The following is a 53,405-nucleotide window of genomic DNA, read 5'->3' as shown; positions in this document are numbered from 1 at the left end:
GTACATGCGCAGCGGGCGAACTCCGGGCCGGTATGACACGTACACGGCCAGCCGGGACAGTACATGCGCAGCGGGCAAACTCCGGGCCGGTATGACACGCACACGACCAGCCGGGACAGTACATGCGCAGCGGGCGAACTCCGGGCCGGTATGACACGTACACGGCCAGCCGGGACAGTACATGCGCAGCGGGCAAACTCCGGGCCGGTATGACACGCACACGACCAGCTGGGGACAGTACATCGATAACATTAAAAAAGCCCCTGGAAAGGGGCTAAATTTATTTCTTCTTAATCTCTTTCACGAGTCTGGCGACAGCCGTTATAAGGGTGGCAAGAGCGAGGATGATCTGAGGGAGGTTCTGGATAAGTTCGGTGCTCATCGATAAGACCTTTCTAAAGAAGGGATGCCGTTTCCGACAAAACAATTATCTCCAAATCAAGGTTTCTGCTCCAATTGATTTTTTATATCCCTTTACCTGTCCAAATAGCCTCTCTAAATTGACACCTCTATTTCTTGCTGGCGTAAAACCGCTTTTGATTTCATTTCTTTCGCGTGGTTGCAGCTCGGACAGCGGCTACTTTATCTGCAAATGCTTTACCTTCAAGAAAATCAAAATTTCTCGTTCTGGCGTTATATTTTTGGGGAAGGGGGGAAGGGATTTTTATACCCAAGATTTCCCCAGTTGTCTTTAGCGCATGAACCAGTTCAGCCTCACTTACTCCGGCCATTTGCGCAAGTAACTCCGTTCGAATGCCTACGCTTTTTTCGCATTGTGATATATTCCTTCTTTTTTAAATTTAGCCCATACAGATTTTACAAGGCTGACGCTACATCCACAAAGTTTCGCTGTTTCCGCAATACTTGTCTTCCTTGAACGATACTCAATGATGCGTTTATGAAGCCGTAGATCTGCAGTTCGCCCCTGATACCGGCCTTGCCGTTTAGCCAGTTCAATACCCTCTTTCTGGCGTTTGCGACGGTTTTCATAATCATCCCTTGCCAGCTGCAGGGCAACTTTGAGTAACATATCCTGAACAGATTCCAGAACTACCTTCGCAACACCGGATTGAGCGTTAGCCAGTTCGGTAAGATCCACAATTCCGGGAATGGCAAGTTTCGCGCCCCGCTCTTTTATAGAGTTTATTAACGCCAGCGCACTATCGAGCGGTAAACGACTGATACGATCTATATGTTCTGCAATAACTACTTCGTCTGGCTGCAGATCATTTATCATTCGCTGCAGTTCCGGGCGATCAGCTCTTGCACCGGACGCCTTTTCTTTATAAATACCGGCAACATAGAATCCATTATTCCTGGCATTTTCTATAATTTCATTTTGCCGGGTCAAATCCTGTTCGTCTGTACTAACTCGCAAATACACTCGTGCTATTTTCATGTGATAAACCACCCCAGCAATCGATCAAACAATCATTTATCAAAATACTTTTTTCTTACCTCTTCCTTTTCAAGGTTAAGACAATAATTCTCTACGCAGCACACAGCTTTTTTTAGAACATGAGATGGAATATTTTTGAAATCCCGTGGTATTTCCTCGCCTAGCATCGAAGGAAGCATTGCTACTCTAAGAAACACAAAAAACTGATTCCTAGCCGCTGTGGGACTGATCCCTAACTCTTTTGCTAAAGCGGTATAGGTATAACCATTTGCTACCCCTTCCGCAATAACCGCACCTTTACGCATTCGCTGAATGAATCTGATTTTATTTCGTTCCTTTTGGGCCTCTTCAGCTTGTAACCTTACAGAACTACGAGGTGTACCGCGTTGAGCAAAATGAGCAATGCCAAGCTCTTTCATTCGCTTTTGAATCTGGCTTGTTGGACGATTGAGCCGAACGGATACTTTTGCCAGCGAGTCGGTTCCCAAGATTGCATCCTCTTCCGGTGTCCAATTAATTTTTTGCACAGCGATGGCCTTCCATATTGAAGTAATTTTCATTGGGTATATCGCCAGCGATCCAATAGCTGGGATTGATAACCCACGAACGCCGGTCAAATGCTACAGCCTGGCGACAGTTGAACAACCAGGACCACCAGGCTGCAAAGCGCAAATTGCCCTCGTACAGAACCCGACCATGAGGGATACCAACAATGTATCTGGCTTTAGGTTTCCTGTTTTCCACTAATCTTCTCCCCTTGCTGCGCAGCTAGTTAACTAAGGTATACCCTAAAAGCCCACTCGTTAAGTGTATGGCTTTTTTACTGCATATACAGTTTAAACTGGCTAGGGCAATCAAGGCAACTTAAAAAAGCCATCAATGTGATAAAAATGAAATGACATCAATTATGAATGTGGTAGCATCGTTGAATGTTAAATCATTCAATAGGAGTGAAATGATGGATCTAACACAGATTTCATTGCGAACGTCGAGAGATCAAGTCGAGCGTATCAAAACCTATGCTAAAGCAAGTAACCTGTCAGTTAACGCTTTCCTGGTTAACCTGATAGAGAACTCACTAAACAACATTGCTAATGATGGAACACAGAGCGAACTTACACGGCTTGTAGCTGAACCGGTCAAAACACTTTCAAGGCTTCATCACAAAATTTGCGATCCCTGGAATACAAATGAACCTGCTGATCTGACTCCCGCTGAAATAGCTTTTTTGACAGATGCGGCCAGGAAGCAACTGGATAGCAAACATTTGGCTGGCCCTGATTACTTTGCAATACGTGACCGCATCGATAATACCCTAATAGAAAGCAGTCTTGACTATTATCAGGATCTGTTCGGCTTTGCACATCGCTTCTATATTCGTGATGAAGAATCCAGAAGGACGTTTGCAACCGAACACGCGCCGGTAGGCATCCAATCCGTCGATTATTCGTTTACGGTTGGGAACAAGACCTTTACGATTATTGTCCGGGGAAATGACAGTAATTCCTTCGATACACCGGAGGATAACCGCCCTCCTGTTCTGGCGTTTACCTGTGAAACCGCGCAATTTGATACCCGCCATGATTGGGATACTTTCATTGCACTGGTGAGGCTCATGAACGCAGTACATAATGGTGAAGAATCTAAATGCCACGCCGGTACGCATACCCGCCTTGGCCGCCGTATGGATAGCGAAAAACCATGGTCACTTTTCTTAGGGAGACTGCAGCTGCTGCTGAAAGATAGCGAGCTAAAGGATATGGCTGTAGAATTTCATAAACTTGTTAATGGTGATGCGGCTAACGTTATCAAACAAATACGTTTACTTTACGGTGAGGGTTAAACATGAAAATATTTGCTCTTATTTTTTATATTTTCCCTTTGGCTTCTTTTGCTTCAAACGAAAATGTAGATCACGTTTTTATAAAGGCATTTCAGGCTGCAGTGGCTTCATCATTATGTACAGATGTAGCTAATGTAAGTAAAGATACCCACCTGAAAAAGAAAATTTCGTAAAATCAGCGGCTACGATTTTAGCCGCTAAAGAGTTTTCTCAGGTTCCTGCTGGCGTCATCATCATCACTGCAATCATTCCTACTGCCACCGCGAGCATGAGAGCTACTCCGATATTAATTACAGCTACAGCCGCTTTCCTGGGCGTCTTTTTATATTCAGGAATAAGCCAGAGCAAAACAATCCCGATAAGTACAGCCACTGCCCCCATACCCAGAGGCTTCCAGAAAATTTCCATTAATTCTCTTCCTTCTATTTATCTTTAAATTCATCCTGCAGCTTATCAATGCCTTTAGTCAAATCTTTACTTTTGCCATCTTCATAATCAGGCCATGGAATAAACATCTTTCCTGATTCCTGCATCATTGCAATTGATGTAGGACAGCGCCATTCATATCGAATTAGCGGAACCATTCTCACCGGTATTGAACATTGCACTGTCAAAAAATATAAATGCGAGAATTAATGAAAGCACGGAACAACCAGTATTCCAGAAATTTTTTCCACGTTCAGAATAAAATGAAAATACTATAACCATTACTAAAGATGAAATAAACCCCAGCCATTGTGACGCAACTGAAAGTTGTGAAAGTGTTTTAACTGTATAAATACCTTCACCAGAAATGAAAGACAAAATAAACGGTGAGATAATAAAGCAAATTGCTGGAAAGCAGGTAAATACAAGTTTGGCATTATTTTTGATTAACTGGCGTTCTCCAGAAGCCGCCGCGATCATCGACTGCCACATGATTTTTACCAGTGCCAGCATCAGAACACTGCAGATCAACATATATAGCACGGCGTACTCCCAATCCTTAGACGGTTTGAAAATTACTTGCAAATAGGACAAAATGTCCTATTATAGATACAGGACATAATGTCCTACTCAAGGGGTGATAGGGAGGCTGCCACCTCCCTATCCGACACCAAAAATCCGTGCAAGGAATTTCAAATGTCCCGTATATCGTATAGGAAAATCGACTCAGAGAACAGCAAGCGCCTTGCTTTGTTATCCCTTCGTGAATTTCTGAACGAACTACCAAAAGTCACCATTGACGAGATAGAAGGTCTGGCGGCTACCAATACCCATCTGGTAGAACAGATCCCACGCTACCTGAGTGAGATGGTAAGCTACGAATGCCGTTTAATTGGTTTCTGAATGTCATGAACTATAAGGATGAATCAAATGAAAAATGAAAAGCCCTATGCAGGTTTGCTTAAACCAGAACATCTTTACTCGATGTTAAGAGCCTACATCATCGAACACGCACCCTTTGCGCTGTCAACTGTTGTTGTATCCGACGTGATTAACGCATATATGGGTAGAAAATCTGGCTATCCATTTCTAATGTCCGATGATTTACCGCCAAAATTCAGCGGTAAAGGTTTTGAAATTTTCGGTGCTTACAAAAACACCGAAAATGAGAGCACGCTGATCGAAAACTCAGCGGCATGGACTTGTTGTAAATTAACCTATTTAGAAACAGAAGATGACGTCAATACTTTTAATGAAGCCCTTAATGCAATGATGCGCTGGATGTACGCCACGGAGTATCTAATTAAGGACGAATGCGGCTACCTTCCTACTCAGAAATTATTTAGCGAATTAACGCTGAATTTACAATCCAAGTGCAACAAAAAAAGAAGTACTCATCAACTAGAATATAATTTTGTTTCCACACAAAAACCATTTCCAAATGATGAGTACTTCCTACCGACATCTTACAATAAACGAGCGAGAAAAGATAATGATTTTACTCGCACAGGGCAAAAAACAAGCAGAAATTGCCAAAGCACTGGGACGTAGCTCCAGCACCATTTCTCGCGAGCTGAAACGACACGCTCTAGAAAGCTACAGTGCAACGAACGCACAAAACAGCTATTTGAAGCATCGTCAAAATAGCAAAGCACAGCGCAAATTAGAGCAGCCTGAATATTTCAATTTGGTGCAAGAAAAGTTTCTGACAGAAAACTGGTCGCCCGAACAAATCAGCGCACGATTAAAATTGGAAAAATCTGAATTATCCATTAGTTATTCAACCATTTATCGTGGTATTTATTCAGGGTTGTTTGATATAGGCGAACGCAAAGCCAGTCGCAAACTGCGCCACAAAGGCAAAACACGGCATACAAAAAATCATCATGAAAAACGTGGCAAAATTCAGATATCCAACCATTTGAACGACCGTCCCATTTCGGCGCAAAATCGCAGTCGCTTTGGACATTGGGAAGCCGATACCGTACTGGGTAAAGCGGGTGGAGCTTGTTTGCTGACGCTGACGGAACGCAAAAGTCGTTTTGAGTTGGTGAAGAAAATTCCTGCCAAAAAAGCCGAAGCAGTCCAAAAAGCCATGATTGAATTGCTGGATTCACATATATTGCGGTCAATTACGCCAGACCGTGGTAAAGAATTTGCCCAACATCGTTTGGTAACAGAAGCACTGGGTGTAGAATTTTACTTCCCCGAGCCGCATCAACCGTGGACACGGGGAACGAATGAAAATACAAATGGGTTACTTCGTGAATACTTTCCGAAGCACCAAGACATCAATCAGTGGAGCGAAGTTGATATTCAACAGGTGATCAATAAACTGAATTTACGACCACGTAAATGTTTAGGTTGGAAAACACCTTATGAAGTTTACTTCAAAAAATCGTTGCACTTGGTTTGACAATTCAAGATACAAATTATAAATACTCTCAAGTGTATATTCAGTATGGGATTGCGCAATGATTGCCTAATAAAATTTCTGAAATATTTCTGTATCGCATAATTTTTTATATCAGATAAATTGTACTGGATTTCTTAAAAAATTGCAGTATAATTGCCGCAATTATCCCACCGTTTATTTTTTTAATAGTTTCTCATGATGCAGCATACTTCTGTGTGGTACCGACGCTCGGTCAGTCCGTTTGTTCTTGTGGCGAGTGTTGCCGTTTTCTTGACCGCGACCGCCAATCTTACCTTTTTTGATAAAATCAGCCAAACCTATCCCATCGCGGACAATCTCGGCTTTGTGCTGACGATCGCTGTCGTGCTCTTTGGCGCGATGCTACTGATCACCACGCTGTTATCATCGTATCGCTATGTGCTAAAGCCTGTGTTGATTTTGCTATTAATCATGGGCGCGGTGACCAGTTATTTTACTGACACTTATGGCACGGTCTATGATACGACCATGCTCCAAAATGCCCTACAGACCGACCAAGCCGAGACCAAGGATCTATTAAACGCAGCGTTTATCATGCGTATCATTGGTTTGGGTGTGCTACCAAGTTTGCTTGTGGCTTTTGTTAAGGTGGATTATCCGACTTGGGGCAAGGGTTTGATGCGCCGATTGGGCTTGATCGTGGCAAGTCTTGCGCTGATTTTACTGCCTGTGGTGGCGTTCAGCAGTCATTATGCCAGTTTCTTTCGCGTGCATAAGCCGCTGCGTAGCTATGTCAATCCGATCATGCCAATCTACTCGGTGGGTAAGCTTGCCAGTATTGAGTATAAAAAAGCCAGTGCGCCAAAAGATACCATTTATCACGCCAAAGACGCGGTACAAGCAACCAAGCCTGATATGCGTAAGCCACGCCTAGTGGTGTTCGTCGTCGGTGAGACGGCACGCGCCGATCATGTCAGCTTCAATGGCTATGAGCGCGATACTTTCCCACAGCTTGCCAAGATCGATGGCGTGACCAATTTTAGCAATGTCACATCGTGCGGCACATCGACGGCGTATTCTGTGCCGTGTATGTTCAGCTATCTGGGCGCGGATGAGTATGATGTCGATACCGCCAAATACCAAGAAAATGTGCTGGATACGCTGGATCGCTTGGGCGTAAGTATCTTGTGGCGTGATAATAATTCGGACTCAAAAGGCGTGATGGATAAGCTGCCAAAAGCGCAATTTGCCGATTATAAATCCGCGACCAACAACGCCATCTGCAACACCAATCCTTATAACGAATGCCGCGATGTCGGTATGCTCGTTGGCTTAGATGACTTTGTCGCTGCCAATAACGGCAAAGATATGCTGATCATGCTGCACCAAATGGGCAATCACGGGCCTGCGTATTTTAAGCGATATGATGAAAAGTTTGCCAAATTCACGCCAGTGTGTGAAGGTAATGAGCTTGCCAAGTGCGAACATCAGTCCTTGATCAATGCTTATGACAATGCCTTGCTTGCCACCGATGATTTCATCGCTCAAAGTATCCAGTGGCTGCAGACGCACAGCAATGCCTATGATGTCTCAATGCTGTATGTCAGCGATCATGGCGAAAGTCTGGGTGAGAACGGTGTCTATCTACATGGTATGCCAAATGCCTTTGCACCAAAAGAACAGCGCAGTGTGCCTGCATTTTTCTGGACGGATAAGCAAACTGGCATCACGCCAATGGCAACCGATACCGTCCTGACCCATGACGCGATCACGCCGACATTATTAAAGCTGTTTGATGTCACCGCGGACAAAGTCAAAGACCGCACCGCATTCATCCGCTGATTTCTCCCTGTATTTTTTCCAAACCCACCGCACACTCCATTCGTATTATGGGCGGTGGGGTGGGGTTTGTTATGCCGTATTTATCAAATAAACGCCTACTTGCTGAGATGAGTATCGCTCTTGTCATGGCGATCGTTGCCACGCTGACCCTTGAGCACAGTCAGATTGATCTGATGGTCGCTGATTGGTTTTATCTGGGTATGGGGCATTGGATGGTTGCCAAGCAAGCTTTTTTGCCAGATTTGCTACTGTATTCTGGACTAAAAAAGCTGCTGATGGCGATGCTGATCTACTTGCTGGTTGCGACCATTTGCCGTGCTTATCATGAGAAAAAGGGCAATGCTATCACTGCCAAGTGGCTTGTCCCAGTGACAAAATTTCGCGTGCGTGAGCTTGCGTATCTGGTGCTGACTTTGATCCTAGTGCCGACAGTTGTCGCGTCATTGAAGGCATATACTCATGTGGTCTGCCCTGTGCATTTGACGATTTTTGATGGTACGCTGCCGTATTTGCCGATGCTTGATAGTATGCGTAACACCATTCCTGATAAGTGCTTTCCTGCGGCGCATGCCAGTAGCGGATTTGCGCTGTTTGCCTTTGCGTTTGCGCCAAGTTTGCGCCGCCGTCGTGGTGCGATCATCATCGTGGTGATGGCATTGGGCTGGGCGATGGGCTGCTATAAGATGATTATTGGCGATCATTTTTTGAGCCATACGGTGGTGTCGATGATGCTTGCGTGGGCGATGTCGGCAGGGCTTGCGTGGGTGTTTTTTAAGAAGGGTGAACAAGTTTAGGGTAAAAATTAATAAAAACGCTGCGGTATATATTTATTTCATTTCCTGTCCTTAAAAGGCATCTTTCGATGCCTTTTATTTTAATGTTAAAGCGAGCGCGATTTAGACTGACTGTTATTTAACTTCTGCGCTTTATCCTGGGTCAGTTCGCTCTTTACCTTCCCTACTCCACGAGAGTAAGCCACCTCGTAATTTTGCCCTACTACCGGCTCCTTCTCCCAGGCATTTCTATTATGCTGTACTAAGCCTTTCTGAGACAGCTGGTAGACGTGGCGATCGTCAACGTGTAGCACTTGTCCTACATGGGAATGCGGATAAACGTTCTTGGACGCCTGCTGCGCCTCGGAAAGCTGATAAATGCCTTTTGGCAAACCGGCCTCCGGCAATACCTTCTGTGTTTGCCATTCACCACCGACCACTTTATCTACCTGGCAGCTACCGTTGAGCACACATATTTTCATGGAGCCTTCTGGCTTCATGATAACCCCGATGTCGCTACTGTTACGACCTGCAGGCATCGCTGCATCTTGCGTATAACTGCGTTTTTGCATTGGTCTTACTCCTTATAATTTTACTGGCCCGCAGGCAGGCCAGTGTCAGAACGTCTTACATAGCGTGGCGAATGGTCCGCTTTTTCTCTTTTTCCTGAACGAGTTTTTTCTCTTCGGTCTGGACCTGTGACTGCTGCTGTTTTTTATTCAGCTGGTCAGCAATGACGGCTTTCAACTGCATCGCCACACCTTCCCGGCCAAGAGAACTATTTACGGCCAGATCGTTAAAGTCAGTGTAACGATCAGCGCGGCGAATAATATCAAGCTGCTTTTCCGATAGTTGCGCTGCCTGCAGTACCTTCACTTCGGCATCCGGGAGTGGCTTATCACCGCTCGTATGAGCCTCCAGTTTGCGCGAGGCGGTCTGGTGAGCAAGATACGCCGCCGGTTTAATCTGGCTGAGTTCGTCTTTCCCAGGTACTTCACCTTTAGCAAATACCGGGAACACCGCCACACCGCCGACAGCTTTCGCTGTCTCCAGCGCCTTTTCCCTGCCAACGTTTACACTGGCCTTATCCTTCACCTTCATTTTGCATGACTGAGAAATATCATCATCACCGGCAATGATGATTGGCTTATCGGGGTAGGCTTCTTTAAGTGCTTTAGCGACAGGTTCCAGATTACCTGAATCGAAGGCGGCGACCGTTGGCATATTAGTAGCCTCTGTGATGCTCCCTGCCGTTGCGTAACCTTCGGCCACGATCAGCACCGGGGATTCTTTAAGCGCGTCCAGCCCGCCAACGACATGGAAACATCCCTCTTTACGGGCGTTCTTGGCAAAACGTTTTGTGCCGTCCTCGTTGATGTACTGCATGGTCCATTGCTTACCCTGGACATCATAAGCAGGGATAAAGGTTTTCTGCCCTTCCTTGTCAGTGAACACGCCTTTATGCACCTGCAGCCCTTTTTTCTCCAGGTAAGCAGTTTGCTGCTGAGGTTCATTGAGTTTGGCGAGCTGCTTTTCAACACGCTTTGCAGAGGACTCATGTTCTTTTTGTTGCTGTGCCGCTTTTTCGGCCTGTTTCTGAGCTGCCTGCGCCCGCAGGAGCGCTTTTTCTTCGTCGGACTGCACATATCCCTTGGAAGACCAGCGTAACTCTTCTTTAGTGCGGTTGTTCTGCATAAAGCCTGCAGGATGGCCGTCAGTGTGGATGATATAAAAACCTGACTTCTCCCCTTTCTTGTCACCCTCTACCGTGATCCGATGCTTCTCACCATCCATAATTGGATGCTTCTGGCCCCGGTCAGTATCGGCATCGAGGATGCACCCAATATCTTTTAACGCGGTTTCCACTTCCTCCTGCAGCGTCATTGCCGGTGACTGCTCGATCACTACGTTTTCAGGTTTCCACTTCGCCAGTTTTTGCATATCAGCCCCGGCTTCGGCGTACCAGGTTTTTTTCTCTTTGTCCCATTTAGCGCCAGCTGCTTTAGCTTCTGCACGGTCTTTGTAAGGGACGGCCAGATCCTGACGCTCACCCACTTCCGGCGTTACGTCTTTCACAGATGCAACCGGCGTATTTTTTTCTGCAGCTGCAGCTGGCTCACCGCTCCATTTTGCAAATTTATCAAGAGATACGCCTTTTGGTACAAACCAGGTCTGTTCGGTTCGATCCCATTTAGCCCCAAGCGCTTTGGCTTCATTGCGTTCTTTGTAGGGTACATTGATTGGGGTATTTTCCTGCGCAACATTCAGGCTGAATTCCGGGAGAACTCGCCCGCCGTCTTCACCAAGGAAAACAGCCTCATTATCGCCCGGTTCCGGCCCCAGCGCATCCAGAGCGCGTTTCATTTCATCCGGGCTGTCAGCACCCTCCATCAGGCTTTCAACACGGTCCTGATACCATTCCTGCGCTTCTCCTGGCGGGAGTACGCTAATCTCATCATCAGGCTTGATAACACCTTGCGTTAAGGCTGCTTTTTCTGCGTCAAGCGTTTGGTAAAAATTGTTCTGCAGGTCATTCAGATCGACCTGACCGTTATCGATAAGACGTGAGTCATAAATTGAACGGTTATCCCCTTCGTTAACGGCGGCCAGCGCCTTAACCGCGCTGTTGGTCTGCATGATGATATTCACATGCTCATTCTGGCCGGGATTTTCCACAATGGTATATTTCGGCTCAGGCAGGAGGGTTAATGCTAAATCAAGCTCACGATATGCGCTCTTAATTTTGTCCTGAGCCTCATTCCAGTTCTGACTGAATGAAGAATGAAATTCGCTGTTACGCTTCCAGAAATCACTATCCTGATTGCTGTTCTGCGCATCAAAGAGGACGTTACGCGATAGTGTAAGCTGGCGACGGTTCATATTCTGGACGTGCTTAGAAAGGCCACTATCGAGATTAGAAAGAATGAATTTCTCAGCACGATACTGCCGCTGCTGTTCGGGTGTAACAGACGTTTCAGGTTTAGTGCTCATATTGATGCGCCCCGTTTCGATGGCGTCAGCATGCCGCTTAATGTTTTCCTTCAGCTGTTCTTGTAGTTCCTTGGGAAGCGCTGGCTTGTTAAATAATTCTGCCCTCTTCCTTTCACGATAAACCTCAAGGAATTCCTCTTCTGACGCAGGCGCTGCGGAAGATTCTCCATTAGGTTTTGACGCCAGAAAACTGGAATTAGGCCACCAGTTTTTAGGAAACTTAGCGTCCTGCGGTAATTCTCGCGGGTCGCCACTGATATTTTCAATCTGACTCTGAACCTTTTTAGCCGCTAAAGTCAGGTTATTATCTATGCTGGCAAAAGCGGTTTTAAGGGCATTACTTTGCCATTCATTATCAGAAGAGAATCCCGTTCCGGGTACACGTTCATCACCGATATACGTCAACGCTTTTCCGCGCCCAACCACATCAGTATGAACAGGAATAGTATTGCCGTTACTGTCTTCATAGTTAACACGAATGGTTTCTTCGCCCAGCTCACCAGTGCCACGACTGTAATAGGTAACGTAACCAGCTTCCTCCGCTGTCTGCTCCAGAGTCATGAAAGTGAAATGGTAAAGTTGCACTGTTTCAGCATCGAAAATCTGCGGGTTAGTCAGCCGCTGTACCTCGGCCAAGACCTCATTATGCTCTTTTACGCGCAGCTCTGTTTCCAGCGTTACCGGTTGTTCCTGTGTCCTCTGCTGTTCAAGGCCCAGCACGAAGCCCTGGATTTTTTCAGCGTCAGCTGCAGCACGGAAAATTTCCAGCGGATCATCCTGCAAGGCTTTAATCCAGGATTTAACATAAGCGACATGCTGAGAAGGGTCATGACCTATTCCCAGCTCATCGCCCATGATCATGCTGGCAATTTCTGCGCGAAGTTCCTCTTTGGCGTAACCTTCACTACCAAAAGGATGGGCCAGATCACGATCAAGGCGTGAGGCGTGACCGGTCCAGTGGCCCAGCTCATGAAGTGCAGTGGCATAGTAACGGTCGGCACTTGGAAAAGCGGCCTGCTGCGGTAAGTGAATACTGTCTGTAGACATGCGGTAAAAAGCGCGGTCTACCTGGTCATGTGAGATTTTCGCGCCAGAGGCTTCAAGAATGGATTCGGCACGTTCAATGCTGTTCCAGCTCTTATCCTGGCGAACGGCCATTGGTGGAAGACCGTCAATCTGCTCCGCATTAAACACTGAGGCGATAAATACTTTCGGACGCTCCAGCTGGACGGTTTCCTTTACCGGCTTATCATCTTTATCGAGCACAATGCTACCATCATCGTTGCGCTTGATACGTTCCTCAGTGAATTTCCAGTATTGGACATGCGTACTTTTTTCGCCTTTCCTCACCTGCGCACCTGCAGCTGTCGCCTGCTTATAGGTCATCCAGCGCTGATCGCTGTAACCCTGCGCCATAAGGTGAATCGCGTTAATGCCCTTATAGCGTTTACCGGTGGTAGGGTTCATGGGAAGAGCGGCACCTGGTGCGCCCGGATTCCATGGCTTCTGCCATGGCGCCGTACCCTCTTTGAGCTGGGCTATCAGGTTTTCAGCCACAATCTCATGAAATGGTTTTTTCGCTTTAGCTTCTGCCATGGTCGTTACTCCGCATCAAAAGCACTTTCATATGCGTCACGCGCATTCAGTGCATCATCTTCGAACGCTCCCGCAAGATCAGCTTCATCCGGGGAAAACTCGGCTACATATCCCGGTGTCATCAGATCGCGATATTTATCCTGTATTGCGTCGTTAACATCAGGGCGAATTACTGCGTTAGTGTCAGTCATATACTGCCTCCACGATTAAGCGCGTTTTACGGGGTTATAGTTCGGACTACCTTTAATATCCGGGTAAGACTCCTTACAGGTGGGATAACCGCTGCAGGACCAGAAGTGACCGGCTTTTTTGGACGGACGGCGAATAAGCCCTTTACCGCATACCTTGCATTTGTACTTCTCAGAAATTTGCACACCACCGGCAACTTTGATAGCCCCAGCGTTAATAACCTTAATCTGATCTCGTACAAATTTTTCCTGCATCTTCACAAAGGAATCAACGTCACGTTTGCCCTGCTCAATTTCCAGCAACATACGTTCGTTGATTGCTGTCATGACCGGGCTTTTAACCAGTTCTGGCAGAATGGCTATCAGCCCCCTTCCCAGCCTGGTACTGATAATGTCTTTGCCTTTGTTTTCGATAAAGCCACGTTTCTTTAACTCGGCAACGATTGTGGCGCGGGTGGCTGATGTACCAATACCATCACCTTCACGCAGTAATTTTTTCTGCGCCGGGTCTTCAACGTATTTATGAATATTTTCCATTGCGGTGTTGAGCGTACCGTCATTAAAGCGACGTGGCGCTTTAGTTTTGGCATCCTGACGCTGTGCCTGAGCACAAATAATTTCGTCACCATTTTTCATTGATGGAAGAGACTGCTCAGACTCATTTTCTTCGTCTTCATCCTCTCCATCTGAATAAACATCTTTCCACCCGTTTTTAGTCGTTACGCGGCCACCGGCCCCAAACGTTTCACCATTAACATCAATAATAATTGTCGTCGCTTTATATTCATGCACTGGGTAAAACTGAGCCAGGTATGTTCTTACAATGAGATCGTAAATATTACGTTCTTCTGGCGTAAGCCTCTCAATGTTACCTTTGTGCATCGTTGGAATAATGCCGTGATGCGCTGTCACCTTAGAGTCATCAAAAGTTTTTGATTTGACTTTTGGATCAGCCTTATCGATTAGGGCAGATATTCCCGGATAAGTAACCCGAAGAGAATCCAGAATTTGAGGCGCATCTGCGTGTTGAGATTCAGGCAAATAAGAGCTATCGGAACGTGGATAACTGGTAAGTTTATGCGTTTCATAAAGAGACTGACATATAGCCAGCACTTGATCGCCAGAATAACCAAACTTACTTGAAGCAACAGCTGTTATACCACCAAGAGAATAGGCTTTAGGGTGATATTTTTTCTTAGGCTCTTGCTTATATTCTACAACCTTACCGGTTTTCCCGGTTAAAGCCGCTACTAATTTATCGGCTTCTTTAGTGTCAATAAGCCTTCCCTCAGAATCAAGACCAGGCTGATCTTCTCTGGCCTGCCATGCCGCAACAAACGCCCCTTTTTCATGTTTAAAGACAGCTTTGATATTGTGATACGGAATTGGTTTGAAGTTTTCAATTTCAAGATCGCGGGCAACAACCAGCGCCAGCGTTGGTGTCTGAACTCGCCCGACCGTCAACAGAACACGCGAGCCACCACGCGCTGCCGACAGTGTGAATCCTCTTGAAAGGTTCATGCCAACCAACCAGTCAGCCCGGCCACGCGCAAGAGCTGCACGACCAAAATTCACATATTTATCGTTGCTCTCCAGACCTTTCAGCGCCCTGGTAACACTTACCGTATCGTTCGCATTACACCAGTAACGCAGGACCGGTTTAGTGCATCCCATGTCATCAAGAATTTCATCAACCAGTAACTGCCCCTCGCGATCCGGGTCGCCAGCATTAACAATAGTGTCAGCCCGTTCTACCAAATGCCGGATGGTTTTCAGCTGTTTCTCAGCATCTTCACGAGGGTTAATAATCCACTTTTCCGGGATAATTGGCAGATCATCTTCTCGCCAGATTTTTTTGCCGCTCTCATTGCGCGGTACATTATCTGGTGTATACACATCCGGTTCGGCCTGCTCATACATATGACCAAAACACCAGGTCACATAGTCACTACCGCACTCAATGTAACCGTCTTTTTTATTTGTTGCGCCTAATATTTCAGCGATAGCTTTCGCAACACTTGGTTTTTCTGCAATGAATACTCTCATTTGACACTCCCTATTTCTGCCATAAGCGCTTTAACTTCTTCACTATCAGGGACACATGAATCAACGTTATTTAATTCACAACTGAAAACATCAAGAATGAATAGAGCAGACTCCAGATCCTGTATCAATTGATGTTTATCAAGGCAATCTTCAATTGCGTACTGTGATATATGTTCAATCACATCAGCGGAGCGATGACAGACCGTGATAATTTCACTTCGCCTTTTTTTATCTTCACACTCTGATAAATTCCCCAAAAGCGCCTCAGCAATGAGGCTGCGATAACGAATAGTTTTCAAAGCATACATAATGAGATTATTCATACGGTATTATCCTCATCCGAAGAATTCGTAAGGCAATCTGGTTTTTTCGGAAAAGGACGTGGATAAGGTTTATCAGGAGTAAGGTTATAGGTACGATTTTCCACGCCAGAAACCTCTGCCAACTTACTTAAAAATTCATCCTGAGATTCAATCCAGCATCGAATCCAGAAACATTTATCCATAAGCTCTGGTGCTTTTTCATATAACAATTCGAGTAGTTCGCGATTTTCATCAATTCGTTTAAAAATGCCCCGATTGGTTTTTGAAATAACTTTTTCCAGTGCCTCTAATTTTTCCTTCTCCGCACTCTTATGAAATAACCCCATATCAATTCCCATATTCTTTTTTACCAGGTCATTACAGGTAATACCGTAGAAATAATCTGTGACTTTGTGACCGCACCGAAGTATCTCCCGTCAAATGATGATGCGCTGCGGTCAGTCATCAGCAACAGTTCAGATTTACCCAACGTGTACACTTCACGAATGGCGGGCAGTTTACGCCCGCCCGGATCAGCGCTTAACGGCTTGCTGTAAGGCAATAACTGTCCATTGACGTAAACACCATCATCACGAAAAGCGACTTCATCGCCTTTAGCCGCTAAAATCCGCTTCATCATCTCGCCATACCCCCCAGGACAAAAGCCGCTGCCGATGTAACCGCGCTTCTGTGCCAGGGAGAAAATAGCCTTTTCAGGCGGGCAGAAAATTACATAGTCGCCCTTCTCTGGCGCTTTCTGGCTGATTTTGTACAACCCAACAGGGATACTTTTCGTGGTATTGATGCGTAACCCGGCGGCATATCCAAGGCCACACACAACTGCACCAATCAATGAAGCTGAAATAACGCCAATGGCAGCGTACCGGGTCACTTTTTTCATATTGCGATAGCCTCATTACTGGCGTCATCATTCGCAGCAACTGCGGCGCGAATACGGTCGGTAGTTTTTGGCTCAGGTACTGAGGCACGAAGCGAGAAAATTTCATCCTGGAAGAACAACGGCTGTTTTCCATAAATGGCCGGGAACCCTGCCACGTAAACCACCATGTCGCCGCGCTCGGTGATCAGACCTTCTGCATTCTTTTTAGGTCCAGGCATACGCAGGCATTCGTCCACAGTCAGCAGCGGGCGCTGTACTTCCTGCATGGTTTTGGACACGCCACCCAGTATCGCGCTGGCACGTTTCCCGCTGGTTGTGATCTGCTCTTTGATAACCGTTGTCTGCCCGGTCAGCTTAGAAAGGTGCTCGGCTGTCTCGGTACGGTTAGGTGGGTATGCGTTCTGCACATGGCAGTTCGAGGTGATTGTTTCATCCGGCCCGTAACCTGTCTCACGGCTACGCAGCTGGTTAATATCCTGACAGATGAGGTAGAACTTGATGCCGTAACCCGCAAGGAAGGCCAGCGATTCCTGAATGATTTCGAGTTTACCCAGGCTTGGGAACTCATCGATCATAGCCAGAAGACGATGTTTGTAGGTTTTCTTCGTCTGTACCCTTTTGGTTCCCTGGACAGAAAAACCAAACGCCTGTTTAAAGCGCTGCCACAGCGTAAGGTTGTTATTGACGCGCTCAAACTCCATCTTATCGGCCAGCAAGCGAACAATCATGTTCAGCATGATTCGTACCAGCGGGCGTAGACGAGCTTTATCGTTTGGCTGAGTGACGATGTACAGGGAAACCGGATCGTCATGGTTCATAAGGTCTTTAATTTTAAAATGTGACTCGCTGACGTTGCGGGCCACAACCGGATCACGGAAAAGGGCGAGGTAAGATTTTGCAGTAGACAGCACGGAACCGGCTTCCTCTTCAGGGCGGTCCATCATGTCTCGGCCAGCTGCACCTACAACCGGATGATTCTCGCCGTTTACGTGGCCGTATTGCGTCATTTCCATCCACAGTTCCCCAGCCCCTCTTTCCGGGTCGGCCATGATGGAATCAACATACGGAAGCGTTGCTGGCGTACCATCATTTTTGTGCTTGTAAAGTACATGGAGGATCACACCAACTAAAAGCGCCTGTGATGTTTTCTGCCAGTGGTCGTTCAGCCCTTTACCGTCCGGGTCAACTATCAGCGTGGCAAGGTTCTGAACGTCGCCAACTTCGTTTTCAGTACCCACACGGATTTCATCGAGAGGATTCCAGGCGACGGAACCATTGGCAGCTGCAGGTTCGAATTTCAGACACAGATTCTTGGCGTATTCTTTACGCCAGCCCGCCGTCATCGCCCACAGTTCACCTTTAAGGTCAGCCACTACCGTTGAATGTTTCCAGGAAAGCAAGGTGGGAACAACCAGGCCAACACCTTTACCCGAACGGGTAGGTGCATATGTCAGAACGTGCTCCGGGCCGTTGTGACGCAGATACTGCAACTGGCCGTTTTTGTCTTCCCATGCGCCAACGTAAACCCCTTCATCATTCCCCAGCAGGCCAGCAGCTTTTATATCCTGTTCGTCAGCCCATCTTGCAGAACCATGAAGATATTCATTCGCCTTGGATGAGTTTGCTTTCATCATACTTGTCAGTGCAGTCAGGACCAGACCACCGGCAGCGACCGTAGCCCCGACACTGCCAGCTGCAAAAAACGCATCAGGTAAACGGTCATGCCATGCTGAATACCATTTGAAATAGGACCACGGCGCGTAGATGTGATTGAAGTTTGGCCCCAGCAGTTCCTGATAATTAAAGCTGTAAGCAAAATACTGTGTGGCAGCCTGGATGCCAGCCGCCAGTGAAGTGATGGCCATCGCCGGGATCAGTTTCCCTCTCGCAGTTTTCTTTTTATTACGAACCTGCGGCCCTACAGCGTTATTAGGCTTTCTCATTGGCTTCCTCTTTTATCTTCCAGTCATCATGGGTGACATCCATTACTACGACTGAATCCGGCCAAGATGTTACAAGTGGGATCACTATCCCCACTCCTTTAGGGGATTCACACAACACCGGTGTTGATTCTTTTTCTTTCATCGACTTCTTCCTTTCGTTGTCCTTACTGAACCGGAAGGGGTCAGTGTGACCGACTCCCCGACTTTAAGATTGCTCAGTCTCCGGGCGGTGTAATCGCTGACAGGCATAACAACAATTTCATCATCCCGTTTTAGCAGGGCTAACGTTTCCAGCCCGCTTTTACGTTGGCCTGCATACTCAAACAGACCTTTATCAGTAGAATTATACCCTCTATGTTTCGGTATATCGAACCCTTTAAGGCGTTTTTGCTCACGTTCATTGATATATTTTTCAGCACTACTCAGCGGTTTCTTAACCTCAGCAGGCGTTGTTATTCCTCCTGCCCCAGCCATATCCCGTCGCAGTTGATCAGCACGTTCGGCTGTTTTGTGCTCCAGCTGGTCAGAAACATTACCCTGCAGTAACACTTCACTTCCTCCGGCGATGCGAACCATACCGAGTTCGGACATTGCTCGCAGACGGTTTTTTGCTGTGGGCGGCGGCTGGCGTCCAGGTCGCGCAACGTTGGGCTTACTATGTCCTCGTTCGCCATTTGGTTCGGCTGCTCGACTTCTCCCTGTACGGGTGTCATCACTCCTTCCTGGCTGGCTTCCTGCTGTAGTAACAGCATCGCCTGTGCCAGTTCGTCTTCTGCTGCTGCTGGTTCCATATCCGTTTCCGGCATCAGCGGAGGTGCTTCGTCCTGTGACTCCTGGCTCATTTGCTCCAGTAGCATTGCCATTGCCGCTTCGTTCTCGTCCTGCATCGGTTCGTTCTGTTCCGGCATATCTTTGTCGTCTTTGCTCATTGTCTTTTTCCTCATTCATTCGGATAAAGTTTTCAATCCGATCTCTGGTTGCGTAAGGACCGACAAACCAGGATTTCTTTTCGGTGTCCCACATGGCCCCGGCTTGCCGGGCCTTGCCTCTTTTCTCAAAGGGGATGTGGATGTATTCACGTTCGCGGGCCGCTTTCTTAGTCAGAATTTGTCTCAGCTTTTCCAGTTCAGGATCGGCAAATGACACGTCCAGCTCACGCGCAGCGGCTACAGCTACAATGCGTTTTTTAAATTCAAAACTGCCGTTAACGGTGAGTTTGTCTCCATAACGGTGTTTAGCCATAAGCAGTGCGGCATGAAGACCGTCATCTCCGGCATCGCGGGATACATCCAGACGTTTACCACCGTCACGGATAGCACTCTCTCCCACGCGGTAAATAATCGTCCCTTCCTTCGTTACGCTGTCCGGTTTGAGTCCAGGAATACGGCCATCTTTTTTGACTTTATCGCCATGCAGAATGTTGGCCTCTTTACGGGCCTGCTGTGCATTCCGCTGGCGTAAAGTTTTCAGCGCTTCATCATCACCACCTGCGGCTTTAAACTGCAACCAGTCAGCCCATGTACGCCGTTTATGAATGTCATAAGCTGCCTGTCGGTCTTTTTTATAAATGGCATTTGCCCGTTCAAGTTCTTCCCCTAGCGCCTTACTTGCCAGACCATATAAATAGCGTTTATTCACACCCGGTCCTTTCAGTAACTTGATAGTTGCCCGCTTTAACCGGCCTGACCTTTTGGCGTTTTCAATGAGGCGATCACGTTTAACCTTTGCCAGGCGCAGTGCTTCGTTACGGGCCGCTGTAAGCCGTTGCTGTTCGCTCTGGTAGCGCCCATAAAGTTCTGTAGTATTTGCTCCCTGAGAACCCAGCGGTTTACTTTCATAGCGTTTACCACTGTTAATCTGCATAACGGGAACATCCCCAAGGTGAACCTGGCGGTTTTCGCGCATTGGAGGGGGGCGATCTCCGGGCCGCTTAACGTTTGCAGCTGAACCGAATCGCTGTTTAATCGCCTCCGGGGACGGTCTGGAAGGTTTTGTATCGGGAATGGAGGATTCAAACGAGCCTAACTTCTTTTCAAGCGCTGCGCGGGAAAGAGAGCGATCTACAGAACTGGCTTTTACAGCAAGACCATCTGGACCAGCGATAACAAACCCATTACCTTTCTGGCGTAATTCCAGTCCGTTTTGCCGCATCGCTTGATGCAATTCTTGCCAGCTGTTTGCATTTAACAACTGCTCTGCACATTCCGCTTTCACCCAGCTCAACAAACTCTGAATGCCTGAGTGTCTTTCCATATCCTTGGCCCGATTCTCAGAAGCGGAACGGGTAGGCATATGATTATCTACTTCCAGTCCATACTTCTTTTCTAAATACGCGCAAGACTCAGCGAGAACTCTGTAGTCGTTGTATGGGTTATGAATGGTTAGCGTATCCGGGTTAATTTTGTTGATAGCCACATGGATATGCAGATTATCTGTGTCGTGATGTACTGCACTTAATCTCTGATGATCACCAAACCCTAAAGACTGACAGATACTCTCCTCTATAGCGTTTAAAACGTCTTCTGACGGCTTTTCTCCGGGCCGGAATGAAATCACCAGGTGATACGTTTTGTCGCTCTCAGATCGCGTATTAAGGCGTTGTGTAATGTTGACCTCAGTTACAGCGTCCTGAACATCCTGAGATTGGCAATTAGTTGCTTTAATGACACCCACACGCTCTTGTTTGCTTTGCGGGTTAGTGATGTAGTCAGCTAACCCGGAAAAGCTACTTTTCTTGATTTTCTTCATGGGAAGATGTCGGGCAATCAATTTGCTTTACCTTTTTAGCCGCTAAAATTAGTTATCGTTTAAAACAGTACCGATAACAGTCCGTAACTCATCCTGAGTCTTTTCGATTTTGGTCAGCAATGTTTTCAAAACAGCGGGAGAGAAATTTGCAGTCCGAGGATCATCGGATAACCACATTTTTAATAACCCGCCAAGACGCCCAAGGTCGCCGTTGATGCGTACCATTTCACGCGCTTGTTCAAGATCAACAATGCCGCCTACTTCATAACCCATCCCAATTTTTCGCAAAAAGGCCGCAACGCTTAAACCTGTCGCAGCGGCATTTGCTTCTATTTGCAATTTTTCTTCTGGCAGACAGTACACCTTGATCGGCGTGCAATTTTTCCGTGTCTGTTTCTCTGTCATCTCGATCTCCAAAAAGGCGGTAGCCGATTAGCCTCGCAGAGCAGGATTCCCGTTGAGCAGCCCAGCTGCGAATAAGGGAAGGTAAAGTTGGACCACCGTTTACGGTGGGCCTACTTTACATATCCTGCCCGGCTTTCGCCGTTGTTTACGCCAAGGAAAGTCTACACAAAGAAAAGTGGAATGTCGTGTTTTTTGGTGCAAAACTGTGGATATAACGAAAAAACGGCGTTACTATGCCGCATACACCGGAAAACCAACGTTTTCCGGGCGGTTTACAACTGTTATCCTGCTCAAATACACACGGAAATACACAGAAATACCTCATAAATACACACGCAGGTTGTCGGATGGGAAAAGACTATTTAACTGACCTACAGGAGTGGGTTAAGCAGAAAAAGGGGCTGAACGGCAAGAGTGCAAACAGCGCGAGGGTAGTCTTCCTGGCAATCCGGGAAGACGTCAAAAACGCGATTGAAGCCGGTTACTCTCTTACAACGATATGGGAACACATGCACGAAACTGGTCGTGTTAATACCACATACGAAACTTTTCGTCGGCATGTCCGGCGATACATAGATGAGCGAAAACGTGCAGCTGCTGTTGGCGAAAGTACACCTGCTGGAGCTGCGGTAAAGAAAGAAAGCCAACAAGCCGGACCGTCACCAAAGAAAGAAAACGTGATCCCGGAGAGAACGCCGGTCAAAAGAGAGCCGCCTACGAATCCCGGCAGTCAGCTGCCAACTTTTAATTTTAATCCTGGAAAAAAGAAGGGGACTAACTAATGCCTACTGCAGACAAAAATCAAAAACAAAGTGAAGCTGAATCAGTGCCGGTACGCCATGCTGTTCACAGCGCCCAGCAAGGAAAAGGTGGTTGTGGTAAATCCGTTAGTACCGCTTTGCTGGGAATGTACAAGATTAGCAAAGGTGAACTACCGCTGTGCATCGATACCGATCCGCTCAATCCGACATTCTCTAATTATGAAAAACTGAACGTCCGACAGCTGAACATCATGGAAGGTGATGAAATTAATCAGCGCAAACTGGATACCCTCATCCAGTGGATTGATGAAGCCGGTGACAGGGACGTTATTATCGATAACGGCGCTCCGTCATTTATTCCGTTATCAAGTTATATGATTAGCCAGCAAATCCCCGCCCTGCTTTACGAAATGGGTAAACAGCTTGTCATTCATATCTCGATTGTGGGGGGGCAGGCACATGATTACACCGTCGAGGGGTTCAAGGCGATGGTGGAGCAGTATCCGTCAGAAACCCGTTTTGTTGTCTGGCTTAACCCGTATTGGGGCGCGGTGGAATCCGATCAGGGAGTGCCATTCGAAGAATCAGAAGCGTACCTGATGAATAAAGACAAGGTTGATGCGCTTATCCGTTTGCCTACGCTCAAAAAAGAGTTACACGGCCAGGACTTTGCCGACATGCTGGAAAACTACAAGACCTTCGATGAGGCCATTGAAGATAAATCATTATCTATTATGGTTCGCCAGCGTCTGAAACAGGTTCGCGCCCTTGTTTTCGAACAGCTTGATTTAGCAACGGTGATCTGATGGATGATAAGACGGAAGAACTCATTGCGCTCATTGCTAAAAAGCATGGTATAGCACTGGATAAAACCGATCCGATTATGGTCGTTCCTACCCTGCTTCGGTATTTGCTGGATGAAAGCCAGGAGAAACAGGGAGAAATTCTGGATGAGTTTAAATCCGAGCTACAAAGCGCCCTGATGCAATGGGATTACAGCGCGAAGGATAAGGCTGACCGTATCCTTAACGCCGCGCTAAAGGCCAATACGGAAGTAATGGAGCGGGTTTTGACATCTGCAGCTACAGAAACCGCTGCCATAATCAGAAAAGAAGTTCAGGACGAGATCAGAAAATCGCGGTCGCACATAGAAGGGGCAAGAAAACTTGCCATGATGAATATGGCGGCGGCGGTGATCACCTTAATGGCTGCTGCCGTCGCATTCATTGCAACCTTTTACAAATGACTATTAGCCGCTAACTTTTAGCGGCTAAAAAATCCAGGGAGAATAGTTAAATGCATAACGTGTCACTGATGGAAGAAACACTGCGGAAAATGAGGAAACATGGTAGCCAAACCGTCGAGGTAACACAGTCTTTGGAAGCCTTTGGCCGTTATAAATCCCGCCCTGCTTTTCAGGACTGGATCTACCGTTTGAAGAAAGGCGAACGCTTACCACGGGGCCGTTACTTTGTAGGCAAAAAACCAGGTCGTCCATTACAGATCATTGACGACTTTTTTTATCGTTGATAATCCTTATTAAAGCCAAGGCCATTTATGGCCCTGTTTTACGCCTTTTCTGTTGTTAATGCTAATGTATGCGTACATTAGCATTAACAACAAAGGTCTTAGCTTTGCTTTTCTCTTGATACCTGAATTTCAGACTGATAGAGCCGTTTTATACGTTCAATTTCGGCAAGCGTTGCAGACCAGTGCCGCCCGGCTTCGTGGCGATATTTTGCGGCAATCTTTTCCACGGACTCCGGGTTGCTGTCGTTGCTGCGGCGCTGCCGCCCCTTCTCACCGAAAATGTCCACAATCAGCCACTGGCTGCCGGTTCTGCCAAACAGTGCTTTACACAGACGTTTAACGGCCAATGGTGTTAAATCTGGGTCGGGATCGTGTGCAACTGTCGCGAAAATGAAACGTAGCATTTCTGAGGTCTTGTAGCGTTTTACCGCTGCTGCCAGACGTGCGGCACGCTGCGGGGCTTCCCAGCGATCGTCACTGTAACCAGTCACTTCGGCCAGGTAATCCCTTTCTAGGTTTTCAGCCGTGTAACAGCGGCCTCCTAAAAACAGTCGCATGGCCTCTTTCGTTTCATTTCTCACGTCTGGAATTCCGATTAATGCTAATGTACGCATACATTAGCATTAACCTATGAGCACGACAAGATACTCTGCGGCCTCGTATAGTGACACCGTAACGAAATTAATTTTAGCGGCTAAAATTGACGAAAATTGTTTAGCTAAAGACATTACACTATCGCATTTGATGTAATATATTATCTTCACGGTCTGGCGAGGTTTAGGCAACCTCCCTGTAAGGCGGGAAAGCGGAATGCAGCCTATGTAGTCAGATCGGGGGCACCTCAGAAAACGGAAAATAAAGCACGCTAAGGCATAGCTGACCTTGCCAGGCCTGCTTCGCCCTGTAGTGACGCGATCAACGGGCAGGAAACATTCCCCTTTCGGGCACTGTTGCAAATAGTCGGTGGTGATAAACTTATCATCCCCTTTTGCTGATGGAGCTGCACATGAACCCATTCAAAGGCCGGCATTTTCAGCGTGACATCATTCTGTGGGCCGTACGCTGGTACTGCAAATACGGCATCAGTTACCGTGAGCTGCAGGAGATGCTGGCTGAACGCGGAGTGAATGTCGATCACTCCACGATTTACCGCTGGGTTCAGCGTTATGCGCCTGAAATGGAAAAACGGCTGCGCTGGTACTGGCGTAACCCTTCCGATCTTTGCCCGTGGCACATGGATGAAACCTACGTGAAGGTCAATGGCCGCTGGGCGTATCTGTACCGGGCCGTCGACAGCCGGGGCCGCACTGTCGATTTTTATCTCTCCTCCCGTCGTACGTGATTGAATGCGATCATGGCAAACTGAAACGGATAATCAACGCCACGCTGGGATTTAAATCCATGAAGACGGCTTACGCCACCATCAAAGGTATTGAGGTGATGCGTGCACTACGCAAAGGCCAGGCCTCAGCATTTTATTATGGTGATCCCCTGGGCGAAATGCGCCTGGTAAGCAGAGTTTTTGAAATGTAAGGCCTTTGAATAAGACAAAAGGCTGCCTCATCGCTAACTTTGCAACAGTGCCGCCCCAGCAGCATCTCAACCGGGTCAGCGTAGTGGCTCCGGGGAGAATAATAGTCTATCCCGGCATTGCCAGTCGGGGATATTAAAAAGAGTATAGGTTTTTATTGCGATAAACTAGGTTTCACTTTGGTTCACCATGAAGATGGATTCGCAGTTCTAATGTGTAATGAGGTTCGGATTCATCTATGGGAGGCAAGTGATGAAGGCTGGCGCTCTCGTAGTAATGATTCACCGGTTTGTACAGGTGCGGAGTCGTTTATTGCTGGTACTGCTAGTTGCCGCATTGAAGTAGAGGGAATTGATGAATTATATCAACATATTAAGCCTTTGGGCATTTTGCACCCCAATACATCATTAAAAGATCAGTGGTGGGATGAACGAGACTTTGCAGTAATTGATCCCGACAACAATTTGATTAGCTTTTTTCAACAAATAAAAAGCTAAAATCTATTATTAATCTGTTCAGCAATCGGGCGCGATTGCTGAATAAAAGATACGAGAGACCTCTCTTGTATCTTTTTTATTTTGAGTGGTTTTGTCCGTTACACTAGAAAACCGAAAGACAATAAAAATTTTATTCTTGCTGAGTCTGGCTTTCGGTAAGCTAGACAAAACGGACAAAATAAAAATCTAAATATGCTTGAACAACTTGTAACTTAAATTCATAACTGTATTTTGCCATAAAAAATGACCTCCCATAAGTTAGATTTTTGGTCTAACTTATGGGGGTCAGTTCATTCTACACTTGGGCTGCATGTTTTGATTAATTATCTAATATCTCCGGATCTCCTGTAAAGGAATATAAAACTGCCTGCATGTTTTTCAAATAAAATACGGTGAATTTCCCATCATCAGCGCTATACATATCTCTCAAAGGCGGATTTGCTTCAAGCATTGCTTCCCTTGCTTCCACGGTATCATCAATTACGGCTTCGCCGGTATGGTTATTTTCGCACCTATGGTGCGGGCTAAACAGACAAAAGTTCCACCTTATAATTAGCATCTATTGTTTTTCATTAAACAGCCACTATTTATGGTGGCTGCCATGAATAATTAAAAATATTATTGATGATAACACTACCACCAGGTTAATAAATTACGCCCTGTCAATGCACCCCACACTATGGCATTCAACATCAGAGCAATGAAGACAGCCGCAGAGCCCATGTCTTTAGCTCGACCAGAAAGCTCATGATGCTCTGACCCTATTCTGTCTACTACTGCTTCAATAGCTGAGTTCAGGATCTCTACAATCACAACCAGCCAACTTATAACCATTAGGAGTAGTATTTGATTTAAACCATCTCCGACAAAAAACGCCAGAGGCATCAACAGCACAATGAGTAGCAGTTCCTGACGAAAAGCCGCTTCATGTCTCCAAGCTGAAGAAAGCCCCTTCATACTATAATTGGTGGCATGAATGATTCGGGTAATTCCAGTTGCACCAGGCTTTGCCATTTTAGCTTCCTCTTTCTGATTTGCCCGTTAAAAATTTCAACCATGAAATACACGGACAATAGTAATAAACCTATTATTTAACAGATGATTGGGGGCCTGAGCCCCCAATAATGTAATTTATTGAACATTACGACATTGACTGAAAATATCTAGACCCTTTTCGTAAACTGATGTTTTGACGTCCCAGATACCCAATACAGATGAGAAAATATTATCGTGTGAGTAACGAGTATCAGCGGCTTTCTGCTGCAAACACGCCATATCAACGCCTTTCTCTTTGGTAAATCCAGGTGACATCCACACCTGCATAGGAACACGGGTCTGATCATCCGGTGCAAACTGGTACGGTGTACCGTGTAGGTAAAGCCCTAATGCTCCCAGTGATTCACCATGATCGGAGACGTAGAGCAACGCGGTGTTGTACTTATCTTCGTAGGTTTTCAACTTGGCAATCATCTCTCCAATCACGAAATCGGTGTAGCGGATGGTGTTGTCATAGGTGTTGGTGAGCTCTTCATCTGTGCAGTTTTCAATATCACTGCGTGGACAGTCAGGGGTGAACTGACGATGAGCATCAGGGTAATCCTTTTTTACCTCCATAAATAAATTTTTCTTTACTTTTCTTTGACCTAAATTCCACGTGCATTTTTTATTAGCTTAAAAGAACACTATTTCACGAAGAATTTAAACTGATACTCCCACATTGTAACATTATTTACCACCACCTTTCAATCTTTTTCAATAAATTATTGATTGCAACTTTTGAGTAAAGATACTTACGGACTTTCTACACCCATATCTCCGACCAGTACGCGCCCTTCAGTGCCAAGGTGGTCAACGTGGGCATTCGTGATTCAACTTACGTGCTTGATGGCCTGCTGTACCACGAGTCGGACTTGCGCATCGAGGAACACTACACCGACACGGCAGGCTTCACCGATCACGTGTTTGGCTTGATGCATTTGCTGGGATTTCGCTTCGCGCCGCGTATCCGTGACTTGGGCGAAACCAAGCTATTCATCCCCAAGGGCGATGCCGCCTATGACGCGCTCAAGCCGATGATTAGCAGCGACAGGCTGAACATCAAGCAAATACGCGCCCATTGGGATGAAATTCTGCGGCTGGCCACCTCCATCAAGCAAGGCACGGTAACGGCTTCGCTGATGCTGCGCAAACTCGGCAGCTACCCGCGCCAGAACGGCTTGGCCGTGGCGTTGCGCGAGCTGGGGCGCATCGAGCGCACGCTGTTCATTTTGGATTGGCTGCAAAGCGTGGAGCTGCGCCGCCGCGTCCATGCGGGGCTGAATAAGGGCGAGGCGCGCAACGCGCTGGCCAGGGCGGTCTTCTTCTACCGATTGGGTGAAATCCGCGACCGCAGTTTTGAGCAGCAGCGCTACCGGGCCAGCGGCCTCAATCTGGTGACGGCGGCCATCGTGTTGTGGAACACGGTATATCTGGAGCGTGCCACCAGTGCTTTGCGTGGCAACGGCACGGCGCTGGACGACACATTGTTGCAATATCTGTCGCCGCTGGGGTGGGAGCACATCAACCTGACCGGCGATTACCTATGGCGCAGCAGCGCCAAGGTCGGTGCGGGGAAGTTTAGGCCATTGCGACCGCTGCCACCGGCTTAGCGTGCTTTATTTTCCGTTTTCTGAGACGACCCCAGATCGCGAAGTTTGTTGTAGCGTGCCTTATCGCCAACCGGCCTGAACCCCGTTTATCGGGGTTTCGCTGTTTTTGGGGGGTAGGAATTGTTGCGGAAAAAAAATCCCCGCATGACGGGGATTCTGTAGCTGATCAAGTTATTGTTCTTGTAAGGCTCAGACCATTCCCTTTACTTAGTGATGGAGCCTGCTCTCTTTGTAGCTTTTCTTTCTGTTCTTTCGCCTGCTTCCGCATGAGATTCTCATGCGCTCGCTGTGCGGCCCGCATTTCATCCCATCCTTCGGCAAGCTCTGGTTTATCATGCCGCACTTTGGCCGTCGCCAGTTCGTGTATACGCGGGCCATGTAACCCCATCCCGTCATGAATCTCTTTGACAGTTTCCAGTCGGTTCTGCAGGCGACTCAGCAATGACTGTTGTTGTTGTACCTGTGACTGCCATTTTGCCTTCTGACCGGGCAGAGCCAAAAACCCAGGCTGACGACTCATCATCTGCTGCAGAACCGCCTCCTGCTTGTCTATCAGCGATTCCAGCCGGTTTTCAAGGTTTTCTGCCTGCGTTTCTTTATCCGCTACTGCCGCCTCTACCGCATCCTTATATTCCTGCTCGATGTTACCGGCGTCAGTTTGCGAATCCTGTAAATGGGATGGGTCATTGATCAACTGCTGCTGCTCGTCATGCAGCTGCTGTACCTGTTCCTGGATATTCACAGCTTCCGACTCTGCGAGAAGATCAGGTTTAATATCAGGCTGCTGACGAGGGGGGGAGGTATCCCGGACCGCGCCGGGATTTTTAAATGGGGTAGTTGGCTTCATCCGGGACTCCTACGCTATTCGCTATCTGGAGAACTTCCGGCCCTGCTTCTCTGTGGCTGCTGCTACCTGAGCTTTACCGGAAGTCTGGTCATACGAAATACTCTTTTCCGTACCTACTTCTGGCAGTTTATCGAAATTTTGGCGATCATGCTTGAAAATCTGCTTACCTACCTGCTGATATACTGATTGTTTATCTGCGTGTAAAATCGGCCCATTATAAGAGCTGGCTTTATCCGGCCCCTTGGACAGATAAAGCGGGTAAATGCCTGGCTTTATGCTGCCCGCTTTATCAACGTTGTCATTTTTCCATTTGCCTGCTTCTTCGCTTTGCAGCACGCGCTGGCCGTTCATGACAAGAACACGCTGTTTGCTCATGTCGGTGTTACTCCTGGTGTTATCGTCAACCGTCTGTGTCGGGATAGGGCTGACTGCTATTTTTATAATGTCAGCAAGCATGGATGAATCTGCGTTGATAACGGCCACGTCACGCGCAAGATACAGTTTTCTCCTTGCATCATCATCTGCTGCGCTCAAACTCTTCAAGCTGTTTTTTATCCCTGATCCCAGCGTTGTTGATAAGGGTATCAGTACCCGGATACAGATACGGGTCTTTTTTGTCGCTCATGCCTGGTGTTGTTTTGCACGTTGAGCATGATATTCGAATATCTCCGCTCTACCCTGCTCGTAAGTAATTTCACCGGCAATGATGCGTTGTTTGATACCTTCATAAAGGGGGGGGGGGGGGGGCCGCTAGGGTCCATACCTTCCAGCCTCAGACTGGCCTCAGCTTTTTCAAATCCTCTTGCCCTGACTGAACTGTTTGACATGGCCCCTCCGGTTAAATTTTGTTTAGCTATATTATAATATTTTAGCCGCTAAAATCATGCAATACTGCAAATTACTTAAAAAAAAATCCCGCGACTGCGGGATTCTGAGCGGAAATTGATACTTTTATCCTTCAATAAGGCAAATTATTTTCACGTTTTCGAGATTTAGCTCTTCTTCTACACCAGTTGAATCAAACTTAATCCAGGCAAGCCCTTCTTCACTTGGCCGCTTGGTCAGGATAAGGCGGCCCTGCTCCCCCAGGTACTCAACGATAACAATAGCCTTTTTGAATTTATCAGGATCGGTTTCCTTTTCTGGCGTCTTACGGACCTTATCGGTCACATCGTTATCATCGTGGCCGTCCGTATCATCCTCGGCGGCTTCCGAATCGGTACGGCCATTGAAGGCGTCAATGGTGTCTGGATCACGCTTGCTGGATTCTTTTTCGTCCAGGAACTCACGGAAAACTTTCACCGCACTACGGGTAATGTCTTCACCCTCGTTCTCTTCAAGCAGTTTTTGAACTTCTTCCGGGTCTTGCTTGTAAGCCGTTACCAGCTCATTAACTACGGTAACATCACGGATTGAGCCTTTATTAAAAGCATCTGCTATACAATCCGGCAGGTCCAGCAACGCGGCGTGTTGGGTTACGAACGCTGGCGACTTGCCAAGCCTTTTAGCAATCTGAGATTTTGATACTCCCTCAGCCAGTTTGCGGCCAATGTGTACGGCAATTTCACGCGCCGTCAGGTCATTACGCTGGATGTTCTCAATGACCTGATCATCGTCGCTATAGTCATTATCGATAAAAGCGGGAATTTGTTTCTTCCCGGCCACTTTACTGGCTCGCCAGCGACGTTCTCCATGGTTAATGATATAGCGCCCCGCTTGCTCCGGGTTCTCACGAACGGAGACAGGCATTTTCACGCCACGCGCTTTAATGGTATCAGCCAGCTCCTTAATGGATTCCTCTGAGAATCCTGGGTTGTCCTGCTTACGCGGCTGTTCAGGATCGGGATCAATCGCGTCAACGTCCAGCATCAGTGGTTTACCCTCAGCACCTGCAGACGCATCAAGAAAGTCGGATAGATCACCAACGGTATCAAGGCCAAGGCCGGAAGAATTTTTTTTAGTCATTATGCAATCTCCATCTTAGTAAAAACATGATCGGCCAGTGCTCTCATTTCCTGGCTGGCTTTACGTGCTGCTGTCTTCTTGATTTTCCAGACAGGGACATGTGAAGCCAGTGCATCAGCAATGCTGCTTCGCAACCCGACAGACACAGGAACCATTAACGTAGGGTAGGCCGTCTGCAGCTCCTGCAGGTGGTTTACATGGCGAGGATTGCGGCCATCTACCTTACTTGGAACCATACCAATAAATTCCAGCTTGCTGTTCATTTTGCGTTTCACCTGGGTGAAGGTGGTCAGCATTTTTTTAATACCCTGAATGGAGTACACCTCAAGCTCAATAGGGCATACCACAAAATCAGCGCTCGCCAGCGCAACGATAAGCGCATTGTTAACCGTAGGCGCAGTATCAATCAGGCAGACGTCAAAGCCACTGTCGGCCAGCTGCTGCAGGTTATGGCGGAACTGCTTCACCATTTCGGGCAGATTTAATTTTTCTACGTTTGCCAGCTGAATATCTGACTCAATGAGAGAAATTCCGCTCTCAGGAATTTGGGTAAAGCGAGTTGGCTCGATCTCGCCCCACATTTCATTCGCTTTAATGCCGGACGAGAACTGTTTCAGGGTAAAAGAGGCGTTGCCCTGGGTATCCATATCGATTACAGCAACCCGCTTGCCTCGTTCTGAAAAATCAAATGCCAGATGAACCAGGGTGGAAGTCTTGCCAACACCACCTTTTTGATTTGCTGTAACCAATACTTTCATAGCCATCGCTATTCTTCCTGTTTACGTTTTGCCTCGTCAGCCCACTTTTTAACAATGAAAGCCTGCCGCTCCGGTAACACTACTTCAATACGCACAAAGCCGTCAGGTACTTCTTGTTTATAGGCATCCCACACTCTGTTAACTGCCTGAGAAACAGCCCCGCGAGAAATATCCAGCGTTTCAACAAAATATTTCTGCGGCCTCCCTTCAACCAGTACGCCATAAGCGATATCAAGCGTTTGCTTACCAACATTCAGGCTTCGGGTAACTCTTGCAAATACCTCATTAGTCAGGCGTTTTTTTTCACTTTTTTCACTTTTTTCATCGCCAGTTTTGGCAACGTGCAGGTCATTACTATTAACAGTCGTCATAAAATTTACTTCCAAAATCAACGTCTTTGACTGGACGCCTCAATGACACCGCAAACAAAGTTTAGCTAAACTGTGTTTTCAGGTCAATCATTTTAGCCGCTAAAATCTATTTTTTAATGGATATAACGAAAAAACCCGGAAAGCCGGGTTATTTCAGTGCAACATCTTTGATGAAAGTTACTCGTTTTTTCATCTGCGCCCCCCACAGGAATAACATACCTCCGAGGAGAACAAGAATCCCACTAATCGAAAATCCTGCAGATGAAACAGAGGTAAAGATACGTGCCTTTTTCAGTTTTCCCTGCGCATAACGGGTAGCCGGTGGCGTGATTGTTTCCTTAAAAGCAGTCATTTCAAGCCCGTATCTGACATCAGCAGGGACAGGCTCAGCTGGATTACGTTGATAGTCGGCTACAACCTTCCTGACCAGATCGATATCGGATTTGTTTTCCTTGATACCGGCCTGCGCTTTGACGTAATCAAGTAACTTGGCGGTTTCTGGAGTCTGGCCGCTGATTTTTTCAAGATAGGTAACAAGCTCTGCTGGCTTATCATCCTTGATAAGCTGCCTGACTACTTCTGTCGGCGAAAAGGAATCATCTTCTGGCGTTTCAGTTAACGTACTCAACATCATCTTGGCTCCGAAGATGACGGGAAGGATTCCCAATAGAGGAAGAACGGTCGTTACACCTTCCCCGTCAAACACCTTAAAAATTACAATGATAAGCCAAATCAAAAAGCCGACGCTGATAGCTCCCACAAACGACTTCAAAACACCTGCATAAATCATTTTGTGTCCCCAGCATAAATGACAGCTGATTAGTATTACGGCGCTTTGGGCTTCCATGTAGCCATAATGTAAGTCAGGGCTGCCAGTACAAAGAAACTGATCACAAACGGCCAGGCTGCAGCAAACGGGCCATCACTCCATTTAAACATCATTTTGAAAAACTGAATGACAACGTTCGCGATCAGCAGGAAGCGAACAGGAATCCATAGAATGACCAGCACCATGTACACCGCACCAATGACTCCATGAATGATATTACGCATGGCGCTCCCTGATGTTTGACCGGCAGCATTCTCGACCGGCTGGCCCTGCTGCTGTTTACTGTCCTCTTGACGAGGAAATTTAACGACATTGGTCATACTGGCCTCCTGCTGGATTCAGACACTGAACCGGTTAGCTAGTGTCCTCTGCGATGAAGCGTTAATGTTGGCTGGCATACGCGCCGAACAGCAAGCTCCATGATTTCTTTACTGATACGTTGATTTTCTTCTGGCGTAAGACATTCAGCACAAATTTGACCTAATTCAGCCTTTAATGAATTTGCACCAAAAACGCTATGTTTAAGCATGGTGAGACTGCAGCCGCAACGCTTGCAGTGAGTATGGATAAGTGTATTTTTCATCGGAATTCTCCGGCTGCTGACCTGAGTGCTTTACCCGGCCTTCACAAACATTATAGGACATTTTGTCCTATCCTGCAATTTTAGCGGCTAAAATTCTTTTCACACCTTCCAGATTTTACCCAATCCGGCATATTCAACCAGGATAGCCCAGGCCGAAAAAGGAATGGGGGTATCTCCCCCAATCCAGCGCCTGACGGTTCGACTGTCTTTCAGTCCGGTCAGTGTGGCTGCTTTGCTTCCTGTTAGCTCTGCTATCTGCATCAAAGTACGAATTTCTTCTGGCGTCGGACAAACCCATCCCGCACCAAAGGGTAAAAAACATTCTGACCTGATTGAGACAGGGTAGGGTTTAGTTTGCATTCACGATTCACCTGTTTTGTTGTCTTCCAGTAATTTCAGTTGATCAACATTGTAAAAAGTACGAACGCAAGTAGGGTCAAAATCCACTACCTGAGTTCCGCGACGGTTGATTCGATAACGTATAGGCTTATCTTCATGCGCCTCCACGCATCCTGAATCGTATATCGTAACGATTTTTACAATAGTGCCAATATTTTTAGCAAACACCGGATGATGCACACTCACGATTTCACATCGAGCACCAACGTAAAATTCCTTGTAGCGCTCAACGGTAATCATCCTATCTTTGTATTCTTTGGGACGTTCCTTTGCCAGCTGCTTGCGCCGTTCGCTTTCGGCCCTCATAGCTTCTCTTTCAGCCTCCCGTTCTCTCTGCATAACCGCTGTAATGCGTTCCTGGGCTGCTACAGCCCATTTACGGGCGATAAATGCTTTAGAGGCGGGTAATAACGCCTCAACCCTAACAAAGCCGTCAGGGAGCGTTAGAGGCGTTCTGTCAGGGGGAGGCGAAAGGGATTTTAACCAATCAGGCAAAGGCTCAGATGCCAGCCTGTCACGGGAATCAGCAGCGATAAAAGCAGGTTTCTTTCTGGCGTCAATCAGGCTTTGAAATACGCGGGATACATGTGCATCAACGGTTTCTCCAGGTCTGACTTCTGAAAGCCTAACAAAATGCGAACGATACCCTGTTTCGGATACAAAGGGTGCGCCTAAATCAACAGCATGAAACGAGGTGGAAAGATACCCCATCATACATCCGGCTTCGACCTTAACCCTTGCTCGCATACCACTGAAACTTTCGATGATAAAATCACCGTGCTGGCCCCACATAGGAACGCTACCGTCATCAGCACGGCAATATTCACTGATAACATGAGCCGCTTCATGTTCACCGGCATTACACCCAAAGAAGGTTTTACCGTTCATTTTCCAGATACAGGCTTCAAACCGGTACACAGCATCATGACGCTGTTGCAGATCACCGGTCATACAGGCTTTATTCAAATCAATTAGCGCAGAGTACGCCGCGTCCAGAATTCGATGGTCGTCCGGCAGCTGCTGCGCAATGGCTTCCATTTGCTGATCGCGAGAGTCATCGCCAGGATAATGTTTGGACATATTAAACCCCTGAAAAATCCCCTGCAGAGCAGGGGATAAAGACTCACTTAATCGATGGCCGCACGGAACTGCGCATATTCTTGATGCCCGCTGGCGTAATCAAACAGCTGATGATAATAAGCACTGCATCTTTCTGAAAATGGCAGATTAGAATTAGCAAGCTGGGCCAGCACAAAACTGGTTGCCACCATACCTGCAGCTTCTGCGCTTAACAAACCGTCAAAGTAATTACCCTGGACAGAAATACGGTAATGTTCACGGCTGTTTGGTGCCATAAAATAACCACCATTTGAAAGTTCATAAAAATCCCACTCACCACCATCGTAATGGGCTTCAATTTTATCCAGCGCACTACTTAAATATTGGCTTTTATTTTCAGAACTTAATTTACGCATCCACTTATAAGTGTGGTTTTCCACCAAAAGCCAGTATTGGCCGAAGAATTTCGGCATAAACATCAGGCGTTCTTCATAATCTGTAAGTTTACGAGCAGTAACGATAACTTCATTATTCATCGGAGTTCTCCGGTAGTTGACCTGAGTGATTTACCCGGCCTTCACAAACAGTATAGGACATTTTGTCCTATACCTCAACACTTAATAAACTGTTGAGAAAATTTTATTTGTCATCATATTTCCTTTTTATCTAAGAGCTGAATAAATTTAAGAAGGCCCGCTATGCGGGCCAGTTTGCAAATCATTTTTTAATGAAGCGCTGCAGCTGCTGCTTAAAATTATATTCAAAGTCCGGTTCAAAATCCCATGCGCGCCAGATAAGAAGATTGGTATCAGCCTCGCGAATTTCTACCTGGTGATCATCGTGCTTAGTAACGTTAGCAACCTTAACAGTTACAGTATCGACAAGGGGAGGGAGGTTCTTAAGTACATCTTTCATCGGAGTTCTCCGGTAATTGACCTGAGTGACTTACCCGGCCTTCACAAACATTATAGGACATTTTGTCCTATAATGTGAAGTGTTTTATTCTATTTCCCGACAAATTCTGAATACAGCAACCACCCAATAACAATGATACATGCAATATCAAAAAATAGAGAACAGTATAAATAAATACCTTCTGCTTTAATAAATTTTGTGAAGTGTGAATTAAACAAATCAGCACTTATATTCTCTTTGAGATCTTTATTCATTTTCTTGGCGTCAATCATTGCGTGAATTGACTTTATTAAATTGTGAAAACTTGCAAGTAATGAAAAGGTAAACACAAACAAATATAAATCCTTTTTTGTCCCCACCTCAAGCAGATAATAAATAAATGATGCAATAATCAAAACAAAGAAAACGGCAGATACTATTGACTGGATAATGCAGCGTTTTCTGTCCCATTTTATAAAACTTAAAAATGGTCCTTCTTCCAGACCTCTTCTTCATTATCATCATTTCCAGGTAGATCATACTTACCATCTAAAACTTTCTTTATAAATTGACTACGCTTGATGAAATTCATCATTACCGCAAAAATTATATACGACAAAGCGGCAACAATCATTCCAAAGTGAAGTAACGGAAATGTCGTAAATACCGTTTCAAAATGCGCATTATCATTCATATAAGTTCCTTCTTATTTTCCAAAACAACCCAACACTTCGAACCATCATACTCGTTACCACCTTCGGCAATAAAAATATGCTCACTGGAATCAATAGCTATTGCACCAGGTCTTTCATGTTGAGGGTCACGCAGACAATTTTTCCAGCCGTAAACCGCATCATTCCAGATAAGCACTATGCCGCTATCGGCATGTTCCGGGTTCTGTAATCGCCAGCTCCGGGCTATTTCTACGTAATTGATCATTAACCTGCCTCCGCGAGCAGATCCTGAATAGGGCGGAAATGGTTATTCGCTATAATATTTCGGCTCTCCCAACGGTCATGAGCGGCCTGCAGGTTAATCCAGAAATCTTCATCAGTCTGGAACAATACGGCCAGCTGTGAGGCTTCTGCTACGCTGATACGGCGGCTGTTATTGATTATCTGGCCGATAACTTTGCGGGACACACCCATTACCAGCGCCAGCTCTGCTTGGGTGATGTTCAGCGGCTTTAAAAATTCTTCTGACAGCATTTCGCCTACAGTGGTTGGTTCTGCGGTGATCGTATCCATATACCCCCCTAGCGGTATTTATGTGGATCGAGATAAATGTCGTAAGCATGGCCATCGCGCCAGCGAAAGATTAGACGCCACTGAATGCTCACCCGAATGCTTGACCATCCAGCGAGATTACCCTGCAAGCGTTCATAATTATTACCGGGCGGCGAGAACAATGACTTCTCACTGCTGGCAGCGGCCAGAAGAGACAGCTTACGGCGAAGCGGCTTTTCAATGATGGCCGGTATCTGTGCGCTCCGTGTCCCATGCACGTAGAACGCTGCAAGCTCACCGTTCTGGCTGTCCTTAAAGCTACCAATCATTCCAGCGCTCCATCATATTATTGAGTGTTCATTATATCATCAAATACGAGTTATGCGACCAAATTGGAACATGAAGATACCAATTTTGCACATTTTAAAATGATCCAATCGCGCATAACGATCCTAAGACGATCCCTTTAAAGCCCTTCTTTCTGGCGTAAACCCTTGCTGTCTTATAGCGGTTTAGAATTTCGAAGTTTACCTGGTATCTCTAGCGAGTATCTATGTCCGGCAAAGGTACTTTGCCGAGAGCGAAGCGGCCTAAGCTCGCGAAGCGAGTGGGTTATTATGTAGTTACATCATCCGTTAAGGTTTCTGCTTTGGGCCTTAACAAGGCCCGGAGCAGAAAACCTTTAAGGGCCAGATGTTTTGTACATTGGTTAGTGCGGTTGCGCCAGAGATTTATCTCTGGCAGAGCGAAGCGGCCTAAGCTCGCGAAGCGAGTGAGTCATTTTGGGGTGAAGACCGCTTGCGGTCGAGGGGCTTGCCCCTGGGGGGATGGGAGGCCGCTTGCGGCCGGGAGGGATTGAGAAGGGGGGTTCCCCCCTTCGGGGGCGTCGTTAGACGCGGTTAAAAATAAGGTTAATTTTTTTGGTTAAAAGTGGTTAAAGGATCGGTTAAAAGATTGGTTAAAGATCTGGTTAGAGGGGTGTGCAAAACTCAATTAAGACAATGATTATTAAGTGGAAAAATATCCACATGCGCCCCTCATATGTCATAAAGTAGCCCCTCAAGTGTCATGAAATCGCCCCTCATATGTCATAAAGTAGCCCCTCAAGTGTCATGAAATCGCCCCTCATATGTCACCATGACGCCCCTCAAATGTCGTAATTCCGCCCCTCAAATGTCATATCTTTACCGGTTTATAAACAAGGTTATCCACAGAAACGGGGGATGATTTGAGAACGTGATTAAGCTATGTACAGCTAAACATTTTTTTTTTTGGTAGCTAAACTTACGGCAAAAAAAAAGGGCGGTAATAACTCGCCCCTCAAGTGTCGTAATGTTGCCCCTCAAGTGTCGCCATCTGATTTAGGCTCGTCAGTGCTTCGCTTACAGTAGATACGATCTTTATCTACCCAGGCACTGTGAATGAGGCCGCTTTCTTTAAGTTCAACGCAGGCTTTATTGACCTGTTCGCGCCACTTTTTAATGCGATCTGAATCAGAACCGCACATCAGCTTGAAGGTATCCAGTTTCATAGGGTAGGGTTCGCGGTGGGAACCAAAGTAATCAAACAAGCGGCGAGCGGTGGGGGAGAGCTTGCGATATTTTTCCCAAACAAATTTCGAATAATGGTCCCCGGCAAAGAGTAAAACCATTTCCTTATCAATCATCACTTCACAGCGCGATGACCTTGTACCGCGCTCAATAACGCGAAATCGTCCGATTAGAGAAACCGACTCCAATTGCCCGACGCGATCAGAAATGAACTGCATGGCCGTTGCCTGCAGCCGGGTAAGACACTCCTCAGCTTTACTGATGTAACGCCCATTGTAAGACCATCCTAAATCCTGACAGAGTTCATAAAAAGTGAAAGTAATGGGTTCTCCCATGGGTTTCCTTTTGGCGTACTCTAGAACTTGCTGCCATACCAACTCGTCATCATCGGCCCTTAGCTCAAGTCCGGTATACGTGATACGCACGTCCTTATTGATATGATAAATTTCTTTTTTTTGCAGAGCTTCGCGGGGCTGACGCTTATTTTTAACAGTAAAGAGCGCAGAGCGCGCATAGTCGTTAGGTAGTGCTCGCATGGAATCAGGCCATGGAGCAATATCGAAAAGCGTCAGCTGCTTTTGTGTATTCTTTTCGTCGATAGTTTTTTTACGCTGGGCCAGTGCAGCCTCTTTCAGCTTATCGAGTTCTGAATGTGTTTTGTTATCTGTCATAAAAGCCTCAGCCGCTTTATCTGCGAATTGAGAAAAGGCCCATAGCGGGCCTTCATTCTATACTATGTTGCCATAGGGAACTTTGCAGCGTTTTCTGCAGCCTTACCCCATACCTTGATACGGAAAAAGTCGGTATATTACTTGACTTCACCGCTTTCCTGTTCTTTATAGCTCCCGTTAACCGCTATATCGAAAATTGCGATCGGTGTGCTTTTTGCTGTATACCGTAACTCTGTGTCTTTTGTTAGATTTCCGATAAACTGAAAACGCTTAAGATTTTTCATATGCAGATCTCTATCTCTGTGACTAGGGAACATAGAGTTTAGCTAAACAATTTGATTCGGTCAACATTTTAGCCGCTAAAATTTACATTGAGGCGTAAGCGTATCGTGTACAACCTAATTTTTTTTACTAACATCCTCAGACTGCTTGAAGAAAGAGGTATGACAAAGCAGGAGCTTTCCCAAAAAGCCGGGGTTTCAATCTCTTTTTTGTCGGACCTAACAAATGGAAAAGCGAACCCATCTTTAAGGGTGATGGAATCCATTGCTAATGCCCTCGATGTAGCCCTTCCTGTTCTCCTTGAAACAACTGATCTTGATGAACACAGCCTTATGCTGATGGCTAATGGAAAACCTGTTAAGAGCCTTCCCCCTGGCTATGTAAGAGTGTCCGTCATACTTTCCGAACAGCAAGCCTTTCGGGTACGTATGTGGAGTGATCAGGCTCGCCAGAAGTTAGGGCAGGAAGCAAAGGCAATGCTGGAAAAAATGCAGGAAAAGAAAGACAGTTAACGCCAGAAAAGGATGGTTCTGCAGGGATGCAGATTTTAGCCGCTAAAAAACATCCCCTTTCCCCGTCTTCGAACTACCAATAATTTCTCTTTAATGCTGGATTAACTCTTGCTTGCAAGTTTGTTTCGGTATATCGTTTGCCGTGATTTCAATTGTAAAAGCTATGTAAAGAAAAAGAGGAATTATGGACGCTGTAGATTCCGTTGATTTAAGAGCGATAGAAAAGCTCAAAAGGGACATGGGGCCAAGTTTGATGGAAGCGTTGGAAGATCCTGAAACGCTGGAAATCATGCTCAACCCGGATGGCAAGCTGTGGCGTGAGAAATTCGGTCAGCCTATGTTCTGCATGGGAACAGTGCCTGTACAACGTTCAAAAACCATTCTTCAAACTATCGCGGGCTTTCACAAAAAGATTATCGATCACAAATCGCCATTTCTTGAATGTGAACTCCCTATTGATGGTTCCCGTTTTGCGGGTCAGCTGCCGCCACTGGTTGCCGGTCCAACCTTTGCTATTCGTAAGAAAGCCTCACGCATTTTCCTTCTGGATGAATATGTAGATAAAGGCGTAATGACCAGGGCGCAGGCTGATTTTATTTGTCGCGAAATTGCCGCGCATAAAAATATTCTGGTTATTGGTGGTACTGGTTCAGGGAAAACAACGCTGTTAAACGCCATCATTGCTGAAATAGTTCGTCAGTTTCCAGACGAGCGTATCTGCATTATCGAAGATACGGGCGAAGTGCAGTGCGCCGCGCAAAATTTTGTTCAGTATCACACCACTGTTGACGTCACCATGACAGACATTCTTCGTCTGATCCTGCGTATGCGACCTGACCGTATTTTCGTAGGTGAAACACGCGGCCCGGAAGCCCTCGATATGCTTGACGCCTGGAACACCGGGCATGAGGGCGGCGCGGCCTCACTTCACGCCAACAACACGCTTTCTGCTCTCACGCGTCTGCGTTCACTGATCTCACGTAACCCGTTTGCTCCGCGAGAAATTGAGCCGGTAATCGGCGAAGCGGTCAACGTGATCGTCCAGATTTCTAAAACTACTGAGGGTCGCCGGATTAAAGAAATCCGCGAGATTCAGGGTTATGAAAACGGGGAATATATTTCCCAGCTCATTGCAGCTTAAAAAATGGAGGACATATCTACCACACACAGCAACGAAACTCAGGCCAACGGGCAGGCCATAAAGCTCAACCTTATTCAAATCGTTCCAGAACAACCTTAGTAAGGGGTTATTTAATGAAAACAGGTCTTTCCCACTTCAACCTCAGCAAACACGCCTTTATTGCATTTTTGGGCGCGATGCTGTTTTTCATGGCAGCTGAACCTGCTCTGGCGTCAAACACATCTGGCGGTGGCCTGCCGTTCGATGACTGGATGACCAACATCCGTACTTCTGTTACAGGACCATTTGCATATACCGCTTCCATTATCGGCCTGGTCGGTGCAGGCGCGATGTTGATCTTCGGCGGTGATATGAACGGGTTCCTTCGTACCCTGATTTTCATCGTTCTTGTTCTTAGCTTCCTGGTTGCGGCTCAAAACACGTTGTCTGCAATCACCGGGCAGGGTGCAGAACTGGCAGCAATGCTGACCAGCTCTAAAACAGGGGGAGTGGCATAACCATGGCATTACGCACGATCCCCATTCGTAGGGCGGCTTCAAGAACGAACCTCTTCATGGGCGGGGACCGTGAATTGGTTATGTTTTCAATCCTGCTGGCAGCGGTCCTTATCTTTACATCACAAGACTGGATCGCTGCCGGTGTAGGCATCGTGATTTGGGCGGGAGCACTTTTCCTGTTAAGGAAAATGGCTAAATCAGATCCGATGTTACGCCAAGTTTATTTGCGTAGCCTCAAATACAGCCAGCCGTATTATGCGCCCCGCGCTACGCCGTTCCGCAAAAATACAGGAACCCAAGGCAAACGTTATGAAAGGGTGAAAAAATGAATACCGCAATTCCTGTCTTAGTTGCGCTGATAGGGCTGATCTTGCTTGGCATGATGCTGGCTTACTATCAGCGTATGGTGAAGGAATATCACCTTAAAAAACATCGCTCGAAGGATGAAGCCTTAGCCGACATGCTGAATTACGCCGCTGTTGTTGATGATGGCGTGATTGTATGTAAGAACGGTTCTTTTATGGCGTCATTCTTTTTTAAAGGTGCAGACAACGCGAGCGCGACCGACCAGGAAAGAGAGCTTGTCTCATTTCGCATTAATAAAGCGATTGGCAGACTCGGCAACGGCTGGATGATGCACGTTGATGCAATGCGTACCCCGGCTCCGTCATACAGTGACCGAAACGCTTCACACTTTCCTGATCGTGTTTCCGCTGCCGTGGATGAAGAACGCCGCCGTCTGTTTGAAAAGCTGGGGCAACTGTATGAAGGGTGCTTTATCGTTACCTTCACCTGGTTCCCGCCAGCGCTGGCAGAAAGCAAATTTACGGAACTGATGTTTGATGACGACCGCGAAGCCTCCACTGATAAAGACGCTACGCTGAATCTCATTGAAAAATTTAAGCATGAAATCAGCATAATTCAGGCGAACCTTTCACAGGCAGTTTCAATTGAGCGACTGAACGGCGTGAAAGTCGAACTGGAAGACGGCTCCGTCGCAACGATGGATCAGCAGCTGGAATACCTGCAGTATTGCATTACGGGGCTGCAACATCCTATACGTCTGCCAAACAACCCTATTTATCTGGATAGCCTCATTGGTGGTCAGGAGTTTATTCCTGGCATCACGCCACGTATCGGGAAGAACTTCATTCAGGTTGTGGCGATTGAAGGCTACCCCTCTGAATCTTATCCGGGCATTCTCACTAAGCTGGCCGAACAGCCATGTGAATACCGCTGGTCCACGCGCTTTATTTTCCTCGATTCTCACGAAGCCATTTCAAAGCTGACGGCATTCCGCAGGAAGTGGAAACAGAAAGTACGCGGTTTTATGTCTCAGCTGTTCAATACCAATAACGGCTACGTTGATGAAGACGCATTGTCTATGGTCAACGATGCATCTTCTGCTATTGCAGAGACTAATTCCGGTTTGGTCAGTCAGGGTTATATCACCAGTGTCATTATCCTGATGAATGAGGACCGCCAGAAGGTCGAAGATGCCGCTGAGTTTATGCGCAAGGCTGTTAACAATACCGGCTTCGCCGCGCGAATTGAAACCGTGAACACGGTGGATGCCTACTTTGGTTCCTTACCGGGCCATGGCGTTGAAAACGTGCGGCGACCGCTGGTAAATACCCTTAACCTTGCCGATCTGATGCCAACCAGTACAATCTGGCCGGGCGAAAATAAAGCCCCAAGCCCGATGTTCGAAGTAGGCGCACCACCATTGACACACTGTGTCACGTCAGGGAATACGCCATTCAGACTTAATCTGCATGTTCGTGACCTCGGCCACGCCTTCATGTTCGGGCCAACCCGTGCAGGTAAATCTACCCATCTGGCGTTAACCGCTATGCAGTGGCGTCGTTACGCTAACTCGCGCATTTTCACTTTCGATAAAGGTCTGTCGATGTTTGCTACCTGCAAGGCCGTAGGCGGGAAGCATTTCACGATTGCCGGTGATGATAACCAGCTGGCGTTTGCACCTTTATCACGACTGGATACTCCTACACGCCGCACATGGGCGATGGAATGGATTGAAGCCATTCTGATCCTGAACGGGGTCAAAGTTGATGCTCCTATGCGAAATGCTATTGCTGACGCCATTAAGAGTATGTCTGAGACTCACTCCAAAACCCTGTCTGAATTTACGGTTACGGTTCAGAACAATGTCATTCGTGAGGCACTCAAACAATACACCATTGATGGCAACATGGGTCATCTGCTCGATGCAGAAGAAGATGGTCTTGATATTTCTGACTTCATGACGTTCGAGATTGAACATCTCATGAACATGGATCAGAAATACGCGCTGCCGGTGCTGCTCTATCTCTTCCGTCGCATTGAAGAATCGCTGGATGGTAGTCCTACACTCATCATCCTCGATGAGGCCTGGCTCATGCTGGGTCATCCAGAATTCAGGGGCAAAATCCGCGACTGGCTTAAATCCATGGCTAAGAAAAACTGCTCTGTTCTTATGGCAACTCAGCAGCTTAGTGATGCGGCCAACTCTGGCATTCTCGATGTCATTATTGAGTCAACTGCCTGCCGAATCTTCCTGCCAAACAGCCACGCCCTGCAGGAAGAAGCCATGCCTCTGTATATCAATATGGGGCTTAATCGCCGTCAGATTGAAATTATCGCGTCTGCCGTACCAAAACGCGATTACTACTACGTATCCGAAGAAGGCCGCCGCCTGTATCAGCTCGCGCTGGGGCCACTTGCGCTGGCATTTGCGGGAGCTACTGATCCCGATTCAATCGCTGCAGTTAAACAACTGTCCGAAACATACGGTGATGGCTGGGTTGATGAATGGCTACGCACTAAGGGTCTGGACTTAAATGATTATGAGTATGAGGTCGCTGCATGAAACTTTTTAACGGTAAAAAAACCCCTCAGCCTGATAGCCCTAATCCGTATCTCAATGCACGTCGTTCATGGAATATCCACATGGGCCATGTGCAGCAGTTCGGGGCGCTGGGTATTTTCATTGGTGTAGCGGGTCTGCTTATCGGTCTGGCCGCTGTGGGGGGAATTACTTACATCGGGAGCCAGTCGAAAATTGTCCCGATGGTTTATGAACAGGACAAGGCAGGTAACTACGTCAGCCTGACACGGGCAGACCGTTTGCCGCCAGCGAAGATCGACGACTACCGCACCGCTGTATGGAACTTTATCGATCACATCAGAACGGTTACGCCAGATGGTGAACTACAGCGTAAGTCCGTATTGCGCACCTACGCGTTTTTGTTCCCGGATGATCCCGCCACAACAAAAGCGAATGAATACCTGAATGGTTCGAAAGAACGTAATCCTTTCACCCGTGCAAAAACGGAAATGGTCAGCTCTGAGCTGATTTCCGTTCTGCAGCAAACGCCAGATACCTGGCAGGTTGACTGGATTGAGACAACACGTAACCGCGACGGTACGTTAAAAAATCCACCGGTCCGAATGCGAGCACTGGTCAACGTTTATCAGAACACTAATCTGAACGCAAAAATTAACGAAAACAATGATGTGATGAACCCACATCGTATTTTCATTAAAGATTTCAACTGGTCAAAACAACTGTAAATTCGGGGCCGAAACATGAAAAAGTCAATTATCTCAGCGTTAATTTTGAGCTTACCGCTTCTGGCTAATGCGGCTCCCGGTAGTGATCCGCTGGCCGACCAATATTTCTCTAACAATGAGCCATCGCTCACACCACAGGAGCGAGCAGCCATTGGAATAGGTCAGAAATGGCAGACCGGTGCTGGCAGCGTAACCAGTAAGCCATTTGCAGGGCCAGACGGTGCAATCAGTTACGTGTATACAACGGGCCAGACGCAGATTGTCTGTGCCGTACTGCAGCTGTGCGATGTCGCTTTGCAGCCAGGAGAGAACGTCAACAATATTGACGTTGGTGATCCACGCGTAACGGTATCTCCTTCAATCACTGGTTCTGGTGCAGCGCAGCAGCTGCATCTGATCATCAAGCCTCTGGATGTGGGCCTTGATACCTCTTTGGTCGTGACGACTGACCGCCGCACATATCGTATGCGTGTTAAAACCAGCCGCACCAAATTTATGCCGTATGTGTCTTTTACCTACCCGGAAGACGCGCAGGCTAAATGGGATGCCATTCGGACGCGTGAAGCCAAGCAGCTGCGTGACAACACAATTCCTCAAACTGGTGAATACCTGGGGAATCTGGATTTCAACTACAAAATCAGCGGTTCTGCTGGCTGGAAACCGGTACGTGTATATAACGATGGCGTCAAAACCATTATCCAGTTCCCTAAAACGATTTCTTCTGGCGAAACCCCAATCCTTCTGGTTGTGCGTAAAGAAGGCGGGCTGTTCTCTAAAGACGAAACGCAGCAGGTAAACCTGCGTACCCAGGGAGACAGAACGATTGTCGATGGCCTGTTTGACAAGGCATATCTGGTAATTGGCGTCGGTTCGAGCCAGGAAAAAGTGACTATCACAAGGGGCTAATAATGAAAGCAGCAATGAAATTAACCTCTGCTATGGTGCTGGCCGCAAGCCTGTTAATGACTGGCTGTGTCTCTTCCGGTTATGGCAACTATTCGAATGCCAATATGTTCGCCTCTACGAGCATGGCAGATAACACCGTTGCGCATCTGGCAGCGCTGTATCCTCCGGGACGTACTACGTTCACGATGAAACAACCTGCCAAAGATCAGTTCGGTTCGGCACTTGTTCAACGTCTTCGGTCGCGGGGTTATGCCGTTATTGAGTTCACGAAAGACGGTAAGCCTCAGAGCGCCCTGGCAAATTCAGGGACCACTCTTGGTTATGTCGTGAACACCGTCGCGCCTAACCTGTACCAGGTCACAACGTATGTTGGTGGCGTCACGTTAAGCCGTGGTTTCGCTCTGGCAACAGACGGCAAAGCATACCCGGCAGGCCCATGGACTCGTGAGGAATAAAGGATGGCTGACCAAGATAAAATGTCCCCCGACGCTTCTCCGGGCGTTGCTAACAAAACCGATGTACGCCGCGTTAACAAAAGACCTATGTACATTGCTATAGGCTGTGTGGCTGCATTCTGCCTTGTCGTTGCATACGTCGCGAATAAACGTGCCAACCAGGGCGCGTCTGATACGGCAGAAACGACTGTTCAACGCGGCAGCAGCCGCGATACCTCAGCAATGGCAATGGATGTTATGGGAGGTGGTAGTTCCGGGCTTATTGAAGCACCGGCAACACCGCCAGAGATTCCGAAACAGGATGATAAAACCAAACCGAGCACAGATTATACAGCGGTTCCCGTTGCACCGGTGGCTGATCCAGATCAGCCGCCCGTACCGCAACGGTCGGAATCACCACGGCAGAATGATCCAGAAGCAGACCAGATTCGTCGCAATAAAATGCGTGATTTTGTTGAGGCCGTAAAAGCTAAAACGGAAGTGAGCCTGCCTAACCAGCTTGGGCGTTCAACCACTGCAGGCAATACACCGCAAACCCGCGATGAAATGCTGCAGGAAATCGCTAACGTTCGCCGTCAGATGGAACAGAACAATGCTGGCGATGCTACTGCAAGTTATGACGCTCAGGTTCAGAGAATCCGGGCCTCTATGAATGGCGGCGCAGATAGCGGCAGCGATACTGGTATGCAGCTGGCATCAGTGGGTGGTACTTCCGTTTCCCGAAATGACATCAACCAGTTCGGTAAGAAAGGGCAGGGTGACAGATGGTTACTGGATGAAAAAGTTTCGGCACCACACAGCCAGTATGAACTTCGTGCGGGCTGGGTCATTCCTGGCGTCATGATTAGCGGTATTAACTCTGATCTTCCAGGGCAGATTGTTGGTCAGGTTGCTCAGGACGTTTATGACTCGGCAACAGGCAAATACCTTCTTATCCCTCACGGTACTCGCGTGATAGGTACATATTCAAGCGATGTTGCCTATGGTCAGGAAAGGGTCATGATTGCCTGGCAGCGTCTGGTATTCCCGGACGGAAAAGCTCTTGATTTAGGCTCCATGCCGGGCGCAGATATGGCGGGTTATTCTGGTTTCCGTGATCAGGTTAATAACCATTACTTCCGTATCTTTGGTAACGCTCTGCTGCTGTCAGGTATCACCGCGACAATTGCTTACTCTCAGGATCGCGACCAGAACAATAACAACTCGAATCAGGCTCCGAACATGAGCAGTGAAATGAGTGCAGCGCTGGGTCAGGTATTCGGTCAGGCCATTGCGCAGGTTGTACAGAAAAACCTGAATATCGCGCCTACGCTCGAAATTCGTCCGGGTTATCGCTTCAATATCATGGTCACTAAAGACCTGGCATTCACAAAACCTTATCAGGCATTTGATTACTAAGAGGACAAGACGATGAGTACACGTTTCGTTTTAGCCGCTAAAAAAGCGTTACTGGCTTCCTTCGTGGCGTCAATCATGGCATTACCGGCGCAAGCCGGTATCCCTGTCATCGATGGTACTAATGTGGTGCAAACCACGATCAGCGCAGTCAATAACGTTCAGGCTGTGGCAAAACAGATCCAGCAGTACCAGACGCAGCTGCAGCAGTATGAAAATATGCTCAAAAATACAGTCGCACCTGCGGCCTATATCTGGGATCAGGCCAATTCAACCATCAACAAATTGTTGCAGGCGCAGGACACTCTTAATTACTACAAAAATCAGGCAGGGAGTCTTGATTCATATCTGAAACGCTATCAGGACGTGAATTACTACCGCTCATCACCGTGCTTTAACAGTAATGTTGAATGTACTGCGGATGAAATCAGCGCACTGCGTAAAGCTGAACAGAACAGCTCTGAGGCACGTAAAAAGGCCAACGACGCTGTGTTTAAGGCTCTCGACGAACAGCAGGAAACATTGCAAAGCGATGCTGATAACCTGGCAGATTTGCAGACTCAGGCAACCGGCGCGCAAGGGCAAATGGAAGCTATTCAGGCAGCTAACCAGCTTGCCAGTGCTCAAACGAACCAGCTGCTGCAAATCCGCTCGCTCCTGGTAGCTCAACAAAACGCTGCAGCAACACTGGCACAGGCTCAGGCCGATAAAGAGGCCCAGCAAGCAGCTGCATCAGAAACATTCAGGGCTGGGACTTATACCAAAAGCCCCGCTCAATCTTGGTAAGGTGATACTCCTATGAAATATATCATTCCACTCATTCTGTCGGCGTTCTTTATCACAGCTTGCGATCAAAAAACCGAACCCAGCCAGATTGATTGCAGTAAGTCAGTATCAAAGATGACTGACCAGGAAAAAAACCAGTGCGGTAAATCTGGCGAGTTTACAAAAAGCCCCGAAAAGAAATGGTGACAGAATGAAATTCAGGCATCTAATTTATCCTTGCTTATCTGTGTTGCTGATATTAATCAGCACACAGGCACAGGCTGCACCATTAGATAGTGCTGGGTTGCTTGATGATATCCTTAACCGCTTTGCAAATGTTGCCAGCACTTGGGCTGGCACCATACAAAATTACGCGACCTGGATATTTTGGTCATTAGCGGTAATTTCGATGGTATGGACATTCGCAATGATGGCAATGCAGGGCGAAGGATTATCGGCTGCTCTTGCAGAAGTAGTTCGTTTTTTTGCTGTGTTAGGTTTTTTCTTCTATCTGCTAAAAAACGGCCCGGCAATATCGGTTGATATTCAGGATTCATTACGACAACTCGCGGCTAATGCTTCTGGTTTATCAAAATCATTCTCGCCTTCGGGCATAGTAGATATAGGGTTTGATATTGTATCGAGAGTCGTAGACCAATCATCTATTTGGTCCCCAGCTGACTCAACTGTCGGCTTGATTTTAGCCGGAGTTATTCTATGCGTATTAGCACTTGTCGGTGTAAATATGCTTCTCCTACTGATTACTGGTTGGATTTTAAGTTACGGCGGTATTTTCTTACTCGGTTTTGGCGGTGCTCGTTGGACTTCCGATATTGCCATTACATTCTTCAAAACAGTTTTAGGAATTGCCCTGCAGCTGTTCACAATGGTTCTAATCGTTGGTATTGGAAAATCCTTCATAGACCAGTATTACCAAGCGATGGGCGCTGACGCAGTACAAATGAAATCTATGTTTGTAATGCTTGTAGCCTCAATTGTTCTTTTGGTTCTTGTTAATAAAGTTCCTCCTATGGTTGGCAGTATTGTAGGAGGCGCGTCAATGCAAGGCATTGGTGGCTTTGGTGCCGGTGCAATTATTGGGGCTGCAGCTGCAGCAGGAGCCGCAATAGCAACTGCTGGCGCTGCAGCGGCAGCGGGTGCCGCAAATGCAGCTGGGGGCGCATCAGCACTCAAAGCGGCGTTTGAATCAGCACAAGCAGCCATGGCCGAAGAATCAGGTTCTGGCGGTAAAAGCGGTTCAGGTTCCGGTGGAGGATTTGGCGGCGGGGAAGATACCGGTTCTGTAGATACTTCTGGGGGCCAACCATCTGGCGGTTCCGGTGGTTCGTCTGCATGGAGCAGTTCAGGTAGCGCCAGCGGAGGAAGCCAGGGGTTTGCTTCTTCATTCTCACGAGCTGGCCGTATGGCTTCTCACATGGCGAGTAGCTTGGCAGAGGGCATGGCTGCACGCAATACGGCCAAGCATGACTCAAAAATCAGCGCGGCAAAAGACACCATTGCACAAACTGCAGGTGGTCAGCTTGCTTCCCAAATCCGTGCGCAAACAGCTGCTCGTCAGTCTGGCCCGATGGTTTCAGATGACACGGCTATGCAGGGTGCTTTCGCCAGTAACGATAACGCCAGCACAAATCAGTTTAGTGGTGACGGCCTGAGTGGAAGTCAGCCAGATACAGACAATGGTTCTGGAAAGTCACAGGCTCCACAAGGCAGTGATGAATATGAACAGTTCAAAAACAAACAAAACTTCTAAGGGGTTCGTTATGAAAGCAATACTTTCCGTTCTGGTTCTAGCTGCAAGTTCTGTTGCTATGACAGCCCCGGCTAAAGCCGCAGATCCATGCGAACAGGTCTTATGCCTGTATGGTGTGATGACAACCGGAAATGTCGCAAGCGGGTGTTCAGGGCCGGTTGGTGACTATTTCAATATCATCGAGAAAAAACACGGTTCTTTCCTGCCGGATCATACTTCGCGCAAGCGTAAAAAACAGCTGGATAAGTGCTCATCCGCTGGAAGTGATGTGGTTGAAAAAATTAATAACAAGTTTGGCCGTCTTCGCGGGCTGTGATCAAAGGAGAATAATATGCCGTATTTAGATATGCCACCGGCTCAGGTTGAACGTGTAGTTTGCTCAATTACTGCAGCGATAAAATATCAGGTTCCGGCTAACATTATGTTAGCCGTAGCTGAAAAAGAGGGTGGTAGTACCGGACTTGAGAATAAAAATCGCAACTCAAATGGCACATATGATGTGGGCCGTATGCAGTTCAATACGATTTATTTAAAAGATCTGGAAAAATACGGCATTACAGCAGAGGACGTAGCACAGCCTGGCTGTTATTCATATGATTTGGCTGCGTGGCGTATACGCGGCCATATCAAAAATGATAAAGGCGACATCTGGACAAAAGCTGCAAATTATCATTCAAAAACGCCTCAATTTAACGAGGTCTATCGTGCTGACCTGATAAGAAAAGCAGCTAAATGGCAGACATGGATTGAAGCACGCTTTAATACGTTTGATGCGACAAAGCCTGCCGGAACGACTCCACAGCCGCAACTGGCGGCTGCAGGGGTTACGCCAGAAGAAAGGGCGGGGAAAAGCATTGCGCAGGTTACTGACCTTGCACAAAGCGACACACACGCTACAGAACCGCCAAAGAATGACGGGACAGCAGCAACACCATCTACGCCGGATCAACTTATTGGTTTTGCCGCTTCTGTAAAACAAATTCCGGTTAAAAGCGTCGCAAAGGCTGACTACCAGCAGCCCGCACAGCAACTACCTGGTCGTTATAACAAGGCTGCAGCGGATGCACTGGCTGCAGTATATGGAAATATCAAACTACGTTGATTTTAGCGGCTAAAACATGCCTTTCAAAAATGTAGAACTCATTAAGTGGGTCGCTTTAATCTTAATGATTGGCGACCATATTAATAAATATTTATTAAATGACACAATCCCCATTTTATATAATGCCGGACGTGTTGTGATGCCTCTTTTTTGCTTTGTTCTGGCGTATAACCTTGCCAGACCAGATTCATACACCTATAGCGTATATTCAAAAGTCTGTCAGCGCCTGATGATATTTGGCCTTCTGGCGACACCTGCATACATAATGCTGGGTGGTGTAATTGATGGTTGGTGGCCGCTTAATATCCTTTTTACCTTGCAGGCCGTCACCATCATTTGTTACCTCATTGAATTAGGCGAACGTAGACATCTTCTCTTTGCTTTATTAGTTTTTGCTGGCTATGGCGCAATAGTTGAATTTTGGTGGCCTGCGGTGGCTATGGGTGTATGTATCTGGCTATATTATAAGAAGGGAAGGGGAGTATTTATTCTCCTTGCATTTGTCAGTTGCGTACTACTTACTGTTATTAACCATAATTTTTATGCACTACTGTCTATACCGTTAATTGCAATTATCGGGAATATCCGTTTTAATCTCCCCCGGCTAAAATGGTTTTTTTACGTCTTCTATCCCACACACCTTTATCTGATTCTGGCTTTACAGCTTTACCTTGCTACAAAGGGCTATCTGTTTTTCACCTGAGGATGATGGGAACCCGGCCCTGTCCGGGCGAGCCATTTTAACACCGGCATAGTGATGCTGATAGAAGATGCAAAAAAGCCCGACTGGCAGCCGGGACAGTACATGCGCAGCGGGCGAACTCCGGGCCGGTATGACACGCACACGGCCAGCCGGGACAGTACATGCGCAGCGGGCGAACTCCGGGCCGGTATGACACGTACACGGCCAGCCGGGACAGTACATGCGCAGCGGGCAAACTCCGGGCCGGTATGACACGCACACGACCAGCCGGGACAGTACATGCGCAGCGGGCGAACTCCGGGCCGGTATGACACGTACACGGCCAGCCGGGACAGTACATGCGCAGCGGGCAAACTCCGGGCCGGTATGACACGCACACGACCAGC

63 protein-coding genes and 3 pseudogenes are annotated in these 53,405 nt (G+C 47.2%); 29 read left to right on the top strand and 37 right to left on the bottom strand.

The features are described 5' to 3' along the window. Positions 1-757: 757 nt before the first annotated feature. Both ACLEXF_RS24840 and ACLEXF_RS24835 read right to left on the bottom strand, forming a co-directional pair. On the bottom strand, positions 758-1,399 hold the full coding sequence (locus ACLEXF_RS24840; RefSeq protein WP_048207636.1) for a recombinase family protein: 642 nt from the start codon (positions 1,397-1,399) through the stop codon (positions 758-760). 32 nt (positions 1,400-1,431) lie between these two features. Further along, complete coding sequence (locus ACLEXF_RS24835) at positions 1,432-2,016, bottom strand: hypothetical protein (RefSeq protein WP_152913115.1); 585 nt, start codon at positions 2,014-2,016, stop codon at positions 1,432-1,434. A gap of 338 nt (positions 2,017-2,354) precedes the next feature. Between ACLEXF_RS24835 and ACLEXF_RS24830 the strand changes: the two genes are divergently transcribed. Together ACLEXF_RS24830 and ACLEXF_RS24825 are read left to right on the top strand one after the other, a co-directional pair. Further along, a complete protein-coding gene (locus tag ACLEXF_RS24830) occupies positions 2,355-3,242 on the top strand; it encodes a hypothetical protein (protein ID WP_223307925.1) in 888 nt (295 codons plus the stop codon). Between the two features lie 2 nt (positions 3,243-3,244). Beyond that, positions 3,245-3,415, top strand: coding sequence for a hypothetical protein (locus ACLEXF_RS24825; RefSeq protein WP_152913116.1), 171 nt, complete (start codon positions 3,245-3,247; stop codon positions 3,413-3,415). A gap of 37 nt (positions 3,416-3,452) precedes the next feature. On the opposite strand, the gene ACLEXF_RS24820 is transcribed toward ACLEXF_RS24825, so the two are convergent. Beyond that, positions 3,453-3,650 carry a hypothetical protein gene (locus tag ACLEXF_RS24820; RefSeq protein ID WP_048207638.1) on the bottom strand — a complete coding sequence of 66 codons (198 nt, stop codon included), beginning with the start codon at positions 3,648-3,650 and terminating at the stop codon, positions 3,453-3,455. Between the two features lie 153 nt (positions 3,651-3,803). Then, entirely contained in the window at positions 3,804-4,181 is a 378-nt protein-coding gene (locus ACLEXF_RS24815) for a hypothetical protein (RefSeq protein ID WP_223307924.1), read from the bottom strand. Between the two features lie 237 nt (positions 4,182-4,418). Here ACLEXF_RS24815 and ACLEXF_RS24810 point away from each other — a divergent pair, with 237 nt between their 5' ends. From ACLEXF_RS24810 to ACLEXF_RS24790, 5 genes are all read left to right on the top strand, one after another. Beyond that, the gene (locus ACLEXF_RS24810; protein WP_223271237.1) at positions 4,419-4,571 is read left to right on the top strand and encodes a hypothetical protein; all 153 of its coding nucleotides are present in this window, start codon (positions 4,419-4,421) and stop codon (positions 4,569-4,571) included. 27 nt (positions 4,572-4,598) lie between these two features. Next, positions 4,599-5,219, top strand: a complete 621-nt coding sequence (locus ACLEXF_RS24805; RefSeq protein WP_071444165.1) for a hypothetical protein — start codon at positions 4,599-4,601, stop codon at positions 5,217-5,219. Then, positions 5,110-6,084 carry an IS30-like element ISApl1 family transposase gene (locus ACLEXF_RS24800; RefSeq protein ID WP_012478345.1) on the top strand — a complete coding sequence of 325 codons (975 nt, stop codon included), beginning with the start codon at positions 5,110-5,112 and terminating at the stop codon, positions 6,082-6,084. The genes ACLEXF_RS24805 and ACLEXF_RS24800 overlap by 110 nt, the downstream gene beginning before the upstream one ends. 195 nt (positions 6,085-6,279) lie before the next feature. Then, a complete protein-coding gene (locus tag ACLEXF_RS24795; RefSeq protein ID WP_049589868.1) occupies positions 6,280-7,905 on the top strand; it encodes a phosphoethanolamine--lipid A transferase MCR-1.1 in 1,626 nt (541 codons plus the stop codon). A 71-nt stretch (positions 7,906-7,976) separates the two neighbouring features. Then, positions 7,977-8,699: a PAP2 family protein gene (locus ACLEXF_RS24790; RefSeq protein WP_039003037.1), complete on the top strand. Its 723-nt coding sequence runs from the start codon at positions 7,977-7,979 to the stop codon at positions 8,697-8,699. 86 nt (positions 8,700-8,785) lie between these two features. On the opposite strand, the gene ACLEXF_RS24785 is transcribed toward ACLEXF_RS24790, so the two are convergent. The 11 genes from ACLEXF_RS24785 to traJ are packed head-to-tail and all read right to left on the bottom strand — an operon-like array spanning position 8,786 to position 21,798. Continuing rightward, positions 8,786-9,250, bottom strand: a complete 465-nt coding sequence (locus ACLEXF_RS24785) for a KfrB domain-containing protein (protein ID WP_071444014.1) — start codon at positions 9,248-9,250, stop codon at positions 8,786-8,788. A 55-nt stretch (positions 9,251-9,305) separates the two neighbouring features. Beyond that, on the bottom strand, positions 9,306-13,265 hold the full coding sequence (locus ACLEXF_RS24780; RefSeq protein WP_071444015.1) for a zincin-like metallopeptidase domain-containing protein: 3,960 nt from the start codon (positions 13,263-13,265) through the stop codon (positions 9,306-9,308). 5 nt (positions 13,266-13,270) lie between these two features. Continuing rightward, complete coding sequence (locus ACLEXF_RS24775; protein WP_004196216.1) at positions 13,271-13,456, bottom strand: hypothetical protein; 186 nt, start codon at positions 13,454-13,456, stop codon at positions 13,271-13,273. A gap of 15 nt (positions 13,457-13,471) precedes the next feature. After that, a complete protein-coding gene (locus ACLEXF_RS24770) occupies positions 13,472-15,499 on the bottom strand; it encodes a DNA topoisomerase 3 (protein WP_015059025.1) in 2,028 nt (675 codons plus the stop codon). Continuing rightward, complete coding sequence (locus ACLEXF_RS24765; RefSeq protein ID WP_063862696.1) at positions 15,496-15,822, bottom strand: hypothetical protein; 327 nt, start codon at positions 15,820-15,822, stop codon at positions 15,496-15,498. The genes ACLEXF_RS24770 and ACLEXF_RS24765 overlap by 4 nt, the downstream gene beginning before the upstream one ends. Then, positions 15,819-16,160 carry a hypothetical protein gene (locus tag ACLEXF_RS24760; RefSeq protein ID WP_223307922.1) on the bottom strand — a complete coding sequence of 114 codons (342 nt, stop codon included), beginning with the start codon at positions 16,158-16,160 and terminating at the stop codon, positions 15,819-15,821. Before ACLEXF_RS24760 ends, ACLEXF_RS24765 begins: the two co-directional genes overlap by 4 nt. Before the next feature lie 8 nt (positions 16,161-16,168). Next, a complete protein-coding gene (traF, locus tag ACLEXF_RS24755) occupies positions 16,169-16,702 on the bottom strand; it encodes a conjugative transfer signal peptidase TraF (protein ID WP_004196194.1) in 534 nt (177 codons plus the stop codon). Continuing rightward, the gene (locus ACLEXF_RS24750; protein WP_032310210.1) at positions 16,699-18,645 is read right to left on the bottom strand and encodes a type IV secretory system conjugative DNA transfer family protein; all 1,947 of its coding nucleotides are present in this window, start codon (positions 18,643-18,645) and stop codon (positions 16,699-16,701) included. Before ACLEXF_RS24750 ends, traF begins: the two co-directional genes overlap by 4 nt. Continuing rightward, positions 18,632-18,787 (bottom strand): type IV secretory system conjugative DNA transfer family protein, encoded by a 156-nt coding sequence (locus tag ACLEXF_RS24745; RefSeq protein WP_003019749.1) that lies wholly within the window; start codon positions 18,785-18,787, stop codon positions 18,632-18,634. The genes ACLEXF_RS24750 and ACLEXF_RS24745 overlap by 14 nt, the downstream gene beginning before the upstream one ends. Beyond that, positions 18,784-21,414 (bottom strand): TraI/MobA(P) family conjugative relaxase, encoded by a 2,631-nt coding sequence (gene traI / locus ACLEXF_RS24740; protein ID WP_072778615.1) that lies wholly within the window; start codon positions 21,412-21,414, stop codon positions 18,784-18,786. The genes ACLEXF_RS24745 and traI overlap by 4 nt, the downstream gene beginning before the upstream one ends. Before the next feature lie 27 nt (positions 21,415-21,441). Next, positions 21,442-21,798, bottom strand: a complete 357-nt coding sequence (gene traJ / locus ACLEXF_RS24735; RefSeq protein WP_024252938.1) for a conjugal transfer transcriptional regulator TraJ — start codon at positions 21,796-21,798, stop codon at positions 21,442-21,444. Positions 21,799-22,145: 347 nt separating this feature from the next. Here traJ and ACLEXF_RS24730 point away from each other — a divergent pair, with 347 nt between their 5' ends. The 4 genes from ACLEXF_RS24730 to ACLEXF_RS24715 all read left to right on the top strand — a co-directional run bounded on the left by ACLEXF_RS24730 (position 22,146) and on the right by ACLEXF_RS24715 (position 24,089). After that, a complete protein-coding gene (locus ACLEXF_RS24730; protein WP_024252937.1) occupies positions 22,146-22,580 on the top strand; it encodes a TraK family protein in 435 nt (144 codons plus the stop codon). Next, positions 22,580-23,365, top strand: a complete 786-nt coding sequence (locus tag ACLEXF_RS24725; protein ID WP_024252936.1) for a conjugal transfer protein TraL — start codon at positions 22,580-22,582, stop codon at positions 23,363-23,365. Before ACLEXF_RS24730 ends, ACLEXF_RS24725 begins: the two co-directional genes overlap by 1 nt. Beyond that, positions 23,365-23,805: a conjugal transfer protein TraM gene (locus ACLEXF_RS24720; RefSeq protein ID WP_071444016.1), complete on the top strand. Its 441-nt coding sequence runs from the start codon at positions 23,365-23,367 to the stop codon at positions 23,803-23,805. The genes ACLEXF_RS24725 and ACLEXF_RS24720 overlap by 1 nt, the downstream gene beginning before the upstream one ends. 68 nt (positions 23,806-23,873) lie before the next feature. Continuing rightward, positions 23,874-24,089: a hypothetical protein gene (locus ACLEXF_RS24715; RefSeq protein ID WP_223307921.1), complete on the top strand. Its 216-nt coding sequence runs from the start codon at positions 23,874-23,876 to the stop codon at positions 24,087-24,089. Positions 24,090-24,187: 98 nt separating this feature from the next. On the opposite strand, the gene ACLEXF_RS24710 is transcribed toward ACLEXF_RS24715, so the two are convergent. Both ACLEXF_RS24710 and ACLEXF_RS24705 read right to left on the bottom strand, forming a co-directional pair. Continuing rightward, positions 24,188-24,670, bottom strand: coding sequence for a hypothetical protein (locus ACLEXF_RS24710; protein ID WP_064756356.1), 483 nt, complete (start codon positions 24,668-24,670; stop codon positions 24,188-24,190). Between the two features lie 284 nt (positions 24,671-24,954). Continuing rightward, positions 24,955-25,035 (bottom strand): annotated as a pseudogene (locus tag ACLEXF_RS24705) (MerR family transcriptional regulator); the annotation flags it as partial. 60 nt (positions 25,036-25,095) lie between these two features. Here ACLEXF_RS24705 and ACLEXF_RS24700 point away from each other — a divergent pair. After that, positions 25,096-25,622 (top strand): annotated as a pseudogene (locus ACLEXF_RS24700) (IS6 family transposase). 108 nt (positions 25,623-25,730) lie between these two features. Beyond that, entirely contained in the window at positions 25,731-26,117 is a 387-nt protein-coding gene (gene bleO, locus ACLEXF_RS24695; RefSeq protein ID WP_063102497.1) for a bleomycin binding protein, read from the top strand. A gap of 633 nt (positions 26,118-26,750) precedes the next feature. On the opposite strand, the gene ACLEXF_RS24690 is transcribed toward bleO, so the two are convergent. Together ACLEXF_RS24690 and ACLEXF_RS24685 are read right to left on the bottom strand one after the other, a co-directional pair. Further along, positions 26,751-27,131, bottom strand: coding sequence for a diacylglycerol kinase (locus tag ACLEXF_RS24690; RefSeq protein ID WP_039026395.1), 381 nt, complete (start codon positions 27,129-27,131; stop codon positions 26,751-26,753). A 117-nt stretch (positions 27,132-27,248) separates the two neighbouring features. Continuing rightward, positions 27,249-27,731, bottom strand: a complete 483-nt coding sequence (locus ACLEXF_RS24685) for a phosphoethanolamine transferase (protein ID WP_071443971.1) — start codon at positions 27,729-27,731, stop codon at positions 27,249-27,251. A 179-nt stretch (positions 27,732-27,910) separates the two neighbouring features. Between ACLEXF_RS24685 and ACLEXF_RS24680 the strand changes: the two are divergent. Further along, a pseudogene (locus ACLEXF_RS24680) lies at positions 27,911-28,765 on the top strand (Tn3 family transposase); the annotation flags it as partial. A 166-nt stretch (positions 28,766-28,931) separates the two neighbouring features. Here ACLEXF_RS24680 and ACLEXF_RS24675 read toward each other — a convergent pair. The 18 genes from ACLEXF_RS24675 to ACLEXF_RS24590 all read right to left on the bottom strand — a co-directional run bounded on the left by ACLEXF_RS24675 (position 28,932) and on the right by ACLEXF_RS24590 (position 40,201). Continuing rightward, complete coding sequence (locus ACLEXF_RS24675; protein ID WP_039696259.1) at positions 28,932-29,612, bottom strand: IncP plasmid survival protein KfrC family protein; 681 nt, start codon at positions 29,610-29,612, stop codon at positions 28,932-28,934. 21 nt (positions 29,613-29,633) lie between these two features. Then, positions 29,634-30,155 (bottom strand): KfrB domain-containing protein, encoded by a 522-nt coding sequence (locus ACLEXF_RS24670; protein WP_223307991.1) that lies wholly within the window; start codon positions 30,153-30,155, stop codon positions 29,634-29,636. Between the two features lie 408 nt (positions 30,156-30,563). Then, the gene (locus tag ACLEXF_RS24665) at positions 30,564-31,577 is read right to left on the bottom strand and encodes a transcriptional repressor gene korB (RefSeq protein WP_000162907.1); all 1,014 of its coding nucleotides are present in this window, start codon (positions 31,575-31,577) and stop codon (positions 30,564-30,566) included. Then, positions 31,577-32,335, bottom strand: coding sequence for a ParA family protein (locus ACLEXF_RS24660; protein WP_004196240.1), 759 nt, complete (start codon positions 32,333-32,335; stop codon positions 31,577-31,579). Before ACLEXF_RS24660 ends, ACLEXF_RS24665 begins: the two co-directional genes overlap by 1 nt. A gap of 8 nt (positions 32,336-32,343) precedes the next feature. Then, on the bottom strand, positions 32,344-32,706 hold the full coding sequence (locus ACLEXF_RS24655; protein WP_077249815.1) for a TrfB-related DNA-binding protein: 363 nt from the start codon (positions 32,704-32,706) through the stop codon (positions 32,344-32,346). Positions 32,707-32,854: 148 nt separating this feature from the next. Continuing rightward, positions 32,855-33,496, bottom strand: a complete 642-nt coding sequence (locus tag ACLEXF_RS24650; protein WP_100249813.1) for a klaC — start codon at positions 33,494-33,496, stop codon at positions 32,855-32,857. 35 nt (positions 33,497-33,531) lie between these two features. Beyond that, on the bottom strand, positions 33,532-33,855 hold the full coding sequence (gene kleE / locus ACLEXF_RS24645; protein ID WP_048207653.1) for a KleE stable inheritance protein: 324 nt from the start codon (positions 33,853-33,855) through the stop codon (positions 33,532-33,534). 38 nt (positions 33,856-33,893) lie between these two features. Next, a complete protein-coding gene (locus ACLEXF_RS24640) occupies positions 33,894-34,118 on the bottom strand; it encodes a DUF2688 domain-containing protein (protein WP_003019687.1) in 225 nt (74 codons plus the stop codon). Positions 34,119-34,217: 99 nt separating this feature from the next. Continuing rightward, positions 34,218-34,478, bottom strand: coding sequence for a KorC protein (locus tag ACLEXF_RS24635; protein ID WP_003019685.1), 261 nt, complete (start codon positions 34,476-34,478; stop codon positions 34,218-34,220). Continuing rightward, entirely contained in the window at positions 34,479-35,597 is a 1,119-nt protein-coding gene (locus tag ACLEXF_RS24630) for a protein klcB (RefSeq protein WP_071443965.1), read from the bottom strand. A gap of 47 nt (positions 35,598-35,644) precedes the next feature. Continuing rightward, positions 35,645-36,112: an antirestriction protein gene (locus ACLEXF_RS24625; RefSeq protein ID WP_071443966.1), complete on the bottom strand. Its 468-nt coding sequence runs from the start codon at positions 36,110-36,112 to the stop codon at positions 35,645-35,647. 181 nt (positions 36,113-36,293) lie between these two features. Further along, positions 36,294-36,491 (bottom strand): DUF905 family protein, encoded by a 198-nt coding sequence (locus ACLEXF_RS24620; RefSeq protein WP_072778620.1) that lies wholly within the window; start codon positions 36,489-36,491, stop codon positions 36,294-36,296. A 460-nt stretch (positions 36,492-36,951) separates the two neighbouring features. Then, positions 36,952-37,164, bottom strand: coding sequence for a hypothetical protein (locus tag ACLEXF_RS24615; protein WP_223307920.1), 213 nt, complete (start codon positions 37,162-37,164; stop codon positions 36,952-36,954). Continuing rightward, positions 37,161-37,409, bottom strand: a complete 249-nt coding sequence (locus ACLEXF_RS24610; protein WP_071443967.1) for an antirestriction protein ArdR — start codon at positions 37,407-37,409, stop codon at positions 37,161-37,163. Before ACLEXF_RS24610 ends, ACLEXF_RS24615 begins: the two co-directional genes overlap by 4 nt. After that, positions 37,409-37,717, bottom strand: a complete 309-nt coding sequence (locus tag ACLEXF_RS24605) for a HigA family addiction module antitoxin (RefSeq protein ID WP_003019666.1) — start codon at positions 37,715-37,717, stop codon at positions 37,409-37,411. Before ACLEXF_RS24605 ends, ACLEXF_RS24610 begins: the two co-directional genes overlap by 1 nt. A gap of 8 nt (positions 37,718-37,725) precedes the next feature. Continuing rightward, the gene (locus tag ACLEXF_RS24600) at positions 37,726-38,025 is read right to left on the bottom strand and encodes a type II toxin-antitoxin system RelE/ParE family toxin (protein WP_071443968.1); all 300 of its coding nucleotides are present in this window, start codon (positions 38,023-38,025) and stop codon (positions 37,726-37,728) included. A 1,013-nt stretch (positions 38,026-39,038) separates the two neighbouring features. Further along, positions 39,039-39,917 (bottom strand): plasmid replication initiator TrfA, encoded by an 879-nt coding sequence (trfA, locus tag ACLEXF_RS24595; protein ID WP_048207660.1) that lies wholly within the window; start codon positions 39,915-39,917, stop codon positions 39,039-39,041. A gap of 137 nt (positions 39,918-40,054) precedes the next feature. Beyond that, positions 40,055-40,201 (bottom strand): single-stranded DNA-binding protein, encoded by a 147-nt coding sequence (locus ACLEXF_RS24590; protein ID WP_048207679.1) that lies wholly within the window; start codon positions 40,199-40,201, stop codon positions 40,055-40,057. Between the two features lie 105 nt (positions 40,202-40,306). On the opposite strand from ACLEXF_RS24590, the gene ACLEXF_RS24585 reads away from it, so the two are divergent. The 15 genes from ACLEXF_RS24585 (at position 40,307) to ACLEXF_RS24515 (ending at position 53,019) form a co-directional block, all read left to right on the top strand. Then, positions 40,307-40,711, top strand: coding sequence for a transcriptional regulator (locus tag ACLEXF_RS24585; protein WP_048207662.1), 405 nt, complete (start codon positions 40,307-40,309; stop codon positions 40,709-40,711). Between the two features lie 184 nt (positions 40,712-40,895). After that, positions 40,896-41,852: a P-type conjugative transfer ATPase TrbB gene (gene trbB, locus ACLEXF_RS24580; RefSeq protein ID WP_072778622.1), complete on the top strand. Its 957-nt coding sequence runs from the start codon at positions 40,896-40,898 to the stop codon at positions 41,850-41,852. Positions 41,853-41,965: 113 nt separating this feature from the next. Further along, a complete protein-coding gene (locus tag ACLEXF_RS24575; RefSeq protein WP_003019650.1) occupies positions 41,966-42,349 on the top strand; it encodes a TrbC/VirB2 family protein in 384 nt (127 codons plus the stop codon). Between the two features lie 2 nt (positions 42,350-42,351). Further along, a complete protein-coding gene (locus tag ACLEXF_RS24570) occupies positions 42,352-42,678 on the top strand; it encodes a conjugal transfer protein TrbD (protein ID WP_003019648.1) in 327 nt (108 codons plus the stop codon). Further along, positions 42,675-45,218, top strand: a complete 2,544-nt coding sequence (locus ACLEXF_RS24565; protein ID WP_071443970.1) for a VirB4 family type IV secretion/conjugal transfer ATPase — start codon at positions 42,675-42,677, stop codon at positions 45,216-45,218. Before ACLEXF_RS24570 ends, ACLEXF_RS24565 begins: the two co-directional genes overlap by 4 nt. Continuing rightward, positions 45,215-45,922, top strand: a complete 708-nt coding sequence (locus ACLEXF_RS24560) for a VirB8/TrbF family protein (protein WP_048207665.1) — start codon at positions 45,215-45,217, stop codon at positions 45,920-45,922. Before ACLEXF_RS24565 ends, ACLEXF_RS24560 begins: the two co-directional genes overlap by 4 nt. Positions 45,923-45,937: 15 nt before the next feature. Beyond that, positions 45,938-46,828: a P-type conjugative transfer protein TrbG gene (gene trbG, locus ACLEXF_RS24555; RefSeq protein WP_003019641.1), complete on the top strand. Its 891-nt coding sequence runs from the start codon at positions 45,938-45,940 to the stop codon at positions 46,826-46,828. 2 nt (positions 46,829-46,830) lie between these two features. Next, positions 46,831-47,283 carry a conjugal transfer protein TrbH gene (locus tag ACLEXF_RS24550; protein WP_032194780.1) on the top strand — a complete coding sequence of 151 codons (453 nt, stop codon included), beginning with the start codon at positions 46,831-46,833 and terminating at the stop codon, positions 47,281-47,283. Positions 47,284-47,286: 3 nt separating this feature from the next. Beyond that, entirely contained in the window at positions 47,287-48,681 is a 1,395-nt protein-coding gene (locus ACLEXF_RS24545; protein ID WP_048207667.1) for a TrbI/VirB10 family protein, read from the top strand. 12 nt (positions 48,682-48,693) lie between these two features. After that, a complete protein-coding gene (gene trbJ, locus ACLEXF_RS24540; RefSeq protein ID WP_046960647.1) occupies positions 48,694-49,464 on the top strand; it encodes a P-type conjugative transfer protein TrbJ in 771 nt (256 codons plus the stop codon). A 12-nt stretch (positions 49,465-49,476) separates the two neighbouring features. Further along, positions 49,477-49,650: an entry exclusion lipoprotein TrbK gene (gene trbK / locus ACLEXF_RS24535; RefSeq protein WP_024252956.1), complete on the top strand. Its 174-nt coding sequence runs from the start codon at positions 49,477-49,479 to the stop codon at positions 49,648-49,650. A gap of 4 nt (positions 49,651-49,654) precedes the next feature. Then, entirely contained in the window at positions 49,655-51,214 is a 1,560-nt protein-coding gene (trbL, locus tag ACLEXF_RS24530) for a P-type conjugative transfer protein TrbL (protein WP_048207669.1), read from the top strand. Positions 51,215-51,224: 10 nt separating this feature from the next. After that, positions 51,225-51,530: a lipoprotein gene (locus tag ACLEXF_RS24525; protein WP_032310194.1), complete on the top strand. Its 306-nt coding sequence runs from the start codon at positions 51,225-51,227 to the stop codon at positions 51,528-51,530. A gap of 15 nt (positions 51,531-51,545) precedes the next feature. Continuing rightward, the gene (locus tag ACLEXF_RS24520) at positions 51,546-52,316 is read left to right on the top strand and encodes a conjugal transfer protein (RefSeq protein WP_048207671.1); all 771 of its coding nucleotides are present in this window, start codon (positions 51,546-51,548) and stop codon (positions 52,314-52,316) included. A gap of 16 nt (positions 52,317-52,332) precedes the next feature. Further along, positions 52,333-53,019, top strand: coding sequence for a TraX family protein (locus ACLEXF_RS24515; protein ID WP_053065212.1), 687 nt, complete (start codon positions 52,333-52,335; stop codon positions 53,017-53,019). Positions 53,020-53,405 lie beyond the last annotated feature (386 nt).

The sequence above is a fragment of the Klebsiella pneumoniae complex sp. WS1778 genome (assembly GCF_049472055.1).
Classification (GTDB): Bacteria; Pseudomonadota; Gammaproteobacteria; order Enterobacterales; family Enterobacteriaceae; genus Klebsiella; species Klebsiella quasipneumoniae.
The sequence above is the reverse complement of the archived record's forward strand: the minus strand, read 5'-3'. Positions and strand labels throughout refer to the sequence as shown.

Coding starts and splice junctions, on each gene's coding strand:
- trbB (WP_072778622.1), top strand. CDS start 40,896: ATGGACGCTGTAGATTCCGTTGATTTAAGAGCGATAGAAAAGCTCAAA.
- ACLEXF_RS24625 (WP_071443966.1), bottom strand. CDS start 36,112: ATGAATAATGAAGTTATCGTTACTGCTCGTAAACTTACAGATTATGAA.
- ACLEXF_RS24730 (WP_024252937.1), top strand. CDS start 22,146: ATGGGAAAAGACTATTTAACTGACCTACAGGAGTGGGTTAAGCAGAAA.
- ACLEXF_RS24725 (WP_024252936.1), top strand. CDS start 22,580: ATGCCTACTGCAGACAAAAATCAAAAACAAAGTGAAGCTGAATCAGTG.
- ACLEXF_RS24795 (WP_049589868.1), top strand. CDS start 6,280: ATGATGCAGCATACTTCTGTGTGGTACCGACGCTCGGTCAGTCCGTTT.
- ACLEXF_RS24620 (WP_072778620.1), bottom strand. CDS start 36,491: ATGAAAGATGTACTTAAGAACCTCCCTCCCCTTGTCGATACTGTAACT.
- ACLEXF_RS24655 (WP_077249815.1), bottom strand. CDS start 32,706: ATGACGACTGTTAATAGTAATGACCTGCACGTTGCCAAAACTGGCGAT.
- ACLEXF_RS24610 (WP_071443967.1), bottom strand. CDS start 37,409: ATGATCAATTACGTAGAAATAGCCCGGAGCTGGCGATTACAGAACCCG.
- ACLEXF_RS24830 (WP_223307925.1), top strand. CDS start 2,355: ATGATGGATCTAACACAGATTTCATTGCGAACGTCGAGAGATCAAGTC.
- ACLEXF_RS24600 (WP_071443968.1), bottom strand. CDS start 38,025: ATGATTGGTAGCTTTAAGGACAGCCAGAACGGTGAGCTTGCAGCGTTC.
- ACLEXF_RS24765 (WP_063862696.1), bottom strand. CDS start 15,822: ATGAATAATCTCATTATGTATGCTTTGAAAACTATTCGTTATCGCAGC.
- traJ (WP_024252938.1), bottom strand. CDS start 21,798: ATGACAGAGAAACAGACACGGAAAAATTGCACGCCGATCAAGGTGTAC.
- ACLEXF_RS24660 (WP_004196240.1), bottom strand. CDS start 32,335: ATGAAAGTATTGGTTACAGCAAATCAAAAAGGTGGTGTTGGCAAGACT.
- ACLEXF_RS24640 (WP_003019687.1), bottom strand. CDS start 34,118: ATGAAAAATACACTTATCCATACTCACTGCAAGCGTTGCGGCTGCAGT.
- ACLEXF_RS24820 (WP_048207638.1), bottom strand. CDS start 3,650: ATGGAAATTTTCTGGAAGCCTCTGGGTATGGGGGCAGTGGCTGTACTT.
- ACLEXF_RS24790 (WP_039003037.1), top strand. CDS start 7,977: ATGCCGTATTTATCAAATAAACGCCTACTTGCTGAGATGAGTATCGCT.
- ACLEXF_RS24775 (WP_004196216.1), bottom strand. CDS start 13,456: ATGACTGACACTAACGCAGTAATTCGCCCTGATGTTAACGACGCAATA.
- ACLEXF_RS24565 (WP_071443970.1), top strand. CDS start 42,675: ATGAATACCGCAATTCCTGTCTTAGTTGCGCTGATAGGGCTGATCTTG.
- ACLEXF_RS24615 (WP_223307920.1), bottom strand. CDS start 37,164: ATGAATGATAATGCGCATTTTGAAACGGTATTTACGACATTTCCGTTA.
- ACLEXF_RS24770 (WP_015059025.1), bottom strand. CDS start 15,499: ATGAGAGTATTCATTGCAGAAAAACCAAGTGTTGCGAAAGCTATCGCT.
- trbK (WP_024252956.1), top strand. CDS start 49,477: ATGAAATATATCATTCCACTCATTCTGTCGGCGTTCTTTATCACAGCT.
- ACLEXF_RS24665 (WP_000162907.1), bottom strand. CDS start 31,577: ATGACTAAAAAAAATTCTTCCGGCCTTGGCCTTGATACCGTTGGTGAT.
- ACLEXF_RS24715 (WP_223307921.1), top strand. CDS start 23,874: ATGGAAGAAACACTGCGGAAAATGAGGAAACATGGTAGCCAAACCGTC.
- ACLEXF_RS24550 (WP_032194780.1), top strand. CDS start 46,831: ATGAAAGCAGCAATGAAATTAACCTCTGCTATGGTGCTGGCCGCAAGC.
- ACLEXF_RS24760 (WP_223307922.1), bottom strand. CDS start 16,160: ATGGGAATTGATATGGGGTTATTTCATAAGAGTGCGGAGAAGGAAAAA.
- ACLEXF_RS24650 (WP_100249813.1), bottom strand. CDS start 33,496: ATGATTTATGCAGGTGTTTTGAAGTCGTTTGTGGGAGCTATCAGCGTC.
- traF (WP_004196194.1), bottom strand. CDS start 16,702: ATGAAAAAAGTGACCCGGTACGCTGCCATTGGCGTTATTTCAGCTTCA.
- ACLEXF_RS24525 (WP_032310194.1), top strand. CDS start 51,225: ATGAAAGCAATACTTTCCGTTCTGGTTCTAGCTGCAAGTTCTGTTGCT.
- ACLEXF_RS24575 (WP_003019650.1), top strand. CDS start 41,966: ATGAAAACAGGTCTTTCCCACTTCAACCTCAGCAAACACGCCTTTATT.
- kleE (WP_048207653.1), bottom strand. CDS start 33,855: ATGACCAATGTCGTTAAATTTCCTCGTCAAGAGGACAGTAAACAGCAG.
- ACLEXF_RS24515 (WP_053065212.1), top strand. CDS start 52,333: ATGCCTTTCAAAAATGTAGAACTCATTAAGTGGGTCGCTTTAATCTTA.
- trfA (WP_048207660.1), bottom strand. CDS start 39,917: ATGACAGATAACAAAACACATTCAGAACTCGATAAGCTGAAAGAGGCT.
- ACLEXF_RS24605 (WP_003019666.1), bottom strand. CDS start 37,717: ATGGATACGATCACCGCAGAACCAACCACTGTAGGCGAAATGCTGTCA.
- trbG (WP_003019641.1), top strand. CDS start 45,938: ATGAAAAAGTCAATTATCTCAGCGTTAATTTTGAGCTTACCGCTTCTG.
- ACLEXF_RS24840 (WP_048207636.1), bottom strand. CDS start 1,399: ATGAAAATAGCACGAGTGTATTTGCGAGTTAGTACAGACGAACAGGAT.
- ACLEXF_RS24785 (WP_071444014.1), bottom strand. CDS start 9,250: ATGCAAAAACGCAGTTATACGCAAGATGCAGCGATGCCTGCAGGTCGT.
- ACLEXF_RS24675 (WP_039696259.1), bottom strand. CDS start 29,612: ATGAAGCCAACTACCCCATTTAAAAATCCCGGCGCGGTCCGGGATACC.
- ACLEXF_RS24800 (WP_012478345.1), top strand. CDS start 5,110: ATGATGAGTACTTCCTACCGACATCTTACAATAAACGAGCGAGAAAAG.
- ACLEXF_RS24690 (WP_039026395.1), bottom strand. CDS start 27,131: ATGGCAAAGCCTGGTGCAACTGGAATTACCCGAATCATTCATGCCACC.
- ACLEXF_RS24520 (WP_048207671.1), top strand. CDS start 51,546: ATGCCGTATTTAGATATGCCACCGGCTCAGGTTGAACGTGTAGTTTGC.
- ACLEXF_RS24750 (WP_032310210.1), bottom strand. CDS start 18,645: ATGAGAAAGCCTAATAACGCTGTAGGGCCGCAGGTTCGTAATAAAAAG.
- ACLEXF_RS24630 (WP_071443965.1), bottom strand. CDS start 35,597: ATGTCCAAACATTATCCTGGCGATGACTCTCGCGATCAGCAAATGGAA.
- ACLEXF_RS24825 (WP_152913116.1), top strand. CDS start 3,245: ATGAAAATATTTGCTCTTATTTTTTATATTTTCCCTTTGGCTTCTTTT.
- trbJ (WP_046960647.1), top strand. CDS start 48,694: ATGAGTACACGTTTCGTTTTAGCCGCTAAAAAAGCGTTACTGGCTTCC.
- ACLEXF_RS24815 (WP_223307924.1), bottom strand. CDS start 4,181: ATGCTGGCACTGGTAAAAATCATGTGGCAGTCGATGATCGCGGCGGCT.
- ACLEXF_RS24560 (WP_048207665.1), top strand. CDS start 45,215: ATGAAACTTTTTAACGGTAAAAAAACCCCTCAGCCTGATAGCCCTAAT.
- ACLEXF_RS24685 (WP_071443971.1), bottom strand. CDS start 27,731: ATGGAGGTAAAAAAGGATTACCCTGATGCTCATCGTCAGTTCACCCCT.
- ACLEXF_RS24545 (WP_048207667.1), top strand. CDS start 47,287: ATGGCTGACCAAGATAAAATGTCCCCCGACGCTTCTCCGGGCGTTGCT.
- ACLEXF_RS24590 (WP_048207679.1), bottom strand. CDS start 40,201: ATGAAAAATCTTAAGCGTTTTCAGTTTATCGGAAATCTAACAAAAGAC.
- ACLEXF_RS24570 (WP_003019648.1), top strand. CDS start 42,352: ATGGCATTACGCACGATCCCCATTCGTAGGGCGGCTTCAAGAACGAAC.
- ACLEXF_RS24635 (WP_003019685.1), bottom strand. CDS start 34,478: ATGCAAACTAAACCCTACCCTGTCTCAATCAGGTCAGAATGTTTTTTA.
- ACLEXF_RS24805 (WP_071444165.1), top strand. CDS start 4,599: ATGAAAAATGAAAAGCCCTATGCAGGTTTGCTTAAACCAGAACATCTT.
- ACLEXF_RS24745 (WP_003019749.1), bottom strand. CDS start 18,787: ATGAAAGAAAAAGAATCAACACCGGTGTTGTGTGAATCCCCTAAAGGA.
- trbL (WP_048207669.1), top strand. CDS start 49,655: ATGAAATTCAGGCATCTAATTTATCCTTGCTTATCTGTGTTGCTGATA.
- ACLEXF_RS24720 (WP_071444016.1), top strand. CDS start 23,365: ATGGATGATAAGACGGAAGAACTCATTGCGCTCATTGCTAAAAAGCAT.
- ACLEXF_RS24780 (WP_071444015.1), bottom strand. CDS start 13,265: ATGGCAGAAGCTAAAGCGAAAAAACCATTTCATGAGATTGTGGCTGAA.